This window comes from Rhodococcus sp. NPDC058521 (assembly GCF_042719695.1).
GTDB lineage: Bacteria > Actinomycetota > Actinomycetes > Mycobacteriales > Mycobacteriaceae > Rhodococcus_F.
Window position 1 is genome coordinate 57672 of record NZ_JBHXNL010000010.1, and the last position, 55490, is coordinate 113161.

Annotated in this window: 59 protein-coding genes, 1 pseudogene and 1 riboswitch (2 of these 61 cut by a window edge); of the genes and pseudogenes, 25 read left to right on the plus strand and 35 right to left on the minus strand. The window is 64.2% G+C overall.

The genetic code is table 11. From position 1 onward, the window contains the following. From ACFWO3_RS15910 to ACFWO3_RS15920, 3 genes and pseudogenes are all read left to right on the plus strand, one after another. Window positions 1-114 (plus strand): annotated as a pseudogene (locus ACFWO3_RS15910) (helix-turn-helix transcriptional regulator) (it extends 631 nt beyond the left edge of the window). A 100-nt stretch (window positions 115-214) separates the two neighbouring features. Beyond that, window positions 215-652, plus strand: a complete 438-nt coding sequence (locus tag ACFWO3_RS15915) for an OsmC family protein (protein ID WP_378579348.1) — start codon at window positions 215-217, stop codon at window positions 650-652. Between the two features lie 127 nt (window positions 653-779). Further along, window positions 780-1040, plus strand: coding sequence for a LuxR C-terminal-related transcriptional regulator (locus ACFWO3_RS15920; RefSeq protein WP_378579350.1), 261 nt, complete (start codon window positions 780-782; stop codon window positions 1038-1040). Here ACFWO3_RS15920 and ACFWO3_RS15925 read toward each other — a convergent pair whose 3' ends face one another. The 9 genes from ACFWO3_RS15925 to mhuD form a co-directional block, all read right to left on the minus strand. Then, window positions 1041-1391: a ScnB gene (locus tag ACFWO3_RS15925; RefSeq protein WP_378579353.1), complete on the minus strand. Its 351-nt coding sequence runs from the start codon at window positions 1389-1391 to the stop codon at window positions 1041-1043. Then, window positions 1388-2077: a thiocyanate hydrolase subunit gamma gene (scnC, locus tag ACFWO3_RS15930; protein WP_378579355.1), complete on the minus strand. Its 690-nt coding sequence runs from the start codon at window positions 2075-2077 to the stop codon at window positions 1388-1390. The genes ACFWO3_RS15925 and scnC overlap by 4 nt, the downstream gene beginning before the upstream one ends. Beyond that, window positions 2074-2358, minus strand: a complete 285-nt coding sequence (locus tag ACFWO3_RS15935; RefSeq protein WP_378579357.1) for an SH3-like domain-containing protein — start codon at window positions 2356-2358, stop codon at window positions 2074-2076. Before ACFWO3_RS15935 ends, scnC begins: the two co-directional genes overlap by 4 nt. Continuing rightward, complete coding sequence (locus ACFWO3_RS15940) at window positions 2355-2792, minus strand: hypothetical protein (RefSeq protein ID WP_378579359.1); 438 nt, start codon at window positions 2790-2792, stop codon at window positions 2355-2357. The genes ACFWO3_RS15935 and ACFWO3_RS15940 overlap by 4 nt, the downstream gene beginning before the upstream one ends. A gap of 43 nt (window positions 2793-2835) precedes the next feature. Continuing rightward, the gene (locus ACFWO3_RS15945) at window positions 2836-3033 is read right to left on the minus strand and encodes a CbtB-domain containing protein (RefSeq protein WP_378579362.1); all 198 of its coding nucleotides are present in this window, start codon (window positions 3031-3033) and stop codon (window positions 2836-2838) included. 50 nt (window positions 3034-3083) lie between these two features. After that, a complete protein-coding gene (locus tag ACFWO3_RS15950; RefSeq protein ID WP_378579364.1) occupies window positions 3084-3578 on the minus strand; it encodes a hypothetical protein in 495 nt (164 codons plus the stop codon). Between the two features lie 106 nt (window positions 3579-3684). Next, entirely contained in the window at window positions 3685-4464 is a 780-nt protein-coding gene (locus tag ACFWO3_RS15955) for a CbtA family protein (RefSeq protein WP_378579366.1), read from the minus strand. Then, entirely contained in the window at window positions 4455-4649 is a 195-nt protein-coding gene (locus ACFWO3_RS15960; RefSeq protein WP_378579368.1) for a CbtB domain-containing protein, read from the minus strand. The genes ACFWO3_RS15955 and ACFWO3_RS15960 overlap by 10 nt, the downstream gene beginning before the upstream one ends. 32 nt (window positions 4650-4681) lie before the next feature. Beyond that, window positions 4682-4807: riboswitch (cobalamin riboswitch) on the minus strand. Between the two features lie 15 nt (window positions 4808-4822). After that, window positions 4823-5131, minus strand: a complete 309-nt coding sequence (mhuD, locus tag ACFWO3_RS15965) for a mycobilin-forming heme oxygenase MhuD (RefSeq protein ID WP_378579369.1) — start codon at window positions 5129-5131, stop codon at window positions 4823-4825. Between the two features lie 32 nt (window positions 5132-5163). Between mhuD and ACFWO3_RS15970 the strand changes: the two genes are divergently transcribed. Then, a complete protein-coding gene (locus ACFWO3_RS15970; RefSeq protein ID WP_378579370.1) occupies window positions 5164-5934 on the plus strand; it encodes an alpha/beta fold hydrolase in 771 nt (256 codons plus the stop codon). Window positions 5935-5999: 65 nt separating this feature from the next. Here the strand turns inward: ACFWO3_RS15970 and ACFWO3_RS15975 are convergent, their stop codons facing one another. Then, window positions 6000-6875, minus strand: coding sequence for an A/G-specific adenine glycosylase (locus ACFWO3_RS15975; protein ID WP_378579371.1), 876 nt, complete (start codon window positions 6873-6875; stop codon window positions 6000-6002). An 88-nt stretch (window positions 6876-6963) separates the two neighbouring features. Between ACFWO3_RS15975 and ACFWO3_RS15980 the strand changes: the two genes are divergently transcribed. Continuing rightward, window positions 6964-7590: a carbonic anhydrase gene (locus ACFWO3_RS15980; protein ID WP_378579373.1), complete on the plus strand. Its 627-nt coding sequence runs from the start codon at window positions 6964-6966 to the stop codon at window positions 7588-7590. 57 nt (window positions 7591-7647) lie between these two features. Further along, the gene (locus ACFWO3_RS15985; protein WP_378579375.1) at window positions 7648-8385 is read left to right on the plus strand and encodes a hypothetical protein; all 738 of its coding nucleotides are present in this window, start codon (window positions 7648-7650) and stop codon (window positions 8383-8385) included. Window positions 8386-8445: 60 nt separating this feature from the next. Here the strand turns inward: ACFWO3_RS15985 and ACFWO3_RS15990 are convergent, their stop codons facing one another. Together ACFWO3_RS15990 and disA are read right to left on the minus strand one after the other, a co-directional pair. After that, window positions 8446-8886, minus strand: coding sequence for a hypothetical protein (locus tag ACFWO3_RS15990; protein ID WP_378579377.1), 441 nt, complete (start codon window positions 8884-8886; stop codon window positions 8446-8448). Window positions 8887-9192: 306 nt separating this feature from the next. Further along, the gene (gene disA / locus ACFWO3_RS15995) at window positions 9193-10278 is read right to left on the minus strand and encodes a DNA integrity scanning diadenylate cyclase DisA (RefSeq protein ID WP_378579379.1); all 1086 of its coding nucleotides are present in this window, start codon (window positions 10276-10278) and stop codon (window positions 9193-9195) included. Between the two features lie 85 nt (window positions 10279-10363). On the opposite strand from disA, the gene ACFWO3_RS16000 reads away from it, so the two are divergent. Continuing rightward, the gene (locus ACFWO3_RS16000) at window positions 10364-10924 is read left to right on the plus strand and encodes a PaaI family thioesterase (RefSeq protein WP_378579381.1); all 561 of its coding nucleotides are present in this window, start codon (window positions 10364-10366) and stop codon (window positions 10922-10924) included. Between the two features lie 3 nt (window positions 10925-10927). On the opposite strand, the gene radA is transcribed toward ACFWO3_RS16000, so the two are convergent. Next, on the minus strand, window positions 10928-12319 hold the full coding sequence (gene radA, locus ACFWO3_RS16005; RefSeq protein WP_378579383.1) for a DNA repair protein RadA: 1392 nt from the start codon (window positions 12317-12319) through the stop codon (window positions 10928-10930). Window positions 12320-12519: 200 nt separating this feature from the next. Then, window positions 12520-13146, minus strand: a complete 627-nt coding sequence (locus ACFWO3_RS16010) for a hypothetical protein (RefSeq protein ID WP_378579385.1) — start codon at window positions 13144-13146, stop codon at window positions 12520-12522. A 286-nt stretch (window positions 13147-13432) separates the two neighbouring features. Between ACFWO3_RS16010 and carD the strand changes: the two genes are divergently transcribed. Genes carD through rlmB form a run of 5 tightly spaced genes read left to right on the plus strand, consistent with a single transcriptional unit; the run spans window position 13433 to window position 17482 of the window. Further along, window positions 13433-13921: an RNA polymerase-binding transcription factor CarD gene (gene carD / locus ACFWO3_RS16015; RefSeq protein ID WP_378579387.1), complete on the plus strand. Its 489-nt coding sequence runs from the start codon at window positions 13433-13435 to the stop codon at window positions 13919-13921. 15 nt (window positions 13922-13936) lie between these two features. Continuing rightward, window positions 13937-14641 (plus strand): 2-C-methyl-D-erythritol 4-phosphate cytidylyltransferase, encoded by a 705-nt coding sequence (gene ispD, locus ACFWO3_RS16020; protein WP_378579389.1) that lies wholly within the window; start codon window positions 13937-13939, stop codon window positions 14639-14641. Next, window positions 14626-15102, plus strand: a complete 477-nt coding sequence (gene ispF / locus ACFWO3_RS16025) for a 2-C-methyl-D-erythritol 2,4-cyclodiphosphate synthase (RefSeq protein ID WP_378579391.1) — start codon at window positions 14626-14628, stop codon at window positions 15100-15102. Before ispD ends, ispF begins: the two co-directional genes overlap by 16 nt. Window positions 15103-15113: 11 nt before the next feature. Next, window positions 15114-16508, plus strand: a complete 1395-nt coding sequence (gene cysS, locus ACFWO3_RS16030) for a cysteine--tRNA ligase (protein ID WP_378579393.1) — start codon at window positions 15114-15116, stop codon at window positions 16506-16508. A 2-nt stretch (window positions 16509-16510) separates the two neighbouring features. Then, window positions 16511-17482 carry a 23S rRNA (guanosine(2251)-2'-O)-methyltransferase RlmB gene (gene rlmB / locus ACFWO3_RS16035; RefSeq protein WP_378579395.1) on the plus strand — a complete coding sequence of 324 codons (972 nt, stop codon included), beginning with the start codon at window positions 16511-16513 and terminating at the stop codon, window positions 17480-17482. Window positions 17483-17484: 2 nt separating this feature from the next. On the opposite strand, the gene ACFWO3_RS16040 is transcribed toward rlmB, so the two are convergent. The 7 genes from ACFWO3_RS16040 to ACFWO3_RS16070 form a co-directional block, all read right to left on the minus strand. Beyond that, complete coding sequence (locus ACFWO3_RS16040; RefSeq protein WP_378579397.1) at window positions 17485-18192, minus strand: hypothetical protein; 708 nt, start codon at window positions 18190-18192, stop codon at window positions 17485-17487. Window positions 18193-18416: 224 nt separating this feature from the next. Beyond that, a complete protein-coding gene (locus ACFWO3_RS16045) occupies window positions 18417-19289 on the minus strand; it encodes a biotin-dependent carboxyltransferase family protein (RefSeq protein ID WP_378579399.1) in 873 nt (290 codons plus the stop codon). Window positions 19290-19336: 47 nt separating this feature from the next. Then, window positions 19337-19948 (minus strand): allophanate hydrolase subunit 1, encoded by a 612-nt coding sequence (locus ACFWO3_RS16050; protein ID WP_378579400.1) that lies wholly within the window; start codon window positions 19946-19948, stop codon window positions 19337-19339. 16 nt (window positions 19949-19964) lie between these two features. Beyond that, complete coding sequence (locus tag ACFWO3_RS16055; RefSeq protein ID WP_378579402.1) at window positions 19965-20723, minus strand: LamB/YcsF family protein; 759 nt, start codon at window positions 20721-20723, stop codon at window positions 19965-19967. 24 nt (window positions 20724-20747) lie between these two features. After that, window positions 20748-21653 (minus strand): metal ABC transporter permease, encoded by a 906-nt coding sequence (locus tag ACFWO3_RS16060; protein WP_378579403.1) that lies wholly within the window; start codon window positions 21651-21653, stop codon window positions 20748-20750. Next, the gene (locus ACFWO3_RS16065) at window positions 21650-22588 is read right to left on the minus strand and encodes a metal ABC transporter ATP-binding protein (protein WP_378579439.1); all 939 of its coding nucleotides are present in this window, start codon (window positions 22586-22588) and stop codon (window positions 21650-21652) included. Before ACFWO3_RS16065 ends, ACFWO3_RS16060 begins: the two co-directional genes overlap by 4 nt. Then, window positions 22554-23477, minus strand: a complete 924-nt coding sequence (locus tag ACFWO3_RS16070; protein WP_378579528.1) for a metal ABC transporter solute-binding protein, Zn/Mn family — start codon at window positions 23475-23477, stop codon at window positions 22554-22556. The genes ACFWO3_RS16065 and ACFWO3_RS16070 overlap by 35 nt, the downstream gene beginning before the upstream one ends. 159 nt (window positions 23478-23636) lie before the next feature. Between ACFWO3_RS16070 and ACFWO3_RS16075 the strand changes: the two genes are divergently transcribed. Next, entirely contained in the window at window positions 23637-24725 is a 1089-nt protein-coding gene (locus ACFWO3_RS16075) for a substrate-binding domain-containing protein (RefSeq protein ID WP_378579441.1), read from the plus strand. A gap of 24 nt (window positions 24726-24749) precedes the next feature. Here ACFWO3_RS16075 and ACFWO3_RS16080 read toward each other — a convergent pair whose 3' ends face one another. The 3 genes from ACFWO3_RS16080 to kstR all read right to left on the minus strand — a co-directional run bounded on the left by ACFWO3_RS16080 (window position 24750) and on the right by kstR (window position 28599). Next, window positions 24750-25217: a hypothetical protein gene (locus ACFWO3_RS16080; RefSeq protein ID WP_378579442.1), complete on the minus strand. Its 468-nt coding sequence runs from the start codon at window positions 25215-25217 to the stop codon at window positions 24750-24752. Between the two features lie 126 nt (window positions 25218-25343). Beyond that, window positions 25344-27884, minus strand: coding sequence for a trehalose-phosphatase (gene otsB, locus ACFWO3_RS16085; RefSeq protein WP_378579445.1), 2541 nt, complete (start codon window positions 27882-27884; stop codon window positions 25344-25346). Window positions 27885-27963: 79 nt separating this feature from the next. Beyond that, window positions 27964-28599 carry a cholesterol catabolism transcriptional regulator KstR gene (gene kstR, locus ACFWO3_RS16090; protein WP_378579447.1) on the minus strand — a complete coding sequence of 212 codons (636 nt, stop codon included), beginning with the start codon at window positions 28597-28599 and terminating at the stop codon, window positions 27964-27966. Between the two features lie 93 nt (window positions 28600-28692). Here kstR and ACFWO3_RS16095 point away from each other — a divergent pair, with 93 nt between their 5' ends. The 8 genes from ACFWO3_RS16095 (at window position 28693) to ACFWO3_RS16130 (ending at window position 38243) form a co-directional block, all read left to right on the plus strand. Continuing rightward, window positions 28693-30852 (plus strand): acyl-CoA dehydrogenase, encoded by a 2160-nt coding sequence (locus ACFWO3_RS16095; RefSeq protein ID WP_378579450.1) that lies wholly within the window; start codon window positions 28693-28695, stop codon window positions 30850-30852. Between the two features lie 143 nt (window positions 30853-30995). Beyond that, window positions 30996-32036: an acyl-CoA dehydrogenase family protein gene (locus tag ACFWO3_RS16100; protein WP_378579453.1), complete on the plus strand. Its 1041-nt coding sequence runs from the start codon at window positions 30996-30998 to the stop codon at window positions 32034-32036. Continuing rightward, a complete protein-coding gene (locus tag ACFWO3_RS16105) occupies window positions 32021-33172 on the plus strand; it encodes an acyl-CoA dehydrogenase family protein (protein WP_378579454.1) in 1152 nt (383 codons plus the stop codon). The genes ACFWO3_RS16100 and ACFWO3_RS16105 overlap by 16 nt, the downstream gene beginning before the upstream one ends. 7 nt (window positions 33173-33179) lie before the next feature. Continuing rightward, complete coding sequence (locus ACFWO3_RS16110) at window positions 33180-34169, plus strand: bifunctional MaoC family dehydratase N-terminal/OB-fold nucleic acid binding domain-containing protein (protein WP_378579456.1); 990 nt, start codon at window positions 33180-33182, stop codon at window positions 34167-34169. Beyond that, complete coding sequence (locus ACFWO3_RS16115) at window positions 34166-34588, plus strand: MaoC family dehydratase (protein ID WP_378579457.1); 423 nt, start codon at window positions 34166-34168, stop codon at window positions 34586-34588. The genes ACFWO3_RS16110 and ACFWO3_RS16115 overlap by 4 nt, the downstream gene beginning before the upstream one ends. After that, window positions 34585-35754, plus strand: coding sequence for a lipid-transfer protein (locus ACFWO3_RS16120; protein ID WP_378579458.1), 1170 nt, complete (start codon window positions 34585-34587; stop codon window positions 35752-35754). The genes ACFWO3_RS16115 and ACFWO3_RS16120 overlap by 4 nt, the downstream gene beginning before the upstream one ends. A 230-nt stretch (window positions 35755-35984) precedes the next feature. Then, entirely contained in the window at window positions 35985-37571 is a 1587-nt protein-coding gene (locus ACFWO3_RS16125) for an FAD-dependent oxidoreductase (RefSeq protein WP_378579460.1), read from the plus strand. 105 nt (window positions 37572-37676) lie between these two features. Continuing rightward, the gene (locus ACFWO3_RS16130) at window positions 37677-38243 is read left to right on the plus strand and encodes a peptide deformylase (RefSeq protein ID WP_378579462.1); all 567 of its coding nucleotides are present in this window, start codon (window positions 37677-37679) and stop codon (window positions 38241-38243) included. A 16-nt stretch (window positions 38244-38259) separates the two neighbouring features. On the opposite strand, the gene ACFWO3_RS16135 is transcribed toward ACFWO3_RS16130, so the two are convergent. From ACFWO3_RS16135 to ACFWO3_RS16150, 4 genes are all read right to left on the minus strand, one after another. Further along, window positions 38260-38433: a hypothetical protein gene (locus tag ACFWO3_RS16135; RefSeq protein WP_378579465.1), complete on the minus strand. Its 174-nt coding sequence runs from the start codon at window positions 38431-38433 to the stop codon at window positions 38260-38262. A gap of 136 nt (window positions 38434-38569) precedes the next feature. Beyond that, a complete protein-coding gene (locus ACFWO3_RS16140) occupies window positions 38570-39145 on the minus strand; it encodes a sugar O-acetyltransferase (RefSeq protein WP_378579466.1) in 576 nt (191 codons plus the stop codon). A gap of 4 nt (window positions 39146-39149) precedes the next feature. Further along, window positions 39150-41510, minus strand: a complete 2361-nt coding sequence (locus tag ACFWO3_RS16145) for an ATP-binding cassette domain-containing protein (RefSeq protein WP_378579468.1) — start codon at window positions 41508-41510, stop codon at window positions 39150-39152. 140 nt (window positions 41511-41650) lie between these two features. Next, entirely contained in the window at window positions 41651-42544 is an 894-nt protein-coding gene (locus ACFWO3_RS16150; protein WP_378579469.1) for a LysR substrate-binding domain-containing protein, read from the minus strand. Between the two features lie 148 nt (window positions 42545-42692). Here ACFWO3_RS16150 and ACFWO3_RS16155 point away from each other — a divergent pair, with 148 nt between their 5' ends. Further along, the gene (locus ACFWO3_RS16155) at window positions 42693-44003 is read left to right on the plus strand and encodes an NAD(P)/FAD-dependent oxidoreductase (RefSeq protein ID WP_378579471.1); all 1311 of its coding nucleotides are present in this window, start codon (window positions 42693-42695) and stop codon (window positions 44001-44003) included. A 26-nt stretch (window positions 44004-44029) separates the two neighbouring features. Here the strand turns inward: ACFWO3_RS16155 and ACFWO3_RS16160 are convergent, their stop codons facing one another. The 4 genes from ACFWO3_RS16160 to ACFWO3_RS16175 form a co-directional block, all read right to left on the minus strand. Further along, the gene (locus ACFWO3_RS16160) at window positions 44030-44674 is read right to left on the minus strand and encodes a TetR/AcrR family transcriptional regulator (RefSeq protein WP_378579472.1); all 645 of its coding nucleotides are present in this window, start codon (window positions 44672-44674) and stop codon (window positions 44030-44032) included. A 9-nt stretch (window positions 44675-44683) separates the two neighbouring features. Further along, a complete protein-coding gene (locus ACFWO3_RS16165) occupies window positions 44684-46411 on the minus strand; it encodes an ABC transporter ATP-binding protein (RefSeq protein WP_378579474.1) in 1728 nt (575 codons plus the stop codon). A 29-nt stretch (window positions 46412-46440) separates the two neighbouring features. After that, window positions 46441-48330: an ABC transporter ATP-binding protein gene (locus ACFWO3_RS16170; protein ID WP_378579476.1), complete on the minus strand. Its 1890-nt coding sequence runs from the start codon at window positions 48328-48330 to the stop codon at window positions 46441-46443. Window positions 48331-48470: 140 nt separating this feature from the next. Next, window positions 48471-49064 (minus strand): TetR/AcrR family transcriptional regulator, encoded by a 594-nt coding sequence (locus ACFWO3_RS16175; RefSeq protein ID WP_378579478.1) that lies wholly within the window; start codon window positions 49062-49064, stop codon window positions 48471-48473. Window positions 49065-49134: 70 nt separating this feature from the next. On the opposite strand from ACFWO3_RS16175, the gene zapE reads away from it, so the two are divergent. Beyond that, complete coding sequence (zapE, locus tag ACFWO3_RS16180; protein WP_378579480.1) at window positions 49135-50130, plus strand: cell division protein ZapE; 996 nt, start codon at window positions 49135-49137, stop codon at window positions 50128-50130. Here zapE and ACFWO3_RS16185 read toward each other — a convergent pair. The 3 genes from ACFWO3_RS16185 to kstD all read right to left on the minus strand — a co-directional run bounded on the left by ACFWO3_RS16185 (window position 50092) and on the right by kstD (window position 53414). Further along, window positions 50092-50616, minus strand: coding sequence for a C40 family peptidase (locus ACFWO3_RS16185; protein WP_378579482.1), 525 nt, complete (start codon window positions 50614-50616; stop codon window positions 50092-50094). The two genes, zapE and ACFWO3_RS16185, sit on opposite strands and share 39 nt — an antisense overlap. A gap of 208 nt (window positions 50617-50824) precedes the next feature. Continuing rightward, the gene (locus ACFWO3_RS16190; protein WP_378579484.1) at window positions 50825-51685 is read right to left on the minus strand and encodes a MaoC/PaaZ C-terminal domain-containing protein; all 861 of its coding nucleotides are present in this window, start codon (window positions 51683-51685) and stop codon (window positions 50825-50827) included. Next, window positions 51675-53414 carry a 3-oxosteroid 1-dehydrogenase gene (kstD, locus tag ACFWO3_RS16195; RefSeq protein WP_378579486.1) on the minus strand — a complete coding sequence of 580 codons (1740 nt, stop codon included), beginning with the start codon at window positions 53412-53414 and terminating at the stop codon, window positions 51675-51677. The genes ACFWO3_RS16190 and kstD overlap by 11 nt, the downstream gene beginning before the upstream one ends. Window positions 53415-53535: 121 nt before the next feature. Between kstD and ACFWO3_RS16200 the strand changes: the two genes are divergently transcribed. Beyond that, complete coding sequence (locus tag ACFWO3_RS16200; RefSeq protein ID WP_378579489.1) at window positions 53536-55149, plus strand: FAD-binding protein; 1614 nt, start codon at window positions 53536-53538, stop codon at window positions 55147-55149. A gap of 3 nt (window positions 55150-55152) precedes the next feature. Continuing rightward, a protein-coding gene (locus ACFWO3_RS16205) for a 2-keto-4-pentenoate hydratase (protein ID WP_378579491.1) crosses the window boundary here: on the plus strand, window positions 55153-55490 show its 5' end (the start). It continues 448 nt past the right edge of the window; the window shows 338 of its 786 coding nt (coding positions 1-338); the start codon lies at window positions 55153-55155; its stop codon lies off the right edge, out of view.

Consider the following 55490-nt stretch of genomic DNA (forward strand, 5'->3'; position numbering starts at 1 on the left):
GCCCTCAACACGGTGTGGCTGTACGGCGAGGACTGTGAGGTTGTAGCCCCCGCGTGCGTGCGAGAAGCAGTGCGGGATCGAGCCCTCCGACTCGCCGCGCGGCACGAGAAGTGAGACAGGCGGGGAGCTTGGGCGGGTGGGCAGGGGCGGTGCGAGCGAGTACGTTTCGGGGTGGACAGAATTCTCTTCGGTCGATCAGGAATGAGGAAGCGCGATGCCCACACGGACCGCACGGACCGCTTGGAACGGAAGCCTCGAGCAAGGGAGTGGGCAGGTCGAACTGTCCAGTTCGGGTGTGGCCACCTTCGACGTGTCCTTCCCCAAGCGTGCGGCGGAGGACGCCGGCGGCACCACCAGTCCAGAGGAGTTGATCGCGGCCGCACATTCGTCGTGCTACGCGATGCAGCTGTCGGCGCTGGTCGCCGAGGCCGGTGGCACACCGCAGAGCCTCGAGGTGAAGGCGGAAGTTTCGCTCGGTCCGGACGATCCTGGATTCAAGCTGACTGGGATCAAGCTGATCGTGCGCGGTGAGGTGGACGGTCTCGATGCGGACGGATTCGCGAAAGCTGCACAGGCAGCCAAGGATTCCTGCCCGGTGAGCAAAGCGCTCACGGGTGTCGAGATCTCGTTGGATGCAGCACTGGAAAGTTGATTGTTTGAGTAGCTAACCGGAAGCTGCACGCTGCGTAAACCAGGTGTTCCGGGTAAATGTGTCGGTGGCACCTGATAACTTCTTGTTTGTTCGGCCGGGTCGGGGCTTAACAAGAGGGGGTTTCACAATGAGTGCCGTTGTCGAGAACGTACAGGTATACAGTCAGGCAGCCTTGTCTCATCGGGAGATCGAGGTGCTTCGTGAATGGTTGCGGTGTGAGTCGAAGGTCGAGGTAGCTCGGCGGCTCTACATTGCCCAGGGCACGGTGAACACGCATCTGGTGCGGATTCGCGACAAGTATGCTGCTGCCGGTCGACCGGCCACCACCAAGACTGCTCTGCTCGTGCGGGCACTGCAGGACGGGTTGATCACGATCGAAGAGTTGTGATCAGTCCCGGGTCCATCGGTCGCGAATCTCACGCATCTTGCGGAGCAGTTCGGCCTCGCTGACGACGCCACGGTCGAGTAGCTCGTGGGTCGTCGCGACGACGGACCTGGTGTGGACGGGAAAGTCTCGGTAGACGGTTTCGCCGAGTTCGTCCTCGGTGCCTCGGCGGTCGAGGTTGTCCCACGCACCGCGCCAGGACAGACATTCGCAGACAGCCTGCATGCTCCCCTCCCAAGGGGCAGGCTTTCGATCCCGGCCCGTGAGCCCGGTGTCGGTGCGTACCTCATCGGGTGGGAGAGCGTCGAAAAGGACGCGGTAGCCCTCGGTTCTGGAATGTTCCGTCCTCGTCACGCTGCACCTCCGTTGATCTCCGACGGTGGCTTCTGCGCCGTCCAATCCGTCCGGGGCAGTGCCACTCCGATCATCGTGTCTCTCGTGACGATCTGGGCGAGTTCGTCCTCGCTCCAGCCGTCGGTTCCCTCGGGGCGCATAGGCATCACCATGAATCGTGACTTCTGGTTCGAGTCGTGCACGCGGACTTCGACTTCCGGGGGCATGTGTAGCCCGAACTCGGCGAGGACTTCACGCGGCCACCGCACCATCCTGCGGCGGTAATTGGGTGTTCGGTACCAGTCGGGCGACATACCGAGGACGGGCCGGGGGTAGCACGAACACAGCGTGCACACGATCACGTTGTGCACGGTCAGGGTGTTCTCGAGGACGTAGAAGTACGTGTAGTCGCTCGGTGTGCCGGAACCGGTCGGATCCCGCCAGTCGATTCCGACCTCCTTGCACGTCTCGGTGCCGTCCTCGAGGAGCCGCTTCTTGAACTCCTGGTCGACCCACGATTTCGCGACGAGTCGCGAGCCGCCGGAGGGCCCCACCGATTCTGCCCATTCGAGAAACATCCGGTGGTCTTCCGAGGAGAACAATCCTTTCTCGATCGACAACTCGCGGATCGCCGCTTCGAGGACTTCGAACTCGCTTATCTCCTCCGATTCTCGAATAGGCGTGTGATCGCCATGTTCATCGCTCATGGGGCCGCCTCCAGCCAACGTTCGGAACATTCGGTTTCCAGGGTGTCGCCGTCGAATCCGGTGTACCGATCCCACAGGTCGGTCTGCAGGAATCGGACGACGTAGAACGGCTCCTGCCTTCCGTCGTCGCGACCCCAGGCTTCGTCTTCGGGAATGACCCATGCGGGTCGGTGTTCCACGATCACGCCGGTATGACCTCTGATGAACGCCTGCGTTCGGGTGTGGAACATCGACGTGGATTCGCGCACCCTGACCCGATCACCGATCTCGAAGTTTCTCATTGCTTCGCCTCGCGCATTCTGGCGCGCACGTCGTCGAGCTTCGCGGACAACTCGTCGGGTGTGATGAATCCCTTTGCGACAAGCGTTTTCGCGGCTACGGTGATCCACCGTGCGTAATAGGGCAGCCCGAAGTACAGCGTGGCGCCGAGGTCGTTCTCGGCCCGTCGTCGCTCCTCGGAATTCCACACGCCGCGCCACCCCAAACATTCACAGGTGACGTAGGTGTTCATTTCCCAGGTCTCCTCGACCTTCTCCTTGTACTCGACGGGCAGGGCGGGTTGTCCACCGACGTCGTGAAGTACATGCCGCAGAGCTTCGAAGGAGGAGTTGGACAGTTCGTATGGGGAGTCGAGTGATTCGCCTCGTACGGGGTTGTATTCGGCTACGCGATCGGACACCGAGTCGAATCCGGCTCGGGTGGACTGGGTACCCATTTGGTGCTCCGCTCGGGGGTGTCAGCGGCACGCGCTCACCGGGTCAGTGGCAGGGCAGGCCCATCAGATGGCGGCCGTCGTGCATCAGTTCGTGGAGGTACATGCCGCTGCGAGAAATGGCCCCCTGATCGAATCCGACCAGGTAGAGCGTGAGCAGTGCCAGGAGAACGGCACCAACTGCTGCGAGCGTGATGCCGATGGTGTCGGTGAGATGCCGGTTCGGCGTATATGCCAGATCCATACGTGCCCCCTGGAGGGTGGGTGTCGAGCAATTGCCCGTTCTTTCAGACGTTACGCCGCGGCCCTTCTGCGGTGGCGCTGATTCGGCGCGGTCTGGATGTGACGGCCGAAGAACCGTCCGGAGCTCGGCGTGAGCATCAAGGCGATCGCCGTGATCACGGCAAGGAGATGAACGGTTCGTGCAGTGAGAATCACGGCGCTGTACAGGGTGAGTTCGGGGAGCGAATTGCCCGACAGCATCCAGGTGAGGGGCTCGGACACGAGCGAAGCGATTCCGGCCGTGCCGAGTCCTACGACGAGGACGATTCGCGCCCAACCCTCGCCCGCTCGAAGTCGGCCCATCACGACCAACACCGCTGCGTACACGGAGAGACGGACCAGGACCTGCAAGCCGACGGACGACAGGTTCACATCGGGTTCTTGCAGGGCCGTCGACACGTGAGCGATCGTTTCGACAACTCCTGCCGAGAGCGCAAGCGCGAGCAACCAATACGCCCGGTCGACCGAGGCGGGTGGGGTGACGCGCTGTTCTCGAACCACCGACATGACAAAGCCCCTTGCTGAGAGGTCGAAGTGTGATCACTTCATGCTCACGGCGCAGGGGCCCTGCTCACATCACTCCGAGGTGCCGATCGGACCCCGTACTCAGGTGCTAGCCAATCGGCTTTCGGTTCGCGGCGCGGTCGGTGAGGAACGCGAATGCGGCGCCCAGTGCCAACCACAGCGTGGCCTGGGTTGCGAGAGACGAGAGACGGAATTCCCACAGCAGAGTGGCGGGGAAGTCCTCGCCGACTTCGTTGATGCTCGGTAGCGCCGCATAGCCGATGACAACGACCACCAGAAACGCTGCGACCGGCGCGATCACCCGTACCGAGGCGAAGTTCTGGTCTGCCACTCGCCCCGCCACGAATACGGCCACCGCGACCGCCAACAGTCCCAGCACGACAGCAGCAAGCCACAGCCACGTGCGCTGGTTGATGGTCTCGGGGTCGCCTACCGCTGGTGGGTTTGCGGGGTACTTGAAGAACGGAACGGCTTCGATCGCTAGCCAGCCGAGACCTGCCAGGGTCAGAGCCAGGGCTGCTCCCGACAGTGCGGTGAGTCGACGTGCGTAGTGCATGACGACGGCGTAGATGGCACCGAGGGCAAGGCCGGCCAGTGCGGTGGCCAGGAAGAGGCCGCCCTTCTGTCCGTCTCGGCTGACCAGGGCATCCTCTTCGTCGTGCGAATGCCCACCTGCAGCTTCGTGGTCGTGCGGCTCGGCCGCGGACTGGGCTTCCTCGAGCGCGATCGCGGAGTCCACGTGGGGCTCGCCGAGGACGAATGCCACGCCGCCGGCAAGGATTCCGGCGATCAGTCCGGCCAGCAGGCCGCGGATGAGGAGCTTCGTGAACGACTGGGTGCCGATGTGCGAACCGGTCGTCAGTGGCACGGCAGGCCCATCAGGTGGCGTCCGTCATGCATCAGTTCGTGCATGAACATGCCGGTGCGCGAGACCGCACCCTGATCGAATCCCACTATGTACAGCGCGAGCATGGAGAGCAGTACGACCGCGAACGCGATGACGGCCAGTTTGGTCGAGTCGACCGATGCCTCGGGAGAGTAGGCGAGTGCCACGGGTGGTTCCTCCTGGGATTGCGCGTCCCCTAGGTGTCCATACGATGGCCGACAGTGTCTGGCTTTTCAGTGGCGCGACCGCTCCGGAATTGCACCGGATTCCTGCCGAACAATCGCTTTGTCCTGCGAACTTTGACACCGGCGGGTAGCCGGTGTCAACGAGCTCGTGGTGATCAAGCCTTCGCGGCCACGTCCAGCACGACCTCGAACTCGAGCAGGGAAGCACCCGAGGCGACGGGCTTCTGGCGCTCACCGGCATGAGCCTCCCGTGCCGGGCCGTCACGCCACGCCTCGAAGGCTTCCTCCGTCTCCCACTGGGTGACCACGAAGTAGCGGTTCTCGCCCTTGACCGGGCGCAGCAGTTGGAATCCGAGGAAGCCGGGCGAGTTCTCGACGGCATGTGCGCGGTTCGCGAAGCGCTTCTCCAGCTCGGCGCCTGCACCCTCGGGGATTTCGATTGCGTTGATCTTGACGACAGCCATGTCGGTGAGGCTACTCCGCTAACGTGGCAGCCGTGTCGGACGATCATGCACTTCACGACGAGGGCGGGGGCGGTTCGCCGATTCTGCTGCTGCACGGGTTGATGGGCAGTGCGCAGACGTGGCGACGTCAGGTTCCATGGCTCCGAGAGCACGGGCACGTGTACACGTTCGACGCGGCGGGGCACGGGCGGCCCGAGCCGGGCGAACTGACCACCGAGGCGTTCGTGGAAGACCTGGCGGCTCACGTGGAATCGATCCGGAAACCGATGATCGTGATCGGGCACTCGATGGGTGCGTTGCACGCGTGGGCGTTCACTGCGGCGCACCCGGATCGGGTGCGCGCGCTCGTCCTCGAGGACATGGCGCCCGACTTTCGTGGTCGCACGGCCCGGGATTGGGCCGCGATGATCGAGGAGTGGCCGCAACCTTTCCCGACCGAGGAATCTGCGATCGAGTACTTCGGCCCGGTCGCGGGACGCTACTTCCTGGACGCGTTCGAGAAGCGCGACGGGGGTTGGTATCTGCACGGTGACGTTGCGACATTCCGGGACATCTCCGAGGAATGGGGTGGTCGTCATTTCTGGGATCAGTGGCAAGCGGTGGACGTGCCTGCGTTGTTGATCGAAGGCGAGTTCACCATCACGCCTGCCGGGCAGATGCGGCGCATGGCCGACGAACATGCGTCGGCGCAGTACGTACGCATCACCGACGCCGGTCACCTGGTCCACGATGACCAGCCTGTCCGGTACCGCGAGGTGGTCGAAGACTTCTTGCGCGGCCTGAAACCCCTTCCCCACCCCTGACGAATGTCACACCGGTTCGACTCACGCGAACCGGTGTGACATTCGTCAGCAAGGGGTGGGGAGATTCAGGCCTCGCCGGCGAGCGCGAACTGTCCGTCGTCGGTCTGTTCCACGAGGCCGTCGACGAGGAGCGAATCGAGCGCTCGGTCGCGCTGGCCCGGGTCGGTGAGCCAGACGGTGTCAAGGCGAGCCCGTTCGACCGGACTTTCGCTTTCGCGCAGAACTGCCATCAGCTTTCCGCGCACCTGACGATCGGTGCCCGCGAATTTCTGCACCTTGCGCCGTTCGCCGGTGTACTCGGGGCGTCCCGCGTCGGTCCACGCACACGCGGGAAGCGGGCAACGTTCGCAGGCGGGCTTGCGGGCCGTGCAGACCGTTGCGCCCAGTTCCATGAGTGCGGCCGAGAAGGTCGCGGCGCGGGCCCGGGTTCGGGGCAGGAGTGCTTCGACGGCGGCGAGGTCTCGGGTGTTGGAAGGATTTCCGGGCTCGGCGGAACCGTCCACCGCTCGGGCGACCACACGACGCACGTTGGTGTCCACGACAGGAACTTTCTGTCCGTAGGCGAAACACGCGACGGCGCGAGCGGTATAGGCGCCGATGCCGGGAAGACCCAGCAGCGTGTCGACGTCGTCGGGCACCAGATCCTGATGACGGGTCGCAAGGACCCCGGCACATTCGTGCAGCCGCATCGCACGCCGCGGATACCCGAGCCTGCCCCAGGCGCGCAGCACGTCTGCCTGACTGGATGCGGCCATGGCGGATGGAACGGGCCAACGCTCGACCCACTCCTCCCAGGTCGGAGCCACCCGCGCCACCGGGGTTTGTTGGAGCATGATCTCGCTCATCAGAATGTGCCAAGCGGTGACATCTTCCCGCCTCCAGGGCAGGTCGCGGGCGTGGGTTTCGTACCACGCGATCAGGGCCGACGCGTCAACCGTCACCTGTTCTCACACTCTCTCTCCTGGTTACGTCGGGTAGACGTAATGTGCTCGCCCAACGGCCGAAACCGGGTGGGTGCACAATGGCCCCATGCCCAACTCGAATCCAATATCGGCCTGGAAGTCACTGCGCCAGGGTAACGACCGCTTCGTCAACGGTGCTTCGATCCACCCCAGCCAGGGGATCGCCGACCGAGCGAAGCTCGTCAAGGAGCAACACCCGACCGCCGTGCTGTTCGGCTGTGGTGACTCGCGCGTCGCCGCCGAGATCATCTTCGATCAGGGTCTGGGGGACATGTTCGTCGTCCGAACCGCTGGTCAGGCCATCGACGATTCGGTGCTCGGATCGATCGAGTATGCGGTGGACATTCTGAACGTTCCGCTCATCGTGGTGCTCGGCCACGAGGGCTGCGGTGCCGTGAAGGCCACCATGGATGCACTGGACAACGGCAATATTCCGAACGGGTTCATTCGTACCCTGGTCGAGCGCGTAGCCCCGTCGATTCTGATGGGACGAAACGAAGGCTTGACCACCCCGGACGAATTCGTGGCACGCCACGCCCTCGAGACGGCCTCGCTTCTGCAACAGCGATCCCGAATCATCGCCGAGCGAATCGCGAACGGAACCTGCGCGGTGGCAGGCGTCACATACAACCTCTCGGACAGCAGAATGCACCTTCAAGGCGTGGTGGGAGACATCGGCGAGACCGTCGGCTGAGCGACACGCCGTGCCTGGTGAGCCACAGGTCGAGCACACCGAACTACCGTTGACGTCGTGCTCGAACCTAATGGACCGTTGCCCCCCGAGATCTACTGGCGCCGCCGTGCACTCGCGATCGGTGTCGGCGTCGTCGTCGTGGCACTCCTGGTGTGGTTGCTGCGTTCGTTGGGCGGGGGCGGTGACGACCCGGACACGGGCGCTGCGGCGGCCACGTCGTCGTTGACCTCGGCTCCCGCCACCTCGAGCGAGAAGTCGGACGCCAAGAGTGAAGGCGAGGGTTCCGGCGGCGCCGGAGACTCGAGTGGTTCGAGTGAGTCGAGCAGCGGCTCGGAGACTTCCTCGGGTGCGTCGTCCACTTCGTCGACGAGCGCAGAGCCGGTTCCTGCGGGTCAGTGCCCCGATCAGTCGCTCGCCATCAAGGCGACCGGTGAGAAGCCGAACTATGCGCCCGGGGAAGAGCCGACCTTCACCACCGTCATCACCAATATCGGAACCACTCCGTGCGAGCGAGACTTGGGGAGCGGCCTGCAGCAGGTGCTCGTATACACCCTCGACGGCAATCAGCGCCTGTGGTCCAACATCGACTGTTTCCCGCAGGGTGAACCGGACCTTCGTACTCTCGCTCCGGGTGAGCAGGCGGTGTTCTCGGTGAAGTGGTCGGCGAAGACGTCCGCTCCCGATTGCCTGGAACAGCCCGAACCGCAGCGTGATCCGATCGGACCCGGTGCTTATACCGTCGTCGGTCAGCTCGGGCAGCTTCGCAGTGCTCCCGAGCCGTTCAACTTCGGCTGATCGCCAGCGCACTCACATCCTCGGCGACCGTCTGCCACAGCGGGGCAGGGATGTCGTGGCCTACGCCCGGAAACACTCGAAGACGAGCGCCTTCGATGGATCGGGCAGAACCGGATTCCGCAGTTCGCACAGCCGCGGGCCGTGCCATTTGGCGCCTATCTGGTGGCTCTGTGCCTTCTGGTCGCGTGGTCCGGAGTTGGCTGCGGCTTCGACCCAGGCGCGCGGACCTGCTTCGTCGAACGGGTAGTCCGGTGCCGCAAGACCCCGCCAGACTGCCATCGCAGGTTCGATGTCGCCTTCCCGCCCGTCCGGGAATCGGGTGAGCGCGAGTTTGGTCAGCAGACCCCGGTCGTAGGTAGCGGAGCACACGAAGCCCGGAAACGTCGCTGGGAAGTGACGCGGACGTCGTGGTCGTGAGTACTCGGTCCGGGTGGCGTAGAGCCAAGCGCTGTGCAAGGACACCGCCGAGGGAGTGTCCGAAAGACGTGTGCCTGCTGCCATCCGAGTTCGTCGAGCACCGCTAACGCGTCGTCCACCAACTCCTCGGATGTGTACGGAGTCGGTTTTGCGCCCGCGAACACGGTTCCGATCGGGTTGCTCTCGGCCGCGTCGGGCATCCGGGTCGATTTCCCTGGGTCGCGGTTGTCGAATCTGGCCACTGCAAACCCGTTGCCACCCGCGACGAGCCGAAGATCATTCGCGGATCGTGGACGGAATCGAACCCGGCGATTACGACTCGGCGGCACGAGCCATGGCCGAGCACCTCGATGCTGTTCGCGTTGCGCTCGTGTCCGTGGTGGACAGCGGTCACTCGTAAGGGCCGGCGATCGAACTCTCCGCCAGGCGGGACAGACCTTCACGGATGTGACGTGCCCACAGTCCGCCTATGCCCTCCACCGACTGCAGGTCTGCGGCCGTAGCGGCAAGCAGCCCCTGAAGGGTTCCGAACGACCCGACGAGACGGTGAATCTGGTTGAACTGCAATCGCGGAACCCGTGTGAGTACTCGGTAACCGCGAGGGCTCATCGGCGCTTCGAGTGCCTCTATCGTTCCCGGATAACCGAATGCGCGCGCCAGGACGGTGAGGTCCAACAGGTCGGCGTCCGTGATCGCATCCAGCGCGGCGAGCGCGTTGTCCACATCCGTCGCCGATGCGGGCCCCCGGCCTGCCAGGTAATCGCGCACGATCAACTGGCGGGACACGTCGTTGTCGCCGACCAGTTCTTCGAGCTGTAATGCGAGCTGACGACCGTCGGTGCCCAGTTCGAGAACATCCTGCTCGATCTCGACGGAGACACGGCGAACCATCTCGAGACGCTGCACGACCGTGAGCGCATCGCGAAGGGTGACGAAGTCCTCGATCTCCACGACGGACAGCTGCCGAGTGACTTCGTCCAGCCGTGCCTTGTAGCGCTCGAGCGTTGCGACAGCCTGGTTCGCGCGGGAGAGGATCGTGGCCGAGCCGTCGATCACGTGTCGAATCCCGCTCGCATAGACGCTCACGATGCTCATCGACTGGCTGACCGACACCACCGGATACCCGGTCTGCATTGCCGTCCGCTCGGCGGCGCGGTGCCGGGTGCCGGACTCGACGGTCGGCAATTTCGGGTCGGGAACCAGTTGGACGTTGGCGCGGACGATTCGCGAGCCGTCGGTGGACAACACCACGGCACCGTCCATCTTCGACAGTTCTCGGAGTCGGGTGGGTGCGAACTCGACGTCCAGTTCGAAGCCGCCGTCGCACAGCTCTTCCATCTGCTCGTCGTAACCGAGCACGATGAGCGCACCGGTTCGACCGCGAAGGATTCGTTCGAGCCCGTCACGCAGGGCGGTTCCGGGGGCGAGACGGGCAATGGTTTCGCGCAGCGCAGCCGACGATTCGGCATCGTTCATCGCGAAACTCCTGCTGAGGTCGACGTCACTTTCTGCAGGGTCCGGTTGCGCGGCGCCGCCGGGCCCGCAATTAGATTACCTAGTCATGAGTAGTACCTGGACTTTGCCCGACGACGTCATCGTGCCGGTGCGTCCGGACAACTTTCCCGAAGCCGGCAGTCCGTTGCCGCAGCACTGGTCGAAATGCTTCGGCTGTGGAGACGACCAGCCGTCCGGAATGACGATGAGTTTCGTCGCGGGCGAGGGACTCGAGGTGTGGGGGCGTCTCGAGGTGGCGAAGCGCTACCAAGGCGGCCCGGGCGTCATTCACGGCGGAATCTTCTCCACCGCATTCGACGAGGCGCAGGGCATGGCTTGTCTGGCATACGGCCAGCGCGTGGTCACCGGGCACCTGGAGATCGACTTCGCGCGTCCCATTCCACTCGGCGCCGTCCTCGAACTGCGAGCGCGTGTGGACGGAACCGTCCGAAGGAAGATCTACACCAGCGGCGAGGCCGTGATCGTGGAGGGGCCGGGTGCAGACCCCGACACCGTCGTGGGGACCTCGCGGGCCCTGTTTCTCACCATCACCGACGAACACTTCGCGAAGGTGAAGGATTTAGTCGACGGCACGGTGCCTCAACGCGATGGTGCCTCCTCGATCTGAGAGCTACTGGAGTCCGAGGACTCGCAGTGCGCCACCGAGGTTCTCGACTTCGGTGGCGCGCATCCCTTTCGGAGCCACACCGGAGTCGGCCGGCACGATCGCACGGGTGAATCCGAGGCGAGCGGCTTCCGAAAGCCTGCGGCCGACGCCGGGGACCCGACGTACCTCGCCGGCGAGGCCGACTTCACCCAGGACGATCGTGGCCTCCGGAACGGGTCGATCCTTCACCGCCGAGGCCACAGCGACAGCAAGCGCGAGGTCCGAGGACGGCTCGGTCATGCGCATGCCACCCACCGTTGCTGCATAGACGTCACTCTTGGCGAGCGAGATCCGGCCCCGACGTTCGAGCACGGCGAGGACCATGGCGACTCGCGCACTGTCGAGGCCGCTCACCGCACGCCGCGGAGCGGGCATGGAAGTTGCTGCGACGAGGGCCTGCACCTCGCCGAGAAGCGGCCGCTTGCCGTCCATCGTGACGGTGACCGCTGTGCCGGGAACGGCTTCACCGCGGTGGTGAAGAAAGAGCCCGGAAGGGTCGCTGATTCCGGCGATCCCGTCCTCGCGCAGTTCGAAGCAACCCACTTCGTCTGCCGCCCCGAAACGATTCTTGACGCCACGAATCATGCGCAACGTGGAGTGTTTGTCGCCCTCGAAATGGAGAACGACGTCCACGAGATGCTCGAGGGAACGCGGACCGGCCACAGCGCCGTCCTTGGTGACGTGGCCGATGAGCAGGACTGGAACCCCACTCGCCTTGGCGAGGGAGGTGAGGGCGCTGGTGACCGCCTTGACCTGGGTGACGCCGCCGGTGACACCGTCCACATCCGCGGCGAGCATTGTCTGCACCGAGTCGACGATCAGCAGAGTGGGCCGAACCTGTTCGACGTGTCCGAGGACGGTGGCGAGGTCGGACTCCGCGGTGAGGTACACCCGATCGTGGACGGCCCCGGTGCGGTCGGCTCGTAGACGAACCTGACCGGCGGATTCCTCACCGGTGACATAAAGGGAACGATCGTCCGGGCCGCGCCGCGCCCATTGGTGCACGACCTCGAGCAGTAAGGTCGACTTCCCGACTCCAGGCTCTCCGGCGAGCAACACCACGGAGCCCGGGACGACGCCACCACCCAGGACTCGGTCGAGCTCGTCTATACCCGTGGGCTTCGCCTGCGTGCTCGTTCCGTCGATCTTGGTGATCGGAGTGGCAGGAGTGGAGGGAAGGACCGCGGCCGCGCCCGAACGGGCCAACGACGCACCGGGCCGGCTGGTAACCGCCGGTGCTGCAGAGACCTCGTCCATCGTGCCCCAGCTACTGCACTCGGGGCACCGACCTACCCACTTGGGAACCGTGCACGAACACGACGAACAGCGAAAACTGGTCCTGAACTTGGTTGCCACGCGGCCAGCCTAGAGACACCGACCGACAAACCGATCGCTCGCGGCGGCAGTGTGCTCAGTGTCCGCCTTCGGCTAACGGTGCGCTCAGTGTCCGCCTTCGGCTAACGGTGTGCTCAGTGTCCGCCTTCGGCTAACGGTGCGCTCAGTGTCCGCCTTCGGCTAACGGTGCGCTCAGTGTCCGCCTTCGGCTAACGGTGCGCTCAGTGTCCGCCTTCGGCTTCCACGGGCGACTTGTCGGACACATTGCGCTCGAGGTGATGACCGGCATCGATCGGCACGGACACCGTGACGTCACCGGCGTTCGCGAACGAGAACGTCACCGGAATGGTGAGGCCCGGCCGGACGCCTTCCTTCAGGTCTTCGAGCACCACGAGGACCAGGTCGCTCGGCGCGTCTGCGTTTCCCGCGTTCTGCGCGTCCGCCTCGGCCTGGCCCGATGCGTCCTCCGTGGAGGTGCCGGCTCCGAGGGAGGTCTGCGGTGCGATGTCGGCTGTGCCGGCCTCGCCGGCGATCGACACGGAACCGGCGAAGTCGGTGGTAATACCCGTGAGCTTCTCCGGGGTGTTCTCGCTGTCGTTGATCGCACTGAACGCGAGGACAGCGTCGCCACCCGGTTCGAGGCTGTATTCCTCGGAGTTGGGGAAGACGACGTGCACGTTGCGCAGCGCGAGCGGGCCGACCTCTGCGGTGTTGCCGTTCACTGCCGCAACCTGGGTAGCGGTCTGACTGATCTGTCCTGCGCCACAGGCGGACAGCGTGAGAGCACCGCCGGCGACGAGAGCGACGGCGGTAGCGACTCGGCGAGTCGACTTGTCGAGAGCAGTCACGGTTTGGCCTCCATGGCGTCAGGTTCGATCTCCACTAGGCAGAGTAGTAGTTCTGCCGTAGCTCCTGCTCTTCGGGTGCCTCGGGGTATGGCGCGGCGCCCTCGCAACGCTTGCGGGAGTGCATGTTCGGGGCTGCCGAACGGTCGGTTTCGGGCACCCGGGATGCACGTATCGGCGCCCCTGTCAACCCCTACGCTCACCTCGGTGTGCCCCTGACCTGCACCGTTGGTGCGACGTCGTTTTGGTCACGTGTTAAACTGGGAAGATCGAAAGGGGCACGGGACAGATGATTTTTAAGGTCGGAGACACCGTCGTATACCCCCACCACGGTGCGGCGCTGATCGAAGCTATTGAAACCCGCACCATCAAGGGTGAGCAGAAGGAATACCTCGTTCTCAAGGTTGCACAGGGCGACCTCACCGTTCGGGTTCCTGCGGACAATGCGGAGTATGTCGGAGTCAGGGATGTCGTCGGCCAGGAGGGCCTCGACAAGGTTTTCCAGGTACTGAGGGCCCCGCACACCGAGGAACCCACCAACTGGTCTCGCCGATACAAGGCGAATCTCGAAAAGCTCGCGTCGGGCGACGTGAACAAGGTTGCCGAGGTCGTTCGTGACTTGTGGCGTCGTGAGCAGGATCGAGGACTCTCGGCCGGCGAGAAGCGAATGCTCGCCAAGGCTCGTCAGATTCTCGTCGGTGAACTCGCGCTGGCAGAAGGAACCGACAACGACAAGGCCGAGACGATCCTCGACGAGGTTCTCGCGGCTGCGTCGTAGCAGCGCATTCACAAAGTGACCGAACTGAATGGTCCGGTAGTAGCTCTGGTTCCCGCCGCTGGTCGGGGGGTGCGTTTGGGTGAAGACATTCCCAAGGCATTCGTCGATCTCGACGGTGAAACCATGCTCGAACGCGCGGTCGACGGTCTCCTGGAATCAGAGGTCGTCGACCGTGTTGTCGTTGTGGTGCCGGCCGACATGGTTCACGCGCTCGAAGAGCGCTTGCCCGACGGCGTGGAAGTGGTGGTCGGTGGGCGTGAACGGACGGATTCGGTGCGTGCGGGGCTGGACTCGGCAGCGGACGCCCGATACGTGCTCGTTCACGACGCTGCGCGCTCGCTCACTCCTCTCGTGCTGATCCGTCGGGTAGTGGCCGAATTGCGGAACGGGTCCGACGCAGTCGTCCCGGTGCTGCCGGTCGCGGACACGATCAAGAGCGTGGACGAGGGCGGCATCGTCACCGGGACCCCGGACCGCGCGGGTCTACGGGCGGTGCAGACCCCACAGGGCTTCGCCGCCGACATTCTTCGGCAGGCCTACGCGGCTGCGGACGAGTCGGCAACCGACGACGCCGGGCTCGTCGAGCGAATCGGGCACCAGGTTCGCACGGTGACGGGCGAACCCCACGCTTTCAAGATCACCACCCAACTCGACCTGCTGCTGGCGCGAGCCCTACTGGACGCAAGACGTAAGGAAGGAAAGCAGTGCGAGTCGGTATAGGCACGGACGTTCACCCGATCGAGAAGGGTCGTCCCTGTTGGATGGCCGGATTGCTTTTCGAGGATGCGGACGGCTGCGAGGGGCACTCGGACGGTGACGTCGCGATTCATGCCCTGTGCGATGCCCTGCTCTCCGCCGCCGACCTGGGAGATCTCGGATCCGTGTTCGGTACCGGTCGTCCGGAGTGGGACGGTGTCAGTGGTGCCGCGATGCTCACCGAAGTGCGCCGTCTTCTCGGCGAAGGGGGGTTCGAAGTGGGCAACGCCGCCGTGCAGGTGATCGGTAACCGGCCCAAGGTCGGTCCCCGTCGCGCAGAGGCACGTGAGGTATTGAGCTCCCTTCTCGGAGCGCCGGTCTCGGTCTCGGCGACCACGACCGACGGGCTGGGGCTCACCGGCCGGGGTGAGGGTATCGCTGCGGTGGCGACCGCATTGGTCATGGCGAGCGGTAGCGGCAGGTAGGATCGCTGGTCGTGACCCTGCGCCTCTTCGACACCGAGACCCGGGCCGTGCGTGACTTCGTTCCGCTGGCCCCCGGACACGCATCGGTGTATCTGTGTGGGGCGACAGTGCAGGGTGAGCCGCACATCGGGCACGTTCGTAGCGGCGTGGCCTTCGATGTCCTGCGCCGCTGGTTGCTCGCCCACGACTACGACGTCGCCTTCGTGCGAAATGTCACAGATATCGACGACAAGATCCTGAACAAGGCGGCCGAGGCGGGTCGCCCGTGGTGGGAGTGGGCGTCGACGTACGAGCGGTCCTTCTCGTGGGCTTACGACCAGTTGGGTGTGTCGCCGCCCTCCATCGAGCCGCGGGCCACCGGGCACGTGACACAGATGGTCGAGATGATGCAGCGCCTCATCGACAACGGACATGCCTACGCGTCGGGCGGTGACGTCTACTTCGACGTGCTCAGCTATCCGCAGTACGGCAGCCTGTCCGGCCACAAGCTAGACGACGTGCATCAGGGTGAGAGCGTCGCGGAGGGCAAACGTGATCCGCGTGACTTCACCCTGTGGAAGACGGCGAAGCCCGGCGAGCCCTCGTGGCCGACCCCGTGGGGTCGCGGCCGGCCCGGTTGGCACCTCGAGTGCTCGGCGATGGCGGAGTTCTACCTCGGTGAATCGTTCGATATCCATTGTGGCGGAATGGACTTGGTCTTCCCTCATCACGAGAACGAGATCGCGCAGGCCAAGTGCGCCGGAGACGGGTTCGCTCGATACTGGCTTCACAACGGCTGGGTCACCATGGGTGGCGAGAAGATGTCGAAGTCTCTCGGCAACGTCCTGTCGATCCCGAACGTGCTGAAGAAGGTGCGCCCGCAGGAGCTTCGCTACTACCTCGGCAGTGCTCACTACCGTTCGATGCTCGAATACTCGGAGACCGCGCTCGACGAGGGCGCGGCGGCGTTTCGGCGAATCGAATCCTTCGTTCACCGCACCGCCGAGCGCACGGGCGACGTCGTGATCGGCGAGTGGACCGAGGCGTTCGCGCGGGCCCTCGACGACGATCTTGCGGTGCCGGCGGCGCTTGCCGAAGTGCACGGCAGTGTTCGTGAGGGCAATACGGCGCTCGATGCTGGGCGGCTCGACACCGCTCGTGACATTGCGGCACAGGTGCGCGCGATGATGGCGATTCTCGGTGTGGATCCGCTCGATGCGCACTGGGCGAAGGAGAGCGCGGGCGCGGCAGCGAGCAACGAAGCGCTGGACGTTCTCGTTCGGGCTGAACTCGCACGTCGGCAGCAGGCCCGCACCGAGAAGAACTGGGCCGTCGCCGACGAGGTACGTGATCGGCTCGTGGAAGCCGGCATCGAGGTGACCGACACCCCCAACGGGCCCGAATGGGCTCTCGAGGCAGGACAGTAGTAATGGCAGGAAACTCGAGTCGCCGCGGAGCGGTCCGCAAAGCAGGCACGAAGAAGGGGCAGGTCGCCGGTTCCGGCGGGCGCCGTCGCAAGGGTCTCGAAGGGCGCGGTGCAACACCGCCCGCCGAGGCACGGACGAAGCATCCCGCGGCGAAGCGAGCGGCCCGCGCAGCGAAGGCTGCCGATCGGGCACCGGCAGGACGTGGGCGCCCCACCGGCGGTCGTAAGCCGGCAGACGGCCCGGAGAACGTACTTGGCCGGAATCCCGTCCTGGAGTGCTTGCGGGCGGGAGTGCCCGCGACCGCGCTGCACGTCGCGGTGGGCACCGAGAGCGACGATCGTCTGAAGGAATCCGTGCAGCTCGCGGCGGATGCCGGCATCTCGATTCTCGAAGTTCCACGGCACGAATTGGACCGCATGAGCGCCAACGGCATGCACCAGGGGATTGCGTTGCAGGTGCCGCCGTATCGGTACGCGCACCCGGACGATCTGATCGCCGAGGCGCGCAAACATCAGGAAGCGCCGCTGCTCGTGGCGCTCGACAACATCACCGATCCCCGCAACCTGGGAGCTGTCGTTCGTTCCGTCGCCGCGTTCGGTGGTCACGGTGTGGTGATTCCGGAACGTCGGAGTGCAGCGGTGACTGCGGTGGCCTGGCGAACGAGTGCTGGTGCCGCTGCCCGCCTTCCCATTGCACGCGCAACGAATCTCACTCGTACGCTGAAGGATTGGGCGTCGAAGGGTGTTCAGGTCGTCGGTTTGGACGCAGGCGGAGACACCTCGTTGGACGAGTTCGACGGTACGGGGCCCGTCGTTGTCGTAGTCGGGTCCGAGGGGAAGGGTCTGTCACGGTTGGTGCGTGAGAACTGCGACGCCATCCTGAGCATCCCGATGTCAGGCCCGGTGGAGTCGCTCAACGCGTCGGTGGCCGCCGGCGTGGTGCTGTCCGATGTCGCACGCCGGCGGCGTTCCTGACGTCAGCTCCCGTTCTGCAGAACCCGGCTGATCACATCACCGATGAAGGAAGCAGGGTCACTCAGCGCGGCAGAACCGGACCCACCTTCACCGTCCGATGATCCGAGGCCAGCGCCCGCTGAGCCGGACGTGACGTTCTCGCCGAGGTTCTTCTCGCGGATCTGAACCCAGGCGCCGGACACGGTCTGCAGTGTGTTGAAGAAGGCGACGTCGACGTCCGAGCTGGTTTCGAGGTAAGTGCCCACGGCGGCGTCGTCGGGAACGAGGTAGGAGACTTCCAGCGTCACTGTCTTGCTGCCGATCGTGTCGACTGGCCACACTCCGTGCACTGTCACGGTGCGGTCATTGACGTTCACGGTGGGGCTGACGGACTCGGTCTTCTGTCCGCCGATCAGGTGGAAGGCGTTCACTTTTGCGCTGCCGTGGACGTACTCGAACCCGGCGGGGTGGTGGTCGGTGATTGCCTCGATCGATCTCACCGGCGTGTTGGTCGCCGCGATGGTCGTCCGGAATGTGGCCTTCCCACCGGCTGCAGCGGTCCCGTCCCCGACCACGCTCTTGGTGATCGTCAGGTTGCTGGTATCGATCGAGTTCGAACTCGGGTGCGCGTCGTCCGCTGATGCTGCAGCGGGACCGACCAGCGTGAGGCCGACGGCGGTGGCCAGAACTGCGGTGCTTGCGACCAGCCGTCGCAACGAGAAGCGGGACATCCAGTTTTCTCCGTTCGGTGCACGACACGCTCGACGCGAGGCGCCGACCGTAATGATTCACATCACAAGTTCGTTAACGCTGTGATATGTCCCATACATATACGGGCGTCCAGCATGAAGTGCCAGCGCAGAAGGATGGTCTCGGAAACCCTCTCGACCTGGGGAAGTGTAGAAGTTGAGAGTTTCGCTCGTGGTCGACGCCAAGGTCTCGGCCATCGTGATGGTCACCGCTGAGCTGTGTCCGGGACGAATCTGATGTGATGTCCGGGCCGCAGTTGTGCGGCAACCGGGAGGTCTTCGGTATCGACGACGGCGATCACGGGGTAACCGCCGGTCGGTGGGTGATCTGCGAGAAAGAGGATGGGTTTTCCGCTGGGAGGTACCTGCAGCGCACCCGCGACCATCCCTTCGGTTGGAAGTTCGTCCCGTTTGCGGCGGTGGAGGGGTCCCTGTCCGTCCAGCTTCGCGCCGATTCGGTTGGTATCGGTGGTGACCCACCACCGTTGTTCGAGTAGTGCGTGGACAGACGCGGGCGTGAACCAGTTGTCCCGCGGGCCGAGGCGCACTCGAAGCCATACGGGGTTCTCCGGCTCCGCCGGCGGCGGAATGAAATCCTCCGCGGGCCAACCGAGCATGTCGGTGCCGACAAGAAGCTGATCGCCGACCTTCACAGGGGAGGGCCCGAGTCCTGCGAGGGTGTCGGTGGATCGGCTTCCGAGTACTGGGGGCACGTCGATGCCTCCTCGTGCGGCGACGTATGTGCGGAGTCCGGTCGTCGGGTATCCGATCTCGAGGAGATCTCCGGTCTGTAGGTGAAGTGTCGAATAGTCGGGAACCGGAAGTGAATTGACGGTCGGGCAGGAGCGGGCGCCCGTCACCGATATGCAGGTTGCGCCGACCGAGCGGAGCGACAGTCCACCCACTGTCGCTTCGAGGGTTGCAGCATCGATTCTGTTGCCCACCAACCGGTTTGCAGCGTCATGAGATTCGCGATCGGCGGCACCCGATTCGCCCACGCCGATCGCTGCGTTGCCCGGTCTGCCACGGTCCTGAACCGTGGTGAGGGCGCCTGTCTGCACTACTTCGAGCCACGCCATCGTTCGATTCTCCCGCACCGGTGTTCGGTGTGGGTAGGATTCGACGCTCAGACGGCTTCGAAACGCACGGTGGTCCCGGGCCGCAGCAGTGCAGGCGGGGAGCGCACCGGATCCCAGATCACGGTCCGCGTCGTTCCGATCAGTTGCCAGCCACCGGGCGAGCTGCGCGGGTAGATGCCGCTGAACTCGCTCGCGAGTGCGACCGCACCGGCGGGCACTGCGGTACGCGGTTCGGCGCGACGGGGCACGTGCAGTCGTGCGTCACCGCCCGCGAGGTAGCCGAATCCGGGCGCGAAGCCGCTGAAGGCGACAGTCCACGGCATTCCGGTATGCGCCGAGATCACCTCGTCGATACTCAGGCCGGTCATCTCGGATACGTCGTCGAGATCGGGTCCGTCGTAGTGCACCGGGATGTGGACTTCCGCTGTCGAGGTTTCGCCGGCCGCAGCATTCGGCTGCGTGGCCCTGAGCCACCGAACCACCTTCTCGTGTGGAATCGACTCCGGGTCGAAGCGGACGAGCACCGTGCGGGCTGCCGGAACGAGCTCCCATACACCGGCGGGCCGCGAGTTGTCCAAGGCGCGAAAGTATCCGAGCGTAGTATCCAGATCGTCGAAAGCTGCGAGCACTGCAGCTTTTCCGACCTCCAGTACGTCCATCACACGGGGACCTCCATCACACGAACGGTGTCACGTCGATGCCTTCTGCGTCCAGCAGTGACCGCACGGCGCGCGCTATCTCGACGGCGCCGGGACTGTCGCCGTGCACGCACACGGACTCCGCCGACATGTGCAGCACCGCGCCGTCCACGGCTTCGATCGTTGCGTCCACGACCATTCGCCGGACTCGCTGCGCAACCTCTGTCGGGTCGTGGAGTACTGCCCCGGATTCGGTCCGAGGAACCAGCGCGCCTTCGGGTGTGTAGGCCCGATCGGCGAACGCCTCGGAGACGGTACGCAAGCCCACCTTTTCCGCCTCCTCGAGGAATACCGAGCCGGGAAGCCCGAGCACCGGCAGTGTCTCGTCGTAGGCCAGCACGGCATCGACGACGGCGCGCGCCTGGTCGCGGTGATGGACGATCGCGTTGTACAGCGCGCCGTGCGGCTTCACATAGGCGACGGCCGAGCCGGTCGTCTGCGCCAACCCGTCGAGCGCGCCGATCTGATAGACGACGTCGGCGGTGAGGTCCGCAGGTGACACGTCGATGAACCGGCGACCGAAGCCGGCAAGATCGTGGTAACCCACCTGCGCGCCGATCCGGACGGCGCGCGAAGCAGCAGCTCGGCACGTGGCGAGCAGGGTGGACGGGTCGCCGGCATGGAACCCGCAAGCAACGTTCGCACTGGTGACCACGTCGAGGACGGCATCGTCGTCACCGAGCCTCCACGCTCCGTAGCTCTCCCCGAGGTCGCTGTTCAGATCGATTGACGGCACAGCATCGATTCTAGGAGCCGGAATCTAGGGAGTCACCCGCTGCGGCAGGGTCGACTCGGCCGCGATTCGGCCGCCGTTGTTGCGTCTCGTTCTACCCACGATGCGGCACACGAGGTAGATCACGAAAGACACCGCAGTCACGAAACTCGATACCGGTACGCCCGGTGCCAGGGACAGCAGGATGCCGCCGACAGCGGCAATCTCCGCGAACACGACGGACAGGATCGTCGCCTTGAGCGGGCTCGCGGTCACGTAGGCCGCGGCAGCGGCAGGGGTGATGAGCAATGCCATTACGAGCAGCGCGCCGACCACCTGAACGCCGAGAGCGGCGGTGACACCCACGAGAACCGCGAATACGATCGACAGCTTGCGCACCGGAACGCCGCGCGCCTCCGCAACTTCCGGGTCGGTGCTCGCGAAGAGTAGTGGACGGTAGATGAAGACGATCGTGCCGATCACGAGCACCGCACACAACGTGAGCAGTTCCAGGCCCGTGTTTCCGGGGGCGACGATCTGCCCGACGAGGAGTGAGAAACTCGACCCGGCGCGGCCCTCGTACGCCCACATGAAGAGCACCGAGAGACCGAGACCGAACGCCATGATGACGCCGATCACCGAGTCACGATCACGGGCCTTGGCGCCGAGGATTCCGAAGAGCACCGCCGCCACCACCGAACCTGCGATGGCGCCGAGACCGACGCTCGTTCCGATGAGCAACGCTGCGGATGCGCCCGTCAACGACAGCTCACTGGTGCCGTGGACCGCGAATGACATCTGCCGGCTGACGATCAGCGGCCCGATGACCCCGGCGAGCAACCCGAGAATCGCACCGGCGATCAGTGCCTGCTGGACGAAGTCGTATTGCAGCAGTTCCACCGTCGCCGACACGTCGAACATGCGCGACATCGCGTCCGCGAACTTGCCGTTCATCCGTGGTCCTCGTCTTTGTGATGGACACCTTCGCCCGGACGCAATCCGCCGGCGCTGCCCAGCGCGTCGATCGCGTCACCTGTACCGATCACCACCAGACGCCCGCGCACGTGCAGTACCTCCACGTCCGTGCGGTACAGCTCGGACAGCACTTCCGAGGTCATGACCTCTTCGGGTGTGCCGATCCTGAACTGCCCGTCGACGAGATACAGCACCCGGTCGACCAGCGGCAGAATCGGATTGATCTCGTGGGTCACGAACAGAACCGCGGTGTCGTGAGTTCGCCGACGGCGGTCGATGAGACTCGACACCAGGTGCTGATTGGCGAGGTCCAGGCTCAGTAGCGGTTCGTCGCACAGCAGGATCTTCGGATCACCCACCAGGGCCTGCGCGATGCGGAGACGCTGCTGCTCACCACCGGACATCGAACCGATCGGGGCGTCTGCGAACGCTTCGGCACCGACCTGACGTACGGCGTCGTCGACGATCGCGCGGCGTGCACGTCGACGGAATATGCCGGTGCCCCAACGGTGTCCGTCGACGCCCAAGCCGACGAGGTCACGTCCGCGGAGGGGTAGTCCGTCGTCGATCGACTTCTGTTGCGGGATGTAGCCGACGTGCGCGTTTCCGGTTCGCGCCTGTTCTCCCGCGATACGTGCGGTGCCGGCGCCGAGGGCGAGCTGGCCGAGCAGAACCTTCAGAAGCGAGGTCTTTCCGGAACCGTTCGGCCCGAGAACTGCGATGAACTCGCCGGGCTGCACGTCGAGATTCAGGTCCTCCCACAGTGTGCGTTCACCGAACGACAGCCGCGCGTTCGTCAGTTCCAGTGCGGGTGCGGGGCTGTCGTCGGCAGGGGAGTGCGTCGAAGGATCTGTCACAAGGGTTGGTTCTGTTCGTCGATCAGGCTGGGGTGCCGAGCGCCGTGGCCAGGGCATTGGCGTTGGCGGTCTGCCACTGAATGTAGTCCTGGCCCTCGGGGAGAGTCTCGGTAACCTCCACAACCGGAATCGATGCGGCTTCGGCCGTGCGGCGCATGTCCTGCGTCACTTGGTCCTGAGTCTGGATGTTGTAGACGAGAACCCGGACCTGCTTGTCGGTCAGAATGCGGCGGGTCTCGGCGATCGCTGCGGGAGCGGGATCGTTGCCCTCTTCGATCGCGCTCGTGAACTCCGGCGGAGTCATGTCGCGGGCCCCGGCCGATGCGAGCAGGTACTGGGCGATGGGCTCGGACTGGGCGACCTCGACACCCGGATGGGTGGAGGCGATCCGATCCGTGATCTCGGTGATCTGCTGCAGCTCTTCGCCGAACCCGCGTGCATTGGCCCGATACTCGTCGGCGTTGTCGGGGTCCAGTTCGGCGAGCTTGTCGGCGACATTCTGGGCAACGGCACCGACGGTGGAGACGTCGAACCACACGTGCTCGTTCACCGCCCCGTGGTCGTGACCTTCGTGGCCCTCGTGATCGTGGCCTTCGTGTTCGTCGGCGTGTGCTCCGCCTTCGAGGAGTGCGTAGGCCTCGACGGTCGTGATGTCGTTTCCGGCGGAGTCGAGCACGTCGTCGACGAACTGGTCGTATCCGCCGCCGTTGTAGACGAGGAGCGACGCATCCGAGATCTGGGCGGCGTCGAGGGGGCTTGCCTCGAAAGAGTGTGGATCCGCGGACGGCTCGTCGATGATCGACGTCACCTCGACTCGCTCTCCCGCCACGGCCTGCGCAACGCTGCCCCACACGTTGGTGGATGCCACGACCGTCAACTCGTCGCCGTCGGAAGAGGTGCCACAGGCGGTGACCGTGAGGGCGGCGACAGCAAGGCATGCGGCCATGGCGGTGCCGCGAAGGCTGGTGTGCACAGGAAGCTCCGAGAAGGTCTATTAATGCTATTGGAAACCGTTACCGTTCCACATTAACGTATCGTCGCAGGTGATGCACGTCCGGATCGACCCCAACAGGGGATCTGGGATCCGAAGTACTAACGTCCTGATATGCCCAGGTCACGTCAGCCACGCCGTCAGGCCACGTTGGCGTCCCTCGCCGCGGAACTCAACATCTCCCGAACCACGGTGTCCAACGCGTACAACCGCCCGGACCAGTTGTCGCCCGAACTTCGCGACCGAGTCCTCGAAGCGGCACGTCGGCGCGGGTATCCCGGCCCCGATCCGGTGGCGCGATCGCTCCGAACCCGGCGGGCCGGTGCGGTGGGGCTGCTCCTCACCGAGGCTCTCAGCTACTCGTTCCGCGACCCTGCGGCGATGAGCTTTCTGGCCGGACTGACCGAGTCGTGCGAAGCGGCGGGCCAAGGGCTGCTGTTGATCCCGGCTGGTCCGGGGCGCGAGGACGTCGATGCAGCCGTGGTTGTACAGCAGGCGGGTGTGGACGGCTTCGTCGTGTATTCCGTTGCGGACGACGATCCGTATCTGGCCGCGGTGTGCGATCGCCACCTGCCGATGGTGGTGTGCGATCAGCCGCGGGAGATCCCGGGTGCTTCGCGCGTCGGAATCGACGACCGAGCCGCGATGCGCCAGGTCGCCGACCATCTGATCGATCTGGGACACGAGCGATTCGGCGTGCTGTGCATGCGCCTGGGCCGGGACCGTGCGGACGGAGTGGTTTCGCCGGAGCGCTTGAAAACTCCACACTTTCACGTGCAACGAGAACGTATCGAGGGGGTGCGAGATGCGATGGAGGCGGCTGGCCTCGATCCCGCCGGTCTCACCGTCGTCGAGCGTTTCGAACACGCGGGACTCTCCGGGCACACAGCGGCAGAGCAGGCGCTGCACGCGGACCCGGACATCACGGCACTGGTGTGTACCTCGGACGTTCTGGCACTCGGAGCGCTCGAATGGGCGCGGCGGCAGGGCGTCGACGTTCCACGAGACCTGTCGATCTCAGGATTCGACGGCGTGGACCAAGCCATCCGTGAGGGCCTGACCACCGTCCTTCAGCCACAGGAGGAGAAGGGGCGCAGGGCCGGAGCCCTGCTCATGTCTCCGTCGCACTCCGGGGTGGCCACGGTCGAGATGCTCGATACCGAACTCTTCAGAGGTGCCACGACGGGACCGGTCCGAACCTGAACCGGCACAGCGAAAACCGCGATATCAGCTTCCCGACGCGTACGGAGTCCACACCCAGAAGGTATGCCCATTGGACTCGCATCGAAGGTCCGCCTTCAAACCCGGCGAGCAGGACGCTCCGGCGTAATCGAGTTCGCCGGTCAGCTCACGATTGCCCGCCGGGAGGGTGTGCGGTGTCCCGACTCCGGGACCCGGGTGGGCCGCGTATCCCGAGGAGTCGAGCAGAATCTCGCGAACATCGGTGAAGAACTCGTCTCCCACCGTCATCTGCATGCTCGAACCCAGATCGCAGCCGACGTCGCCGGTCGGGGCGATCGCGCAATTGTGGCCCTGGAACTGGAAATATGCGGTGTCGCCCACCAGGTAGTCGTCCGGGTTCGCCGGCGGCGGGTCGTACGGTCCGGCACTTGCCACACCTGCCGCCAGGATCGGAAGGGTCGCTGCGGCAATTGCTGTTGCAAGTGCCTTGCCGATCGTCGACTCGGTTGTCATGATCTCCTCGCTTAGCCCCGGGTGCGCGTTCATTATGGACCGTCGTTCCCGAGTCGATATTCGTTACCCCCACTTCCCCTGTGAGTGGTTAACGAGTCCCTGGACCCGCTAACCGCGCACAGGGGCTCAGGCGAGCAACTGGGCGCAGCGGAGCAGTCCCAGGTGACTGTAGGCCTGCGGGTGGTTGCCCAACGACCGTTCCGCCACTGGGTCGTACTCCTCGCTGAGCAGTCCGGTAGGACCTGCCGCGTCCACCAGTTGCGCGAAGAGAGCCTCGGCCTGGGAACGCGCACCGATCAGGAGGTACGCCTCCACCAGCCACGCTGCACACAGATGGAATCCGCCCTCGGCTCCGGGGAGTCCATCGTCGTGGTGGTAGCGGTACACGGTGGAACCGCTGCGAAGTTCGGCCTCGGTGGCGACGACAGTGGCTGCGAACCTCTCGTCCGTCGGGTCGATCAGACCCGAGAGGCCGATGAACAGTGTTGCAGCGTCGAGGTCGGTGCCGTCGTAAGCGGCCGTGTAGGAACGAACTTCCTCGTTCCACCCCTTCTCGCGGACCTCCGCGGCGATCTCGTCGCGCAAGTCCGACCATCCCGACTGTGCGGGCCGCCCGAACTCCTCGGCAAGCTTCAGTGCCCGGTCCACCGACACCCAGCCCATGACCTTCGAATAGACGTGGTGGCGCGGGTTGTCACGAATCTCCCAGATTCCGTGGTCGGGCTCGAACCAACGGCGCTCGACCGCTTCCACCATGGCGCACACCAGTTCCCAGTCCCGGTCGCTCAGTGCCTCGCTCACGCCCTGGGCACGGCGAGTGTGTGCGAGATCGGAGATGAGTTCCACGATCGGTCCGAACACGTCCAACTGCACCTGCTGATTCGCCGCGTTGCCGATGCGGACCGGGCGCGAACCCGCGTAACCGGGTAGAGAATCGATCACGGCCTCGGGTGGAAGGCCTGTACCGGCGAGAGTGTAGAGGGGGTGCAGTCGTTCCGGGCCCGGGAGCGTTTCGAGAACGTCGTGCACCCAGTCCAGGTAGTTCTCGGCCTCGGCAGTCGATCCCACGCTGACGAGCGCGGAAGCTGTGAGTGCCGCGTCCCGCAGCCAGCAATACCGGTAGTCCCAGTTGCGGACCCCGCCGACCTCTTCCGGCAACGACGTCGTCGCGGCCGCCATGATCGCGCCCGAATCAGCGTGCACCAGCCCTCTCAGGGTGAGGGCGGAACGCTTGATCAGATCGGGCTTCAGTGCGGGAAGATTCAAGCTGTTCGCCCAGTCGCGCCAGTAGGATTCGGACTCTTCTCGACGCTCGGACTCTGTTCGCACGCTGGGACCAAGATCTTCTGTTCCGCAACGCAATTCGAGAACGACGTCACCGCCCGACGGATCGACCACCGCGCGTGCGGTCTGCTGATGTCCGTCGGATTCGACGGTCCACCGAACACCCGGTGAGCGGAGGATGATCGGTTCGTTGGTGCCGAACACTCGAATTCCCTCGTCCTCGGCTTCGAGCTGCACTTGGCCCTGTCCGAACTCCGGGCGCGGCGCGAAGGTGACGACCGCGGGAGCGGTGCCGGAGATGACGCGGGTGAGATCGGTCCGCCCGGGTTCTGCATCGTGCGGCAAATAGTCGGTCACGGCCAGACTCGCCCAACGGGTCTGTACGGTCATGGTGCCATCGATGTATCGCTGGCTGAGCGGCAGCGAGGAACGTTCGGGCGCAACGGTGAAATGGCCGGCCGCCGTGCCGCCGAGAAGGTGCGCGAACACCGACGCCGAATCCGGCTCGGGGTGACACATCCACGTGACCGAGGCATCAGGAGTCACGAGGGCAACAGTGCGTGGATTCGCCAGCATCGTCAGACGTTCGATCGGTGCGGCGTCTGCACCCGACAGCCAGGTGCGACGTTCTTCGAGAAGAAAGGCGAGGGCTGCTGCAACATCTTCCGTGGTGGCTACTCGGTACTCGGCCTCGCTGTCGCCGGGACCGACTTTGATGCCGATGTCGGGGCCCTGGAGTCTGCGGAAGGCCTTCTCGTCCGTTACGTCGTCGCCGATGAACACGGCGGCAGTGGCCGCTTCCTGGTGGCGAATGATGTCCAGTGCGTGGCCTTTGTCGGTGACGACCACCGCGAGTTCGATCACCGATTTGCCCTCGGTGACGTCCACTCCTTGCCACGTTGCGGCGCCCGCACGCACGGCGTCGAGGGCTTTCGCCGCCTCGTCCGCCTTGGCGTTGCGCACGTGGAACGCAACACTGGCGGGCTTGATCTCGACGCTCGTTCCGGCGAACCGGGTGGCGAGCCCCCGCAGTTCTTCGGTGATGTCAGCGAGGAGAGTCTTCGCATCCGCGTCGATCGCGTGCACGAATCCGATGTCGAACTCGGAACCGTGGCTGCCGACGAGATGTACCTCGGAGGGCAGCCGCGACAGAGCCGCCAGGTCCTTGAGGGCGCGGCCCGAGATCACGGCGGCAGTGGTGGCGGAGAGTCCGGCGAGAGCCCGCAGTGCAAGAACGGATTCAGCGAGGGGAAACGCCTTCTCCGGGTCCGAGACGATCGGCGCCATGGTGCCGTCGTAGTCGGAGGCGACGAGAAGTCGCGGGGTCCGTGCCACGGCGGCGAGGGCTCGACGAAGTTCGATGGGCAGATCTTGGGCGCTCACTGTTCACAATCTAGGCGATTGCGAGCATCGAGGCCCGGTACGGGGCGTCGGGGGTCGAGACGGTCAGGTCGCGGAGAGGTCAGACGGAAGCGCGGTCGCCGTCGCCGAGCAGGAGTTCGACTGTGAGTTCCAGTCGTGTGGCGACGTCGGTGGCGGACGACCGGCGTGTGAGCCATGCCACCAGGTTCGACAGCCACACGTCGGAGATCACCCGCGCCACCGCGTACTGCTCTTCGGTCGGGTCGGTTTCGGTCATGGCCCGAACGAAGAGTCGGTCCATGAGTTTGCCGACCTGTTCCACCTCGGCTGCCGCGGACGCGTCGGCGAACATGAAGGCCCGTGTCATGGCCTCGGTGAGTAGCGGATCCCGCTGCATGGCCCGCGTGATCTGGGTGAGGATTGTCTGCATGCGCTCGCGCTGGTTGTCGCCGGGCGGATTCTTGCCGCGGGAGTCGATGCGCTCGAGTTCGCGGCCGAGCGCGGAAACGAGGAGGTGCACCTTCGACGGGAAGTACCGATAGAGCGTGCCTACCGCGACGTCGGCCTTTTCTGCCACTGCCCGCATCTGCACTGCTTCGTATCCACCCTTGGATGCGAGAGCGAGGGTCGAGTCGAGAATTCGCTTTCGGCGCTCGCGTTGCGCGTTGGAGCTTAGGTCGTCCTCGCCCAGCGTTGCGGCGACGGTTGTCGGCCGGGTGCGGGATGTGCTCGTCATCTACTGATTTCCTTCGCGCCTTGACTCTTGCCAGGTGACATATTAGAACACGTTCTAGAGTTGTGTGTCATTACCGAGAGGCGGATACCTGTTGTGACTATCGCCACCACCGAGGAGCAGAGGGCCGTTCAGGAGTCCGTGCGCGCGTGGGCCCGCTCTGTCGACCCGGTCGCCACAGTACGCCAAGGACCAGCGGATTCGTGGCGCTCCTCATGGGAGTCGTTCGCAAAGCTCGGGATCTTTTCGGTGGCGGTTCCGGAGGAGGTCGGGGGTTCGGGAGCGGAGATCGTCGATCTCGCCGCGATGCTCGAGCAGTCCGCAATCGAGCTCGCGCCCGGTCCTGTTCTCACAACGGCACTCGCCGCCCTCGTGGTCGGGCGAAGCGGCGGTCCCGCCGCCAAGCAGTGGTCCGAGGAGCTTGCCGAGGGGGCCCGCCCGTGTGGCGTAGTGGTGGATGGCCCCGCGTTGTCTGCGGAACGTTCCGCAGACGGTGGATTGACACTCACGGGCCGGACGGGACCCGTGCTCGGCGCTCAGGAACGCGTATCGATCCTCGTACCCGCCGATGCCGGCGACGGAGTCGTCTGGTGTCTCGTGGACGGCGGTGCCGACGGTCTGACGCACATCGCGGCCGACTCGATCGACAAGAGCCGGGCATTCGGGAACGTCGAGTGCTCCGGCGTGACGGTTGCCGCGAACGGAGTTGTGGAGGGCGTACGAGAGGGCCTGGTACGCGACCTCGCCGCGACGCTCGCAGCTGCCGAAGCTTCCGGCATCGCGAGCTGGTGTCTGCGCACTGCGGTCGAGTACGCGAAGATCCGGGAACAGTTCGGCAAGCCGATCGGCTCCTTTCAGGCGATCAAGCACCTGTGCGCCGACATGTTGTGCAGGGTGGAGCAGACCGGAGCCACGGCTTGGGATGCCGCCGTCGCAGCGGAAGACGCGTGGGCGAACGACTCGGAAGTCGGCATCGCCGCCGCCGTCGCCGCGACCGTGTCACTGGACGCTGCCGTCGAGACCGCGAAGGACTGCATCCAGGTGCTCGGCGGAATCGGATTCACCTGGGAACACGAGGCCCACTTCTATCTGCGGCGGGCCACGTCGTTGCGGCAGTTGCTCGGCGGGTCGCCGCGATGGCGTGCCCGGGTGGCCGAGCTGACCCGCGCCGGAGTTCGTAGACATCTCTCGATCGACCTGTCGGATCTCGATTCCGAGCGCGCCGACATTCGTGCCGAGATCGCCGAGTTGGTCGCAAGGCCCGAGTCGGAGCGCCGGGCGGCGCTGGCCGACACGGGATACCTCGCACCGCACTGGCCGGCGCCGTACGGGCGTGGCGCGAAGGCCGCGCAACAGATCCTCATCGAGGAAGAGCTTGCGGCCGTGGGCGTCTCCCGCCCCGACCTGGTCATCGGGTGGTGGGCCGTTCCCACGATTCTCGAGCACGGCAGCCCCGAACAGATCGAGAAGTTCGCGACGCCCACCCTGCGGGGCGAGATCGTCTGGTGTCAGTTGTTCAGTGAGCCCGGAGCAGGTTCGGATCTCGCGGCCCTGCGCACCACCGCCGAAAGGGTCGACGGCGGTTGGAAGCTGCAGGGGCAGAAAGTCTGGACGTCCAAGGCGCAGGAAGCGGACTGGGCGATCTGCCTGGCACGTACCGACCGTGAAGCACCCAAACACAAGGGGATCAGCTACTTCCTCGTCGACATGAAGACGCCGGGGATCACCATCAAGCCACTTCGCGAGATCACCGGCGACTCGTTGTTCAACGAGGTGTACCTGGACGGGGTGTTCGTTTCGGACGACCTTCTCGTCGGGAACCTCGGTGACGGATGGAAGCTGGCCCGGACGACTCTGGCGAACGAGCGGGTCGCGATGAGTGGCGGTTCGTCTCTCGGTGGAGCGATGGAGGAGTTGCTGAAGCTCGCCGGGGACTCCGACCCGGTCACCGACGACAAGTTGGGCACACTGATCAGTAACGCCCTGGTGGGATCGCTGTTGGAGTTGCGCACCACGCTTCGTCGGCTCGACGGTCAGGACCCGGGCCCGGCGTCGAGCGTGCAGAAGCTGGTCGGCGTTCGGCAGCGGCAATCGGTCGCCGAGTTCGCGATGGATCTGGCAGGCCCCGACGGTTGGGTCGAGGGACCGTTGTCGTACGAGTTCTTCAACACCCGCTGCCTGTCGATCGCGGGTGGTACGACGCAGATTCTGTTGACCGTTGCGGCCGAGCGGATTCTGGGCCTACCGCGCAGCTGATTCGAATCCGAGGTGTGCACTTTCGGTGTGGCGCGGATGGTGATACAACTAGAACACGTTCTAAATATCCCTGTGAGTGGCTGACGAGTCCAGGGGCTCGCCAACCACGCACAGGGGTCAGGATCCAAGGTGGGAGTGTCAGCGTGGACTTCACTCGAGACGAAACTCAGCAGGCCGTGGCGCAAGTCGCCGGTGGCCTGCTGGCCCGTGACCTCGATTCCGATGCTCTCTGGGCGGCCTTCGCGAGCGCAGACCTGCTCACGCTCGCGCTGCCCGAACGTCTCGGCGGCGAGGGGTTGTCGGTGACGGATGTGGGAGCGCTCCTCACCGAAGTAGGACGTAAGGCGGCATCGATCCCCGCGCTTGCAACGTTGGGTTTCGGTGTATTGCCGATCGTCAGCCTCGGCGACGAAGCTCGGCAGGACGCTCTGCTGAGCGGCGTCGCCGAGGGACGAACGTTCACCGCAGCGCTTGCCGAACCGGGCGCACAGTTCCCGGAGCAGCCGTCGACCACCGCCGTTGCCGAAGGCGATCACTACACGATCACCGGGCGTGCGGTGGCCGTTCCGTTCGCGGACAAGGCGCATCGGATTCTGGTGCCCACCGATCAGGGTGTGGTTCTGGTGGATCCGAATGCCGACGGAGTGACACTCACGTCCACGCCGAGTTCTTCGGACACACCGGAGTTCTCAGTGCGATTCGAGGGTGCGCGAGCCGAACTGCTTGCCGGCGGACAGGATGCGGTGCAGACGTTGTATCGCATTGCGCTCGCGAGCATCGGCGCGGTGGCGGACGGTCTGCTCTCCGGCGCAACATCTTTGGCAGCAGAGCACCTGGCAACGCGCCACCAGTTCGGTAAACCGCTCGCATCGTTCCAGGCCGTCGCACAACAGATCGCCGACGTCTACGTCACGTCGCGCACCCTGCACGTGTCGGCGCTGGCTGCGTCGTGGCGGGTGTCGCAGGGGCTCGATGCACGTGACGATCTCGACGTCATGGCCTACTGGATCGCATCGGAGATTCCGGCGGCGATGCAGGTGCTCCATCATCTTCACGGCGGACTCGGAGTAGACGTCACCTACCCCCTGCACCGCTACTACTCGACCGCAAAAGACCTGGCCCGCCTCGTAGGTGGCGCCTCGTTCCGACTCGACCTCGTGGGGGCCCGGTGTTCATCGATCTGACCGACGACCAACGAGAACTTCAGGCGGAGCTACGTCGCTACTTCTCCGGTCTGATCTCGCCCGAAGAGGCCGAGATCATGAAGACGGAACGGCACGGACCCACCTACCGTGAGGTCATCCGGCGCATGGGCAAAGACGGGTGGCTCGGTGTCGGTTGGCCAGTCGAATTCGGTGGCCGCGGCTTCGGTGAGGTCGAACAACAGATCTTCGTCAACGAGGCTGTTCGCGCGGACGTGCCGCTGCCGTCGGTGACACTGCAGACGGTGGGTCCCACCCTCCAGGAGTACGGCACCGAGGAGCAGAAGCGGAAGTTTCTGCCCGCGATCCTGGCCGGCGAGGTGCATTTCGCGATCGGCTACTCGGAACCCGAAGCCGGAACCGACCTCGCCTCGCTCAAGACCACCGCAGTGCGCGATGGTGACGAGTACGTGGTCAACGGGCAGAAGATCTTCACTACGGGCGGGCACGACGCCGACTACCTCTGGCTTGCCGTACGCACTGGAAGTGGTGATTCGCGGCACCGCGGTATCTCGATACTGATCATGGATACCAAGGATCCGGGTTACAGCTGGACACCGATCATCACCTGCGACGGTGCGCATCACGTCAACACCACCTATTACTCGGATGTGCGGGTTCCCGCGAACATGCTTGTGGGTGAGGAGAACAAGGGGTGGAAGCTGATCACCACCCAGCTCAATCACGAGCGCGTCATGTTGGGTCCAGCCGGACGAGTCGGTGGACTCTACGACAAGATTCGTGCGTGGGCCGAGTCGAAGGACCTGCTGGACCGACCGGACGTACGGCGGGTACTGGGTGAGATTCATGCGACCTACCGCCTGAACGAACTGCTCAATTGGCAAGTGGCGTCTGCAGACCCGGAAGCCGTCGATATCGCGGACGCATCGGCAACCAAGGTGTTCGCCACCGAACGCATTCAGCGGGTCGGACGCATAGCAGAGGAAATCGTGGGTCGCTACGGCGATCCCGCGGACCCCGACACGGCCGAGTTGTCCGCCTGGCTCGACATGCAGGTCAAGAGAAACCTCGTCATCACTTTCGGTGGTGGCGTGAACGAGGTCATGCGCGAGCTCATCGCCACAGCAGGCCTGAAGCTGCCCCGAGTTCCTCGATAGGAGAGCCGTGTCGACCTCTGAACAGATCCTGGCCGACGCCGAGAAGTTGCGTGCCGCGGGACCGAGCAAGCCGCGCACGGGGCGCGACCCGGTCAACCTTCCGATGATCCGCAACTGGGTCGAGGCGATCGGCGACGAGAACCCGATCTACGTCGACGAAGACGCCGCCCGAGCGGCCGGTCACGATGGCATCGTTGCGCCACCCGCGATGGCTCAGGTGTGGACGATGCGTGGCCTCGGTGTCAAACGCACGAGCGACGATCCTCTCGGGCGGATGACGGAAATACTCGACGAGGCCGGCTTCACGTCGGTGGTAGCCACGAACTGCGACTCGATCTATCACCGCTACGTGAAGCCGGGAGAAGACATCACCATCACAACGGAGCTCGAAGACGTGGTGGGGCCGAAGAAGACCGGTCTCGGCGAAGGATGGTTCTTCACGACTCGCAACTACTGGCGCGTGGGGGACGAGCTGGTGGCGGAGATGATGTTCCGCATTCTGAAGTTCGTTCCGAAGTCCTCGGGCACGCCAGCAGCCGGAACCGTTCCTGCAGATCTGGACGCCGCGAAGATGCTGCGCCCCAGTGCCTCCCCGGACACCCAATTCTTTTGGGACGGAGTCTCGGCTCACGAACTTCGGATACAGAAGCGGCCGGACGGCACACTGCAGCACCCTCCGGTACCGGCGCTGTGGAAGGACAAGACTGATCGGACCGACTATGTGGTCGCGTCGGGTCGGGGCACGGTTTTCAGCTACGTGGTCCACCACGCGCCGAAGGTTCCCGGTCGATCGCTGCCGTTCGTTGTGGCGCTCGTCGAACTGGATGAGGACGTACGGATGCTGGGTGAGCTTCGTGATGTCGACCCCGCCGAGGTGACGGTGGGTATGCCGGTGCAGGCGACGTATCTGGACTTCCCCGGTGACGACGAAACCGGCAACACCCCATGGACCCTGTACGCGTGGCAGCCGACCCCTGGAGAGAAGGTGCAGGCATGACCGTCTCGACTCCGACGGTGGCCGTCGGCGAAAAACTGCCGGAACTGGCGATCTACGGTGACCCGACCTTCATCGTGTCCTCGGCTATCGCGACTCGCGACTACCAGGACGTTCATCACGATCGCGACCTCGCCCAGAAGAAGGGCTCGAAGGACATCTTCGTCAACATTCTCACCGACACCGGTCTGGTGCAGCGATTCGTCACCGACTGGGCCGGCCCGCGCGCCGTGCTGAGGTCGATCAAGCTGAAGTTGGGTGTGCCCTGGTACGCGTACGACACCTTGACCCTGTCGGGGAGTGTCACGGCAATCGAGGACGAAGTGGTGACGGTGGAAATCGTCGGCAAGGACAACCTCGGGGATCACATCAAGTCCACGGTCACACTGACGTTCAACTCGGAGAACGGAGCCGACGCATGAGCGGGCTGTCGGGGAAGGCGTCGATCGTCGGTATCGGTGCGACGGACTTCTCGAAGGATTCCGGCCGCAGCGAATTGCGTCTTGCGGCGGAGGCGGTCACCGCAGCGCTCGAAGACGCAGGACTGACACCCAGTGACGTCGACGGGCTGACTTCGTTCACCATGGATACGAATACCGAAGTAGCAGTGGCGCGCTCGGTGGGTATCCCGGAATTGAAGTTCTTCAGCCGCATTCACTACGGCGGCGGTGCCGCGTGCGCCACCATCCAGCAGGCCGCGATGGCCGTTGCCACCGGCGTTGCCGACGTAGTGGTCGCGTACCGCGCGTTCAACGAACGATCGGGAATGCGTTTCGGCCAGGTCAACAGCGGGCTGGTCCAGCAGGTGAACTCTTCCGGGACCGACAACGCCTTCTCCTACCCGCATGGGTTGTCCACACCCGCGGCATTCGTCGCGATGGTGGCGCAGCGGTACATGCACGAATACGGCGCCACGAGTGAGGACTTCGGGCGAATCGCGGTCACCGACCGGAAACACGCAGCGAACAATCCGAACGCGTTCTTCTATCAGAAGCCGATAACCCTGGAAGATCACCAGAATTCACGTTTCATCGCCGAACCTCTGCACCTGCTCGACTGCTGCCAGGAATCCGACGGCGGCATCGCAATCGTCGTGACGTCTCCGGAGCGGGCGAAGGACTTGAAGCAGAAGTCCGTGACGATCGCCGCTGCGGCGCAGGGGAGTGGCTGCGACCAATACATCATGACGAGCTACTACCGGCCCGAGCTGGCAGGACTTCCGGAGATGGAGCTGGTCGGGCAGCAATTGTGGCAGCAGGCGGGCCTGCGGCCGGGCGATATGGACATGGCCGTGCTGTACGACCACTTCACCCCGTACGTGCTGATGCAACTCGAGGAACTCGGGTTCTGCGGTCGCGGCGAAGCGAAGGACTTCATTGCGGACGGCGCGATCGAGCTCGGTGGGAAGCTACCTTTGAACACTCATGGTGGCCAGCTCGGCGAGGCCTACATCCACGGTATGAACGGCATCGCCGAAGGCGTCCGTCAGATTCGAGGCACCTCGGTCAACCAGGTGGAGGGTGCGCAGAACGTTCTGGTCACAGCAGGCACTGGCGTCCCGACGTCAGGGTTGGTTCTGACGGCGTAGTTCTAGCCGATTGGGTCCATTCCCGGATCTCACGAGGGTGCGCATCCGGCAAGAGTCGTCGGCACCTCGGCGGTGCTGGTGCGGGTCGACAAATGCGACGATCACTCCATCATTCGCGATGGACGTACTCCACGAGAGAGGCTCTCGAATCGCACCCCTAGACAGGCTCCGCCGACTCGAACTGGATTCGAATCGGTCCAGGATCGTCGAGTCGGAAGTAGAATTTGGCGATGTCCGCACTGTCTCGGCGACGTCTGCTCATCGGCGCTGCGGGGTTGGTCGGGGTGGCCGGGACCGGTTTCCGGACTGCTAACGCTGAATCCGTGTCGACCACTGTGGCAGAACTGCACCCAGCCGACCCTGGTTACGCCGGTTTGGCCCATCGCGGATACAACCCTCGGTTCGTGGCGAACCCAGAGATCGTTTCGGTGCCCACCACCACCGAGGAGGTCGTCGATGCGGTTCAGTCCGCCGTCGACCGCCGATTGCCGATCACTGTCCGCTCGGGCGGTCACTGCGTCGAAGACTTCGTGGACAACCCCGGAACCAAGGTTATCGTCGATCTGAGCCGCCTCATCGGCATAGGCCACGACCCGGCTCATCGAGCCTTCTCGGTGGGCGCCGGCGCTGACCTCGGCACTGTGTACGAGCAACTACACCGCAGATGGGGCGTGACGATCCCCGGCGGGAGCTGTCTCGGTGTCGGTATGGGCGGCCACGCCGCCGGCGGCGGCTTCGGCCCGACGTCGAGATTGTTCGGGTCGGTTGTCGACCACATCTACGGAGTCGAGGTCGTAGTCGTGGATGCCAACGGAAAGGCGACAGCGGTACTCGCCACCCGCGACGGGCCGAACGCGGACCTGTGGTGGGCGCATACGGGCGGCGGAGGCGGAAACTTCGGTGTGGTGACGCGCTACTTGCTCCGCTCGCACGACGTGGATGGGTTCGATCTCGCCCGGATTCTCCCGACCCCGCCGGTTGATCTTCTGACTGCACAGATCATCCTGCCCACCGCAACCGAAGCGTCTTTCGTCCGGTTCGTCGGGAACTACCTACGGTTCTTCGAGCGTAATAGTGAACCAGGTTCACGGTTTTCGAGCCTGTACGTGCAGTTCTTCGCAAGCGCCTACCTTGGCGGTTTCTGTCAGCTCACTCCGCGCCTCGACGCCGACCGACCGGATTCGCGAGCGTTACTCGACGAATTCGTCGCGGCGGTGGTCGAGGGCGTGTGGCCGCCTCCGGTGGTGGCGCCCGCGACGCAGGGGTCGTTCTTGGACGTCTCGATGCAATTGGCGGCGCCCAGAGGCAGGGCGCCCTTCCTTGGCAAGTACAAGAGCGCGAATCTGCGTCAGGCCTACACCGACGAGCAGTTGCGCACTCTGCATCGGTACCTGTCCGATCCCCGCTTCCAGAACCAGAACTCGGGGGTGGAGCTTCTTCCGATCGGCGGCGCGATGAACACCAGAGGTTCCGCCGCGACGGCGATGCCGACCCGAGATTCGTTCATGAAGGCGGTTTTCGTCACCGCTTGGCAGAATCCCGCGGACACGGACGCGCACCTCGCGTGGTCCCGGAACATGTACCGAGACATCTATATCGACACCGGCGGAGTTCCGGTACCGAATCATGCCAACGCAGGAAGCTACATCAACTATCCCGACACCGATCTGCGAAGTTCCCACTGGAATACCTCGTCGGTTGCATGGTCCACCCTGTATTACGGCGACAACTACCCGCGGCTACAGCAGATCAAGGCAACGTGGGATCCCGGGGGCGTTTTCGGGCACTCCTTATCGGTCGAGTTGCCGGATTCCTGACTCTCCTGCATCTGCCAGCACACGACACGAAAGCAGTTGGCACTGGCGATGGACGCGTCAAGGGCTCTGAAGCCAGGAGCGCTGGGTTCGTCTACGCTCGTCCACGTGACAGTTCGTCCCATACTCATCGCGGGTGACCCCAGATTGAGCACTCCCGCGACACCCGTGACCGAGTTCGACGCCGAACTCGCGTCCTTCATCGAGGATCTGTTCGAGACCAACACGGCCGCACCCGGTGCGGGCCTAGCCGCCAACCAGCTCGGTGACCCGCGTGCGGTCTTCGTCTACGACCTAGTGGACGGAGGAACCCGGTATCGCGGACACGTGATCAATCCCGTTCTCGAAACGTCCGAAATTCCGGAGACCATGCCCGACCCCGACGAAGACTCGGAGGGATGCCTGTCGGTTCCCGGTGAGCGTTTCCCCACCGGGCGGGCCGAATGGGCGCGCGTCACCGGTGTGGACTGCAACAACGAGCCTGTGTCGGTGGAGGGAACCGGCTACCTGGCGCGGTGCTTCCAACACGAAGTCGATCACCTCGCCGGCCACCTCTATCTCGACCGACTGATCGGCCGCAACCAGCGGGCGGCACGCAAAATGATCAAGAAGCGCGCATTCATCGAACCCGGTGCTTCGTGGCTTCCCGGTGCGGAAACCGAGCCCGCTTCATGATCAAGGCCTAGGGGACTCAGGTTCCGAGCATGTTCACCGCGTCGACCACGACGAACACCAGCGTCACGAGGATCACGGCGTAGGCGGTCAGCATCACGATCTTGGCGGCATTCTCACTGGTCGAGGGAAATACCTTCGGAAACACGCGCCCGTGAGCGTCGTAGGTGACGTTCTCTGTCGAAGTGGCCACTGGTCGGCCCTCCTCTCATGCAGATCCGACTCGACGCCGTTCGGACCTGGACGACCCGGATCGGGCGCGAATCACACCCCGATTCTAAGCCCGTTTTCGCACATCGGGCCAGGCTGCGGAGAAGCTGCCTGAATTGTCAGGCTTCGTCGTCCGCAGGAAGCTCCCGAACGACTCGGCACGGATTACCCGCAGCGAACACGTTCGCAGGAACATCACGCGTCACTACACTTCCCGCGCCGATGACGCTATCCGCCCCGATCGTCACACCCGGGCACACGATGACGCCACCACCCATCCACACGTTGTCGCCGACGATGATGGGTGCAGCCGACTCCCAGCGCTGCCTACGCGCCTCGTGGTCCTCCATCGGGTGCAAGGCGGTGAGGAGTTGGGCGCGCGGTCCGATGGAAACGTCGTTTCCGATGGTGATCGGTGCACAGTCCAGCAGGATCGCGTCGTAGTTGATGAAGGTGTTGGTTCCGATGTGGATCGAGTACCCGTAATCGCACTCGAACCTGGGCATGACCCGAGAATCGTCGCCGATACTGCCGAGCAGTTCCCGAAGTAGCGCGTGCCGTTCCTCTTCGGCGTCGGGCGCCGTGTCGTTGAAACGGCGAGTGAGCCGACTACAGGCCTGTCGCTCGGCGAGCAGTTCAGGATCACTGTCCGAGTACAGGTCCCCGCGGAGCATCCGGTCCTTCTGTTCGCCCATGCGTTCAGACTCCCAGATAGGCCGCGAGATGCTCGCCGGTGAGGGTGGACCGATCCCCGATCAGATCCGCGGGGGTGCCCTCGAAGACGATCCGGCCACCGTCGTGCCCGGCGCCGGGTCCGAGATCGATGATCCAGTCCGCATGCGCCATGACCGCTTGATGATGCTCCACGACGATCACCGATTTTCCCGAGTCGACGAGTCGGTCGAGCAGGCCCAACAGTTGCTCGACGTCGGCAAGGTGCAACCCCGTTGTCGGCTCGTCCAGGATGTAGGTGCCGCCCTTCTCGGACATGTGTGTCGCCAGCTTCAGGCGCTGCCGCTCACCGCCGGACAGCGTGGTGAGCGGCTGGCCGATACGGAGATAGCCGAGGCCCACGTCGACGAGACGTTCCAGAATCTTGTGCGCTGCCGGAATGCCGGCGTCGCCCTCCCGGAAGAACTCCTCCGCTTCTGCCACCGACATGGCCAGCACCTCGGCGATGTCACGTCCGTCGAAGTGATACTCGAGCACCGCGGCCTGATAGCGCTTGCCCTCGCACTCCTCACACGGCGTGGAGACTCCCGCCATGATTGCCAGGTCCATGTAGATGACCCCGGCCCCCTTGCACGCGGGGCAGGCGCCTTCCGAGTTGGCGCTGAAGAGGGCCGGCTTGACACCGTTGGCCTTGGCGAAGGCCTTGCGAATCGGTTCGAGCAGCCCGGTGTAGGTCGCCGGGTTGCTTCGACGCGATCCACGTATCGCGCCCTGGTCGATCGACACGACGTCGTCCCCTGTGGGGAGCGAACCGTGCACGAGCGAACTCTTCCCTGATCCGGCGACACCGGTCACGACGACCAGAACCCCCAGCGGGATGTCCACGTCCACGTCCTGCAGGTTGTTCTCCGATGCGCCCCTGATCGACAGTTTGCCTGTCGGTGTTCGCACCGAATCCTTCACTGCGGCACGGTCGTCGAAGTGCCGTCCGGTGATCGTGTCTGTTTTGCGAAGTCCCTCGACCGTGCCCTCGAAACAGATGGTCCCGCCTTCCGAGCCCGCCCCTGGCCCGAGGTCGATGACGTGGTCGGCGATGACGATGGTTTCCGGCTTGTGCTCGACGACGAGAACGGTATTGCCCTTGTCGCGAAGTCGGAGGAGTAGATCGTTCATCCGAGCAATGTCGTGCGGGTGGAGACCTGTGGTGGGTTCGTCGAATACGTAGGTGATGTCCGTGAGCGAGGAGTTCAGGTGCCGAATCATCTTGGTGCGCTGCGCTTCACCACCGGAAAGGGTGCCTGCGGGACGCTCGAGGGACAGGTAACCGAGTCCGATTTCCACGAACGAGTCCAAGGTCTGCCGGAGCGTTTCGAGAAGAGGAGCCACCGAAGGCTCGTCGAGGCCTCGAACCCATTCCGCCAGATCGTTGATCTGCATCGCACATGCGTCGGCGATGTTGATGCCGGCGATTTTCGAGGACCGAGCACCTTCGTTGAGTCGGGTCCCACCGCACTCCGGGCACTTGGTGAACGTGATCGCACGCTCGACGAAGGCCCTGATGTGCGGTTGCATCGCGTCGACGTCCTTGGCCAGGAACGACTTCTGGATCTGTGGAATCAGTCCCGAGTAGGTCAGATTGATGCCCTCGACCTTGATCTTGGTCGGTTCGCGGTACAGGAGGTCGTCGAGTTCCTTCTTGGTGTACTTGCGAATCGGCTTGTCCGGATCGAAGTACCCACATCCGCGGTAGATGCGCCCGTACCACCCTTCCATGCTGTATCCGGGAATGGTGAGAGCGCCCTCGTTCAGCGACTTGCTGTCGTCGTAGAGTGCGGTCAGATCGAAGTCGGAGACACTTCCTCGTCCTTCGCAACGGGCGCACATGCCACCGGTGACCTGGAAGTCGCGGCGCTCCTTGACCGTCTTTCCGCCCTTCTCGAACTTCACTGCGCCCGCGCCGCTGACGGACGCGACATTGAAGGAGAACGCCTGAGCGGAGCCGATGTGGGGCTTGCCGAGCCGACTGAACAGAATGCGCAGCATCGCATTCGCATCGGTGGCTGTGCCGACGGTGGAACGCGGGTCGGTGCCCATGCGTTGCTGATCGACGATGATCGCCGTCGTCAGACCTTCGAGTACATCCACATCCGGCCGCGCGAGCGTCGGCATGAAACCCTGCACGAACGCGCTGTACGTCTCGTTGATCATGCGCTGCGACTCGGCGGCAACCGTGCCGAACACGAGGGAACTCTTGCCCGAACCGGACACCCCGGTGAACACCGTGAGGCGACGTTTGGGGATCTCGACAGTGACGTCTTTCAGGTTGTTGACCCGGCCACCCTGAACTCGAATCAGTTCGTGACTGTCCGCAGCGTGCAGCGTGCTCATGGTGTCTCCGTGTCTCGGGCGGGCAGTGTCTCGGGCGGGCGGCCCCGCGCAGGATCTGTTGCATGTGCCGAAGTCGATCTAACCAGTTCGGGGTGACAGCGTCGGTTCGAATGAAAGCGTCGGCTCGATGCGAATGCGGCTCAGTGAGGTTTACCGGAAGTTGCTATCGAATCTCCCAACGCCTGGAACAGGTGGGTGAGTTCCGGCCGAGGCGCGGAGTCGCTGCGCACCACCCCGCAGACGGGGATGCGCAGCAAATTGTCCGCTTCCCGCATGAAGCTCAGCCCGGTGCGTGGGGTGGTGTCCGCAGTGTCTGCGTACAGCACCGTCCAGGCCCTGGGGTTGGTGAGAACGTCCAGCGTCGCGGTGTGGTCGTGCTGGATGGACGGGCCGAGGCGCACGGGACGTCCGGTGCGACCGAAGGCTGTTTCGACCACCGAATGGATCAGTGTCTGGCGACTTCGAGGTGGAAGTAGCAGCGGGTAGGGCGCGAGGTCGGCCAGTTCCACCGTGGCGAATGCGGACAGCGGGTGCTGGTTGGACGTCACGATGACGAGGTCCTCCCGGCCGAGGGGGACGGCCTCGAGACCTGGACGGTCCACCTCACCGCGGATGAGAGCGAGGTCCGCATCACCGGAGGAAACAGCGGTGATTCTGTCGTTGAAGTCCTTTATGACGAACTCGATGTCGACCTGCGGGAACCGGTCTCGGACTCGGGAGATCGCCTCGAGGCTCTGGGTGGCGAAGCTCATGCTCGCCGTGATGCGCAGGCGGTTGCGCGGATCCTGCCCGACGAGAAGGGCGCGAGACTCCAGGTTCATCATCTCGGCTGCGAGAGGGATGAGTCGTTGACCGGCCGAGGTCAGCTTGACCATCCTCGTGGAGCGTTCGAGGAGCTTGGTGCCCAGTTCGTGTTCGAGTTTCGCGATCTGGTGACTGATCGCCGATTGGGAGATGAAGCAGCGTGCGGCCGCCTTCGAGAAGCTCCCCTCCTCGCCCACCGCGAGGAAGTAGCGCAGCTGTCTGAACTCCATCCGCTCATGTTACCCATCGGTATGCCAATTTATGAGCAATCGAGATAACAGAATTGCGATATACGCAGGTCGATGGTGTCGAATCGGGCATCGGCCTACTGTGGAGCTCATACGCAATGACGCGAAAGAAGTTACTGGGAGGTATACGGTGGATCGCACACAGGTCGTCATCGTCGGATCGGGTTTCGGAGCCCTTGCTGCTGCGAAGAAGCTCGGCAAGGCAGGTACACCGTTTGTGCTGATCTCCGAGACCACGGAACACCTGTTCCAGCCCCTGCTCTACCAGGTCGCGACCGGCGTCATCTCGCCCGGCGAGATCGCTCCGTCCGTTCGCGCGATTCTTGCGAAGTATCCCAGCGGTGACGTCCGCCTCGGTCGCGTCGTCGACGTGGACCCGGACGCTCACGAGCTGGTCTACGAGTCGGCCGGTGTATGTCACACCATCGGCTACGAGACGCTGATCGCGGCGACGGGTGCGCGTCAGGCCTACTTCGGTCACGACGAGTTCGCCGAGGTCACCTATGCCCTCAAGACCGTCGAGGACGCCGACCGTCTGCGCCGCCAGATCGTGCGCTGCTTCGAGGAAGCTCACACGACCACCGATCCCGAGCGTCGCCGGAACCTCCTCCACTTCATCGTCATCGGTGCCGGTCCGACCGGCGTCGAGCTGGCTGGGCAGATCAAGGAACTCGCCGGACGCTACTTCGCCGAATCTCTTCGCGACATCACGGCAGATGACGTGACGGTCACACTGGTCGAGGGGGCGAGCGAGGCGCTCCCCGTCTTCGGTGGCAAGCTCAGCAAGTACACCTTCGACTCACTCGAGAAAGCTGGCGTCGAGGTCGTTCTGGGCACGATGGTCACCGACATCGACGAGAGCGGTGCCACATTGTCCTCGCCCGACAACGGCTTCGAGAAACGCCTCACTGCGGAGACCATCATCTGGTCGGCCGGTATCCAGGCCAACGACTTTGCGGCGGTGCTCGCGGACCGCACCGGTTGCGAGACCGGGCGAGGTGGACGTCTCCTCGTCGACGAGGACCTCACCGTGGGCCGCTACGACGACGTCTACGCCGTCGGCGACATGGCATCGTTGCACGATTTTCCGGCACAGTCACCGTTCGCCATGCAGGGTGGTCGCCACGTCGCGGCGATCATCAACGGAAAACGTGACGTCGGCACCCCCTTCTCTTACAAGGACAAGGGCAGCATGGCGATCATCAACCGCTTCCGCGCAATTACCCGTGTCGGCAAGGTCGAGCTGACGGGCCTGATCGCCTGGTTCCTGTGGCTTGCCGTGCACCTCGTCTATCTGGTCGGCTTTCGCAACCGGTACATCGCGGTCATGTCGTGGTGCGGATCGTTTCTCGGGCACCGTCGTCCACACTTCTACTACGCGCAGGATCCGGATTCGGCGAAGGTGGAGCGGGATGGCGAGAAGGAACACGTTGCCGCGTAGGTGCGGCGCGGCCGTGCGTTGCTGCTTCAGACCTCAGGCCATTGGTGCTCGAGCCCGCTGATAATGAAGTTCACCTTGACATCGACTTCCCCACGATCCGACCAACCGTCCCGCGGAAGGAAGCCGGTGGCGTCATCGCCCAACGCTTCGCGCACTCGCTCGAGTCCTGTTGCACCGCTGCGGTCGGTGGCGCGCATGGACTCCACCCCGAGGTGGCAGGCGAATACGGTGTCGCCAAGAAAATCCAGCGCGAACATGGCCTGCCCGTGCGTGATGCCTCGAGCGGTCAAGCTCGACGCATAATCACCGAGAACATCCGTGATCCGCGTGAACGACGGTGCATATGAGTAAACGACGCGATCCAGCCCTCGATATTGCTCGCACATCCGCCAGCATTCTTCGGCCCACAAGTAGAGGGTTTCCTGCCACTCGGCGCCGGGCGCGGGCCGCTGGATCGTCAGCGCGATGGTGTCCAGGCAGGCAACGACGATGTCGTCCCGAGATGGGAACAGCCGGTAGATCGCCGTGGTCACCACGCCGACCCGATCCGCCACTGCTGCAAGCGTGAACCTGTCGATGTCCTCGTCCATCGCCGCCGCGATGACGTCCTCCTTTGTGAAGGCCGGTCTGCGACCGACCTTCTTTCCTGACGCCCACCGTGTATCGCTCATACGAACACGCTAGTGATTGGCCAGTTGCCAGCCCTGGGCACTGTGCAGATGCCGCCAGAAGCGGGTGTAGGTGCCGTCGGCCGCCAAGAGTTCGTCGTGCGTCCCCTCGCCTGCTACGTGGCCGTCACCGTCGAGTTGGATGATGCGGTCCGCCTGGACGATCGTATCCAGCCGATGGGCGATGACGATCAGTGTCGCATGCTGACGTAGTGCCTCGATGGCCGCGACCACGTGGGCCTCGTTCTCCACGTCGAGCGCAGACGTGGCTTCGTCGACCAGAACGATGGGCGCCTGCTTCAACAGCGCCCGGGCGATGGCGACCCGTTGACGTTCGCCGCCGGAAAGCGCTCTACCTCCCTCCCCGACCCGCGAATGCCAGCCGTCGGGTAAGCGCTGCGCAATCTCGGTGACGCCGGCCAGGTCGGCCGCCTGCCGGACCTCTGCCTCGGTGGCGTCGGCGCGGCCCACCGCGATATTGGCCGAGAGAGTGTCGTCGAAGAGGTAGACATCCTGGAACACCATCGAGAGCTGTCCCATGAGCTGTTCGCTCGTCTGGTCGGTGACGGGCACTCCGCCAACCAAGACTCTGCCCTCGTCGGCGTCGTAGAACCGGCTCACGAGGCGGGCGATACTCGTCTTTCCGCTGCCCGAAGGGCCGACCAAGGCAACCATCGAACCGGCTGCAACTTTCAGCGACACCTCCTGCAATGCCGGGTCGGCACCCGGAGCGTATCCGAACGTCACCCGGTCCAACTCGACTGTCCCGGGCGCGGTGAGAACCGCGGGAGTCGCTGGTTCGGGAAGCGGCTCGGCGGTGAGTACCTCGTCCAGGGCGTCGAGCAGAGGGCGGCGTGACTCCAGCGCAATCGCACTTTCTGTAATAGCCGACACCGTCGAGGAGAAGCGCAGCGCCAGGCCGACGAAGGCGAGAGCGGGAATTGGCTCCAGCGTTCCGGTGACGGCCAGCGTCCCGGTGACGCTGATCAGTGCGACGATGACACCTTGGGCGACCATCCCGCTGAGGACCATGCCCGCAGATTCGAACCAGAGGGCGCTCTTCTTTGCGGTGTAGCCCTTCTCGAGCGCGTCGGACAGCGGAGGGAAGTCGTCGCTACGGCCACACGAGCGCAGTACTGCCTGGCACTGTGCGTACTCCACGATTCGGTCGGCCACCACGATCTCTCGGGGTTCGTGGAGCGATCTTCCCTTGCGCATGAGTCCGGTCGACAGCAACGTGACCACCACGAAGATCGGCACCGCGACTGTGAGAATCAGTCCGAGCAGTGGGTTCCAGAACCATGCGGCGACCACGATGACCACAGCGGCGGTGGCCCGGGAGACGAGGGGACCGAACATGTGCGCGAAGATCTCCCCGGCGGACATCAGTTCGGTCGAGATCATCCGGGACAGTTTCCCGGCCAGTGGTCGAGCGAACCACCCCAGCGGTTGCTTCGCTACTCGATCGCCTGCCAGCCGGTGAATGCTGCGAAGGAAGTCCAGAGCGACGGAGTAGTTTTTTCTGGCTTGCGCGTAGTTGACGATGAAACTGGCCACCGCCAGCGCGGCCAGCACCCACATCCATCCCGCCAAACCCAGACCCCAGACTGGCTCGTTCTGTGCCAAGGAACTGATCGCGGGCAGGAGTGCCGCGAGTGCCACGCCCTCGACCAACCCGGCAAGAACGCTGATAGCGAGTGCGGGCTTCATCTCCTCCGGATGCGAAATCATTCGGTTCATCCGCGGCACGATATCGATCATTGGCAGAGTCATCGCCGCTCTCCTTTGGCCGTTCCGGTCGATATCTGGTCGTTGTGTTCGAGTTCAACTCCGCTGGATCGCCACAATTGCGCGTATCCAGGCTCGGAGAGCAGATCGTCGTGCGTCCCGGTTGCCACAATCCGGCCGGAATTGATCAGAACTATCTGATCGACGCCGCGAATGACCTCGGGCCGGTGGGCGATCAGCAGCACCGTCCGTCCACGGACGAGCGTGGAAAGCGCTTGCTGAATTTCGTGCTGGGATTCGGGATCCGTCAGCGCAGTGGCTTCGTCCAGAACGAGAACCGGGGCGTCGACCAATAGTGCGCGAGCAATGGAAATGCGTTGCGCCTGACCGCCGGACAGCCCGGTGTCCTTGCCGTAGACAGTGTCGAAACCGTGAGGCAGAGCTTCGATCTCGTCGAGGATCTGAGCAGCGCTGGCCGCTTTCCGGATGTCCTCCTCGGTGGCGTCGGTACTGCCCAGGGTGATGTTGTCTCGGATGCTGATGCCCAACAGTTGTGGGTCTTGTAAGACGAAACTCACCTGTGAGTACAGATCGGCTACCTGTGCGACGGGTATTCCGCCGATGCTGATCGTTCCCGACTGTGGATCGTCGAACCGGGCCAGGAGAGTCGCGATCGTCGATTTTCCCGACCCGGACGGTCCCACGAGCGCGGTGATCGTGCCCTCACGGAGGGTGAAGCTGATGTCCTCGACGGCCAGCGCGGAATCTGAGTCGGATCCGTAGGAATAGGTGACGTGCTCGAAGACGACCTCGTGTGACTGCGGTACCTCGCTGTGGGCGTCGTCGGTGCCCGTCAGGATCGGGGTTTCCAACAGATCGGTGAGTCGCCGGGCCGCACCTCCGGCGAGTTGTTGGGACCACATGGACATCATCGCCACTTCGAGCGCGTACGGGACCAACAATGCGATCAACGCGGTAGCGAGAACGTCAGCGGTGGTGACCGAGCCTTGGTGGACCAATACAGAACCAACACCGATATTGATCAGCAGTATCAGCGGAACCGCAAGGAAGGACATGCCCAGCGCGGACACCCGGACGAGCGGTTTGACCCAAGCGAGATAGAAGTTGTAGAAGTCGTCCGCGGCCTCTTGGTAGTTGCGATGCGCTCTACCAACCCTCCCGAACGCCTTGACCACCGCAATGCCGGTGACGAACTCGACCATCCGGGCAGACACGGTCGACAGCCGCTGATCCATTTCTGTGGTTTTTTCCCCCATGCCTCTCATCGACAGCATCATCGCTCCGACGTACAGCGGCAGGGTTGCGATCGAGAGGAGCCCCAGCCGCCAGTCGATTACGAAGGCGTAGACCATCAACGCTATCGGCATCACGATTGCGTTGGTGCCATCGACCGGCTTGTGCGCAATGAGGTGGTGGATGGTCTGGATCTCGTCTTGCAGTGCCTTGCGCACCCGGCCCGAGTTGGTGGACGTGAACCACGCCAACGGCACCCTGGCGAACCGCTCCACCATTCGCTGCCGGACCACATGGCCCAAGCGGGCGTCCGCCAAGTGGGTGATGAACAGCGCAACAAAGTAGATGAGCAGTCGGAGCGAAAATGCTCCGATCAGGATCGATAACCACAGGTCAACCTCGTGTCCGTCGACGTCCACGCCCGTGGCATGGGCTTGGAGCAACGCATCACCGATCCGAACCAGCGCGATATAGGGCACGACCGCAAGGACCCCGGACACGACTGCGAGCAGTCGCCCGATATTGAGCTGAGTCGCTACCGGCTTCATCAGCTCCGCGAGGGCCCGCGAACCGGCCTTCTGCTGTTCCTTGTTGTTGTCTTTGGGGGCTGCGTCATCCGATCGTGGAGCGGAACGGGTCAGTTCGGAGCCGGCCGGAGGGGAAGTCGTCGTGCTCATAACACTCCTGGATCTGGATCTCTGTGCCTGCGGGTGAACACCGAAGTCGACAGATACCTTAGGTGTGGCAAAGGTAATTCTGAATGCCGTTCATATTAAGAAGCGCCAGCAGGTTCCGCAAGACCGTGCCAAGTCGCAATTCAGCCGGCGCTCACGGCTCCGCGCAGGTACGCGCCGAGGGCCCCTGCCAGCTGATCGATACTGGCGCGGGTTCCCGGTGTCAGACCATCGAACGATCGGGCGCCGGCGAAGCGGTCGAACACCACTCCTTCGACGACGCTGACGAAATCGGCGCCCGCGGTGTCCGGATCGGTCGCCCCAAGCGCCTGAAGCAATTCGACGGCTCGCGGACGTGAGAACAGGCTTCCGGCGAGCAGGCGGTGAAGTTCCGGGTCGTCGGCCAGCTCGACTGTCAGGGCGTATCGGGCGCGGACGTCGTCGAGCCGCTCGTCCAACAGTCGGTCCAGGATTTCGGCACCGAATCGGGCCATATCATCCGTGGTCGGAGCTACTTCCGACGCTGCGGTGGCCGACTCGAAGTGCTGCCTGGATCGTTCGGTGAGGTGACGGACCGCGGCCTCGAGTAGGGCTCGCTTGGTTCGGAAGTAGTAGGACGTCGACCCGCCAGGAAGATCGAGTTCGCTGTCTACGGCTCGATGTGTGAGGGCGCGGAGCCCAGAGCGAGCGATCACCGCGATCGCGGCGTCCGCGATCAGTTCGCGCCTATCGGTCATGCTGTCTCTCCACTCACACTGCCACTGATTCCATTGACCACATGAACTCTACATCCATAGAGTGCCCTCTATGGATGTAGAGATCGATTGGGACGATGCACAGCGCGTCGCCGTCGCGCAGCTCGATGTCACCGCACATCAGTTGCGTAGTAGGTGGCCGAGGAAGTGGAACGGCCGACCGAAGGGGACCTACCTGTGGGGGCCGGTCGGGCGCGGAAAGACCGCCGTGATGGACGACTTCTCCGAGAAGGTGACGGTGTCGAAGCGTCGCGTGCATTTCCATGCCTTCTTCCAGGAACTGCACCGCAGCACACACGCGCACGGATCCGTCGATCGGGCGATGAACGAGCTGCTCCACGGTGTGCGTCTGCTGTGCTTCGACGAGTTCCACGTGCACGATGTCGGCGATGCCACCCTCTTGGCCCGGTTGCTCGCTCACGTGGAGGAGCGCGGAATCACACTGGTCGTCACCTCCAATTATCCGCCGGAAGGGTTGCTGCCCAACCCGTTGTTTCATCACGCTTTTCTGCCGTCCATCGAGTGGCTCGAGACGAATCTCGATGTGCTGTCGGTGGACGCCGGAGTCGACTACCGGGCAGGTGGGACGGTGAACGAGGGTGACCACCGCTTCGCGTCCGGCCGGTACGTTGTGGAGGTCGATCCCACGCTTCCCGGAGTGGAGTCGCGGCAGACACTTCGTCCGGGCGGGCGCGGTGTCGTAGCGCTGGCCGCCGAGGATGACGCGGTGTGGTTCGACTTCGGTGCACTCTGCGAGACCCCGACGGCGGCAAGCGAGTATCTCGTGCTCGCCCAGACCTACCGGACCTGGACCATCAGCGGTGTTCCACACCTGGGTTCGGTTCTTGCCGAACCTGTTCGTAGGTTCGGCAACGTAATCGACGTGCTCTATGACGCCAACGTCGCGCTCACGATTATTGCCGACCGGCCGTTGGATGACCTGGTCGCCGGCGCTGACAGCACCCCGGACGTCGATAGGTTGCGCAGCAGGTTGTCGCTTCTCGCGGGCTCAGAACCGACGGATGTCGTAGATCTCCCAGTTCGATAGTGGGGTGAGGCCGACAGGGACCCCAGGGCTGTGAGCGTTGAATACCTGCCCGAACCCTGCATAGATTCCGATGTGGGAGGCGTCCCGGTTGAGGACGACGACGTCACCGGGGGCAAGTGCCCAGAGAGGAATGTGTGCCCCGACCTCGGTCTGCTCCCACGTGGTGCGTGGAAGGTTCACACCGGCTTGCCGGAAGGCCCACTGAACCAGTCCGGAGCAGTCCCAGGCATTCGGTCCGGTGCCGCCCCACAGGTACGGCTTGCCGGTTTGAGTGGTTGCCGCGGCCAGGGCCGCCAGCCCGGTCGGTGTCGGAATGGGCATCGGGATCACAGCGGACCCACTCGAGCTACCCGAGCTGCTTCCGGAAATTGGTGACGGCTCGGCCAACGCTGGACCGGCGGCGAGCGCGGTGGCGGACAAGGCGAGTGCACCTGCCACGACCGCGCGGCGGACGGGCCGGACTTGTCGCTCTCTCGGTCGGGACACAGGGTCCCCCTTCGTCTTCGCTACCAATTGGACAGCTGGGTTGTGGATTCCTAGGCTTTCAGGTGATCGAGTAGAGCGTACAAAGCAAAACCCGGCGATACCTGCTGAATCGTTATATTCGTTCAGCAGGTACCACCGGGCATTCGTTACCACCGCGTAATGTCTGAGTTCGCTGTGAAGCGTGCGTGGCTTCCGTATAGCTAACTCTTTACGTGAGAGTCAGGACCACATCTGCGAGAGCCGGCGCATCGTCGCGCTCCCGAACGGTGACCGAGATCAGGAGCCTGCCGTCCTCCGTCCAGATGCGTGAGTGAAGGGTTTCGCCTGGGTAGACGATGCCGGCAAACCGTGCCTTGTAGCCCGCAACCCTGCTGGCATCTCCGTCCAGAACGGCATCGACCGCGGCTTTGCAGACCATCCCGTAGGTGCACAACCCGTGGAGGATCGGTGCCGGGAACCCGGCCCCTTCCGCGAATTTCGGGTCGCTGTGCAAGGGGTTGCGGTCTCCGCACATCCGGTACAGCAACGCTTGCTGGGGGAGCACCGGGGTGTCCACCTCGAAGTCGGGCGAACGGCTGGGCAGTTCGACCGACTCGGACGGGCCGCGCTCGCCACCGAATCCGCCCTCCCCGCGGGCGAAGATGGACGAACGTGCCGTCCACAGGGGTTCGCCGTCGAGGTCCACGGTCGTGGACTCCTGAACGATGACCGCGGCCTTGCCCTTGTCCCACACGTCCGAGATTCGAGTGGTGGTGCGCGCCTTGCCCTCCGGCGGGATGGGCTGATGCACCGTCACTTCCTGACTTCCGTGCACCACCTTCGCCAGATCGATCTCCACTCCGGGGAACGAGACCTTCGGGGCTTCGGTCGCGTGGAAGTTGGCTGCCACCGTCGCGAATGTCGGCAGAACCTGTGGTGTTCCGTCCGTCAGATAGCGAAGTTCGTTCTCGTCGAGCGGATTCGAGCCGGCGCCCAATGCGAGGTGGTAATGCTGCACGTCGGAGCTGGACCAGGAGAACTCCTGGGTTGGTAGCTCTGCGCCGATCGCGACCTTCGGATCAATTGGCATTGCTCACCCCCGAATTCGCATCGATCCCCTGCGCTCTGGAGATCTTCGCGTCGCGGGACTCCTTGGCCTTCTTCGCGATGTCGAGAACCGCGAGGTAGGCGAAGGTCATCGCGGGGCCGATCGTCGCGCCGGGGCCGGCATAGGTGTGTCCCATCACCGGACCGCTGGCGTTTCCTACCGCGTACAGATTCTCGATGACACTTCCGTCCTCGCGGAGAACGTGAGCGTCGCGGTCGGTGCGCATCCCGCCCTTCGTGCCGAGGTCCCCTGGAACCATCTTGATCGCGTAGAACGGGGCCTTCTCGAGGGTGCCGAGACTCGGGTTCGGCTTGTTTCGGGGGTCGCCGTAGTAGTGGTCGTACCCGCTGTCGCCGCGTCCGAAGTCCTCGTCCTTGCCGTTGCGAGCGAAGGTGTTGAATCGCGAGACGGATTCGGTCAGGCCGTCCACCGGCAGGCCGGTCTTGTCCGCCAGTTCCTGCAGCGTCTCCGCCTTCACGACCACACCGGCCTTCAGCCAGCGTCCGGGGAAGGGCGAGCGCGGTGTGATGCCGGCGAAGGTGTAGCGGTCGCGGTATCGCTGATCGAGGATCATCCAGCAGGGAATGTTCTCGCCCGGACCCTCGCCCTGACCGTACTTGCCGCCGTACATGGCATGCGTGGCCTCGACATAGGGCGCGGACTCGTTCACGAATCGCTGGGCGCGGTCGTTGACCATGATGCAGCCGGGCAGGCTCCGCTCGGACAGTGCGAACCACGGCCCTCCGGTAAGCGGTATGGATGGCCCCCACCAGGCATCTTCCATGAGATCGAGTGCAGCGCCCAGCTTTTCACCGGCCCAGATTCCGTCGCCGGTGTTGGCCTTCGCGCCCACGGTCCAGTCGCTGCCGATCGGGGCACGCTGGAACTTTTGCCGAGCCTCGGAATTGTGCTCGAATCCGCCCGAAGCGACGATCACGCCGTGTCGGGCGGTGAAGGTCTCGGACTTTCCGTCCACCGTGGCGGTCACGCCGGTGACGACGCCGTTCGACGTCTCGAAGTCGGTCAGTGGAGTGTTCAGAAGGATGGGAACGCCGGCGGCCTCGAGTCCGGTGTACATCCCGGCCATCAGCGCGCGTCCGCGGACCAGGAGGTGCTTGCCGGTGATCTTGGCGGCAAGGAACCGTGCACCTACGCGCATTGCGCGCAGGGGGCCGCGTGGGTGACGGATCAAGAGGTTGAGCCAGCGATAGTCGGCCTGGGTGATCACGAAGTTGGACGGCGCCTTGACGTAGTCCGGCTCGAGTTCTGCGAGCTTCGCGCCGAGCTTCTTGCCGTTGAACGGCTTCGGCTCGATGCTGCGTCCGCCCAGACGTCCGCCCGGAGCCTCCGGGTAGTAGTCGGAGTACTCGGGAACCCACTGCATCTCGAGCTTGGTGTTCTTCAGCACGAACGAGAGCATCTCGGGGCCGCGGTCGATGTACGTGTCGATCCGGTCCTTGGGGACGACGTCACCGATGATGCTGTGCAGATAGGTGCGTGCGGCTTCGGTGGTGTCGTCGACTCCGTCTCGAACGAGGACCTCGTTGTTGGGGATCCAGACGCCACCACCCGAGCGGGCGGAGGATCCACCGAAGTGGGCCGCCTTCTCGAGGACGACGACGCTGAGTCCGTTGTGGGCTGCGGTGAGGGCTGCCGTCATCCCGCCGGCACCGCTGCCGACGACGACGATGTCGTATTCGTGCTTGCTCATGTAGAACACGTTATAGAATGATGTGGGTGTCAGTCCATCCTTTCTGCCAGGAAGTATCACGAGAGGATTGGGTCTGCACGAAAACACGTTGCAGTGAATTTGTCGTGAACGCGAGGGTGGTATGGGTGTGACCTGGGATGCGTCGACGGACGTCCTGATCGTCGGATTCGGAGTCGCGGGAGCGGCAGCAGCACTGGAGGCCGTCGCGGGTGGTGCCGAGGTGCTGGCCGTCGACCGTTCGTCGGGTGGGGGTGCGAGTGCTATATCCGGGGGGATTTTCTATGCCGGGGGCGGAACTTCCGTTCAGCGGGACGCGAAGGTGGACGACTCTCCGGAGGAGATGCTGAAGTACCTCCAGAAGGAGGTGGGCGACGCAGTGTCAACCGAGACGCTTCGGCGGTTCGTAGATGCGAGTCCGGAATCGATCGACTGGCTGATCGGGCACGGGGTGCCGTTCGAGGCCTCGTTGTGCCCGTACAAGACGTCGTACCCGAACAACAAGTACTACCTGTACTACTCGGGTAGTGAGGCGGCGGGCGAGTTCCGTGCGGTTGCGAAACCGGCACCCCGCGGTCACCGACCCAAGGGCAAGGGCACCTCGGGAAAGAAGCTGTACGCACCCCTCGCGAAGTCTGCGAAGGACAAAGGTGTCCAGCTGTACCAGCAGACCAAAGCGAGCAAACTGATCGTCGACGACGAAGGTGCCGTGATCGGACTCGAATGCGCGACACTTCGGGACGCTTCGGTGAGCGTGCGGCGTCGGCACGCGATTTTGTGCGCGCTGTCCGACAAACCCGGCGTCTATTCGCCGCCGACTCGGAACATCCTCGACCGGCTCATCGCGCGGATCGAGAAGAAGCACGCCCGCACGATCCGAATCCAAGCACGTCACGGGGTGGTCCTCAGTGCAGGTGGATTCGTCCAGAACCGCAAGATGCTCTACACCCACGCCCCCGACTACAAGGGCGGAATCCCGCTCGGCACCTCCGGTGACGACGGTTCCGGGATCAACCTGGGCGTCGAAGTCGGTGCGGGCACGGCAAAGCTCGACAAGGTGTCGGCATGGCGATTCATCGTTCCTCCGAGCGCCTTCCTCGGAACGCTGCTCGTCGGCCCGGACGGTCGGCGGATGGTCGACGAATCGCGATATGGTGCGGCGCTCGGCAGCGCGATGGTCAAGCAGAGCGGCGGTGCCGGCTGGCTGCTGGCAGACGCAGACCTCGTGCGTGAAGCGAAAAGTCAGATCGGCTCGCAGGCGATGTGGTTCCAGCGGGTCCAGACGGCCGGAATGATGCGCACCGCGGTCAAAGGCAACACCGTGGCCGAAGTGGCACGCAAGGCGGGGATCGACCCGGTCGGATTGCAGGCCACTGTCGACGCGCACAACGCGGCCGCTGCGGCCGGAGAGCCCGACCCGATGGGCAAATACAGCGATTTCGTACGCCCGGCGGTGGCAGCACCTTTCACCCTCTATGACGTATCGGTGAAGCCGAGCATGATGAACCCATGCCCCATGATCACCCTCGGGGGATTGGTGGTCGACGAAACCACCGGCGCCGTGCAGACACCAGACGGTCAGGACATCCGCGGCCTGTACTCGGCCGGTCGGACGGCTGTCGGGGTGTGTTCCAACTCGTACGTCAGCGGTCTCTCGCTCGCCGACTGCGTCTTCTCGGGGCGTCGCGCCGGCGCCCACATCGCAGCACTTGCCACAGCAACCACAGGGAAGGCATGACCGATGCTCTCGACGGACATTCGCACCGAGCTGGCCGACCGGCTCGACACCGCTGAACGCAGCCGAACCCCGATAGGCCCGCTCGTGGCTGCATACCCGGACATCGACGTCGTCGATGCTTACGAGATCCAGCTGATCAACATCCGTCGCCGCGTCGAATCCGGTGCGCGCGTCGTCGGGCACAAAGTGGGGCTCTCGTCTCTTGCGATGCAACAGATGATGGGCGTGGACGAGCCCGACTACGGACATCTCCTCGCGGACATGGAAGCGTTCGAGGACCAGCCCGTCGACACCGCGAAATTCTGCTTCCCACGCGTCGAGGTGGAGGTCGGGTTCATTCT

Excerpts from the sequence above, each read along its gene's own strand:
- ACFWO3_RS16125 (WP_378579460.1), top strand. The coding sequence starts at position 35,985 with ATGTCCGCACTGTCTCGGCGACGTCTGCTCATCGGCGCTGCGGGGTTG.
- ACFWO3_RS15980 (WP_378579373.1), top strand. The coding sequence starts at position 6,964 with ATGCCCAACTCGAATCCAATATCGGCCTGGAAGTCACTGCGCCAGGGT.
- ACFWO3_RS15920 (WP_378579350.1), top strand. The coding sequence starts at position 780 with ATGAGTGCCGTTGTCGAGAACGTACAGGTATACAGTCAGGCAGCCTTG.
- ACFWO3_RS16170 (WP_378579476.1), bottom strand. The coding sequence starts at position 48,330 with ATGAGCACGACGACTTCCCCTCCGGCCGGCTCCGAACTGACCCGTTCC.
- ACFWO3_RS16120 (WP_378579458.1), top strand. The coding sequence starts at position 34,585 with ATGAGCGGGCTGTCGGGGAAGGCGTCGATCGTCGGTATCGGTGCGACG.
- carD (WP_378579387.1), top strand. The coding sequence starts at position 13,433 with ATGATTTTTAAGGTCGGAGACACCGTCGTATACCCCCACCACGGTGCG.
- ACFWO3_RS16060 (WP_378579403.1), bottom strand. The coding sequence starts at position 21,653 with ATGAACGGCAAGTTCGCGGACGCGATGTCGCGCATGTTCGACGTGTCG.
- ACFWO3_RS16140 (WP_378579466.1), bottom strand. The coding sequence starts at position 39,145 with ATGGGCGAACAGAAGGACCGGATGCTCCGCGGGGACCTGTACTCGGAC.
- ACFWO3_RS15990 (WP_378579377.1), bottom strand. The coding sequence starts at position 8,886 with ATGGCAGCAGGCACACGTCTTTCGGACACTCCCTCGGCGGTGTCCTTG.
- rlmB (WP_378579395.1), top strand. The coding sequence starts at position 16,511 with ATGGCAGGAAACTCGAGTCGCCGCGGAGCGGTCCGCAAAGCAGGCACG.
- kstR (WP_378579447.1), bottom strand. The coding sequence starts at position 28,599 with ATGACGAGCACATCCCGCACCCGGCCGACAACCGTCGCCGCAACGCTG.
- ACFWO3_RS16045 (WP_378579399.1), bottom strand. The coding sequence starts at position 19,289 with ATGGCGTGGCTCGAAGTAGTGCAGACAGGCGCCCTCACCACGGTTCAG.
- ACFWO3_RS15935 (WP_378579357.1), bottom strand. The coding sequence starts at position 2,358 with ATGAGAAACTTCGAGATCGGTGATCGGGTCAGGGTGCGCGAATCCACG.
- ACFWO3_RS16115 (WP_378579457.1), top strand. The coding sequence starts at position 34,166 with ATGACCGTCTCGACTCCGACGGTGGCCGTCGGCGAAAAACTGCCGGAA.
- ACFWO3_RS16165 (WP_378579474.1), bottom strand. The coding sequence starts at position 46,411 with ATGAACCGAATGATTTCGCATCCGGAGGAGATGAAGCCCGCACTCGCT.
- ACFWO3_RS15950 (WP_378579364.1), bottom strand. The coding sequence starts at position 3,578 with ATGTCGGTGGTTCGAGAACAGCGCGTCACCCCACCCGCCTCGGTCGAC.
- ACFWO3_RS16175 (WP_378579478.1), bottom strand. The coding sequence starts at position 49,064 with ATGACCGATAGGCGCGAACTGATCGCGGACGCCGCGATCGCGGTGATC.
- scnC (WP_378579355.1), bottom strand. The coding sequence starts at position 2,077 with ATGAGCGATGAACATGGCGATCACACGCCTATTCGAGAATCGGAGGAG.
- ACFWO3_RS16150 (WP_378579469.1), bottom strand. The coding sequence starts at position 42,544 with ATGGAGTTCAGACAGCTGCGCTACTTCCTCGCGGTGGGCGAGGAGGGG.
- ACFWO3_RS15915 (WP_378579348.1), top strand. The coding sequence starts at position 215 with ATGCCCACACGGACCGCACGGACCGCTTGGAACGGAAGCCTCGAGCAA.
- ACFWO3_RS16080 (WP_378579442.1), bottom strand. The coding sequence starts at position 25,217 with ATGACAACCGAGTCGACGATCGGCAAGGCACTTGCAACAGCAATTGCC.
- ACFWO3_RS16040 (WP_378579397.1), bottom strand. The coding sequence starts at position 18,192 with ATGTCCCGCTTCTCGTTGCGACGGCTGGTCGCAAGCACCGCAGTTCTG.
- ACFWO3_RS16050 (WP_378579400.1), bottom strand. The coding sequence starts at position 19,948 with ATGGACGTACTGGAGGTCGGAAAAGCTGCAGTGCTCGCAGCTTTCGAC.
- ACFWO3_RS15940 (WP_378579359.1), bottom strand. The coding sequence starts at position 2,792 with ATGGGTACCCAGTCCACCCGAGCCGGATTCGACTCGGTGTCCGATCGC.
- ACFWO3_RS16160 (WP_378579472.1), bottom strand. The coding sequence starts at position 44,674 with ATGAGCGATACACGGTGGGCGTCAGGAAAGAAGGTCGGTCGCAGACCG.
- ACFWO3_RS16145 (WP_378579468.1), bottom strand. The coding sequence starts at position 41,510 with ATGAGCACGCTGCACGCTGCGGACAGTCACGAACTGATTCGAGTTCAG.
- ACFWO3_RS16190 (WP_378579484.1), bottom strand. The coding sequence starts at position 51,685 with ATGCCAATTGATCCGAAGGTCGCGATCGGCGCAGAGCTACCAACCCAG.
- ACFWO3_RS16075 (WP_378579441.1), top strand. The coding sequence starts at position 23,637 with ATGCCCAGGTCACGTCAGCCACGCCGTCAGGCCACGTTGGCGTCCCTC.
- zapE (WP_378579480.1), top strand. The coding sequence starts at position 49,135 with ATGGATGTAGAGATCGATTGGGACGATGCACAGCGCGTCGCCGTCGCG.
- kstD (WP_378579486.1), bottom strand. The coding sequence starts at position 53,414 with ATGAGCAAGCACGAATACGACATCGTCGTCGTCGGCAGCGGTGCCGGC.
- ACFWO3_RS16070 (WP_378579528.1), bottom strand. The coding sequence starts at position 23,477 with ATGGCCGCATGCCTTGCTGTCGCCGCCCTCACGGTCACCGCCTGTGGC.
- ACFWO3_RS16065 (WP_378579439.1), bottom strand. The coding sequence starts at position 22,588 with ATGCCCTGGCCACGGCGCTCGGCACCCCAGCCTGATCGACGAACAGAA.
- disA (WP_378579379.1), bottom strand. The coding sequence starts at position 10,278 with ATGAACGATGCCGAATCGTCGGCTGCGCTGCGCGAAACCATTGCCCGT.
- ACFWO3_RS16200 (WP_378579489.1), top strand. The coding sequence starts at position 53,536 with ATGGGTGTGACCTGGGATGCGTCGACGGACGTCCTGATCGTCGGATTC.
- ACFWO3_RS16000 (WP_378579381.1), top strand. The coding sequence starts at position 10,364 with ATGAGTAGTACCTGGACTTTGCCCGACGACGTCATCGTGCCGGTGCGT.
- ACFWO3_RS15945 (WP_378579362.1), bottom strand. The coding sequence starts at position 3,033 with ATGGATCTGGCATATACGCCGAACCGGCATCTCACCGACACCATCGGC.
- mhuD (WP_378579369.1), bottom strand. The coding sequence starts at position 5,131 with ATGGCTGTCGTCAAGATCAACGCAATCGAAATCCCCGAGGGTGCAGGC.